We start from the raw sequence: 56900 nt of genomic DNA on the forward strand, positions 1-56900 counted from the left end.
ATTGATCGTGATGCGGCCGGCGGCACATACCGCCTGGTAGTCTGCGAAAAGGTGAGTGGCAACCTGCGGTTTTGTGGACAGATATGAACAACCAAGATTGACGGCGCCCTGGCAAAAGCAAACCAGAGCATTGAAAGTCGCTTTGTGAGTTATCGCGAATGTAACGATCAGCTGACGTTACGTCAGGCAATGGCGGTTTGGCGGGCGAAATATCGAAAAATTACATGATGCACGAAAGATTGAAGCTGATTGGCGAATAGTTGATCATATTTCGTAAATATAATGCAAAGGGTGAATTGACTTACTTGCCCTATGGTCGCATTGATGTGCCCGCGACACGAATCGTAGAAACTCTACCTGCTCAAAATTCGTGCGATGCCCTGCCTGTAAAAAAGGGCGCATGTCGACGTAACTCTTGTTGGGGCCTGAAGACCATGGATATTGTCGAAACACCTTCCAGAAACAACGATGCGCTGATCGAGCTGACCGCTGATGTGGTGGCTGCCTATGTCAGCAACAACCCCGTGCCGGTCGGCGAATTGCCGAACCTCATATCGGATGTCCATGCCGCTCTCGGGCGTGTGGGCGGAACCGCCGAACAGCCTCCTGCCGACAAGCAGAAGCCGGCTGTCAACCCGAAGCGCTCGGTTCATGACGACTACATTGTCTGTCTTGAGGACGGCAAGAAGTTCAAGTCGCTCAAGCGTCACCTGATGACCCACTATGATCTGACGCCGGACCAGTATCGCGAAAAGTGGAATCTCGACCCGAGCTATCCGATGGTTGCTCCGAACTATGCGGCAGCCCGTTCGCAGCTCGCCAAGAAGATGGGCCTTGGCCGCAAGCGCAAGGCGCGGTAATCGCTGTTCCGTCAGGTCGAACCGACGTCGACGGCGCCTTCGGGCGCCGTTTGATTTTGAGAACAGGATTGCCGGCTGGCTGGAGGGTGTCAGGCGGTCTGCTTGAGTGCCATCTCGGCATCGCGCTTGATGCGCTTGACCATCGAGCGAAGGCCATTGGCGCGCTGTGGCGACAGGTGCTCATCCAGGCCGAGTGCCTTCAGTGTCGCTTCCGCATCGGTTTTCTGGATTTCGCTGGCGGTCCGTCCGGAAAACAGCGCCAGCATGATGGCGACCAGCCCGCGCACGATATGAGCGTCCGAATCCCCCGTGAACGTGATGACCGGATCGCTGCCTGGCCCCCGCTCGGTGGTCAGCCAGACCTGGCTGACGCAACCCGGCACCTTGTTGGCGGCGTTGCGCTCCTTATCGGGTAAGGGAGGCAGCGCCTCGCCGAGCTCGATGACGTAGCGATAGCGGTCCTCCCATTCGTCAAGGAAGGAGAAGTCGTCGCGGATCGTCTGGATCGTGGTCGTCATGACCCGGATATAGTCACGCGGCGGCCCCGCGTCACGGAAAAAACAAGGACACCGCAGGCGTCGAGAGGGCAGACGGCCCGCGGTGCGCCGTCGAGACGGCTTAATTCTTGACCGGCAGGTTGACGGTCTCGGGCAGAACGATCTCTTCCGCCACGCTGCCCGTCATTGTCGAGGTATCGGGGCTGGCGGACTTGTCGTCCAGCATGGCGGCCGCAATCTTGGCGGTTTCCTTGGCGCGCGCGGTGATGGTGTGCATCGCCGATTTGCCGGTCTCACAGACATCGGGCTTGCGCTCGCAGATGCCGGCAATGTCGCCAACCGCGTCGCGTGCCGCGAAAAGGGCCTGGATAGGCCCGACGCTTTCCTGCCCCGGCTCGTCGGAACCGACACTCAGCGGCAGCGCCAAAAGCACCAGTGAAAACCAGAAAGCCATTCTTATCAGGAAGAACATGCCTTGCCTCTCGTCGTGACCGGATCATGCATCATATGGCATGACCTCTTTTATGGGCAGGATGTTGGCACACAGGCACAAAGGACGGCTTGCACGCACAGCGACAATTTTCCTCAAATTTTAGGCAAATTCGAAATGAAGCGTTTTGCCTTGGATTTGTTTCATATCGGGACGATTTTCGTCACCTCTTGATAACCATCTATCCTGCTGTTTCCATTGCGATTTTCTGGAATTCGGACGGCTCTACCACCGTCCACGATCCGCCGACGGCAGGCGTTCGCAGATAACCCTCCATTTACTATGGCGGCATTTGCCCGGGTTTTCGACCGCCGCGATCCCGATATTTGCCACGGGCCGGGCTTTGGTCGGCTCTGCCTTATCCATTCCTTAAACGCTGGATGAGAGTTTCGGAGCCAATCAAAACAATCTGCAAAAGCAGAGCTGTTCACGACGAGTGCGAGTGCGTTGAGTTGATGCCGATCAAGGCCAGATACGCTGAATTGCCTGGCGCGATTGCCGCCGGTTGCGAACGTATGGTCCATCCTTCCATTCTCGGGCAGAGCGGCCGCGAGCGCCAACGCCGTTTCATCGGCGTCATGCTGGCAGCGCCATTCTTCGCCGCCGGTGCCGCGGTCACGCTGGTCACATCGGGCATGGGCGCCGCTGTGACCATGGCCGCCATCTTCGCCGCCTTCGGCCTGTGCTGGTTCGTCGCCTTGCTGGTGGCGGCTACCGGCAAGATGGCCGCGGCGGCACCGGTTGCCCTTGCAATGGCGGCTGTTGCCCTTGGCGGTCTGATCGCCGCTGCCGGCGGGTTGAGCTCTCCCGTCGCCGTGCTTGCCGTGGCGCTGCCCTTCGAAGCCTGGTGGATCGGCGCTTCGCGGCGCGCGGCCCTGTGGGGAGCGGTCTCGGCCATTGCCGCCATTGCCCTTCAGCCTCTGGCCGCGGCCTTCTTGCCCTTCGCGGGCGCGCAGATCGCGGCCTGGCATTGGCTGGTGCCGCTGGCCTGGGCGCTGACGCTGATCCCGCGCCTGTCGGCGGTTGGCGATAGCGCCGGCGCCACCGATACGCTGGATGCCGGCGGTCGGCTGGAAGACATCATCGATGCGGTAATCCTGCGCGTCGCCCGCCATGGCGAGGTGCTCGATGCGTCCGACAAGGCACGCACGCTTTTGAAATTGCCGCCGGAACTCCTTTCCGGAACCGGCTTCTTCGACCGTGTCCATCTGTCGGACCGTGTCTCCTATCTCAGCGCGCTGGCCGATATGCGCGATGGTGCTGCCTCGCGCCGCCTCGAATTGCGCGTCAGGCTGCCCCAGAACGGCAACGGCCAGAATGATACGCGCCAAAGTGACAGTCGCTTGATGGCCGACAATTACCGGCCGTTCCTGCTCGAACTGCTGCGTGGCGAGGAGCAGAGCGACGTCTTCACGCTGGTGCTGCGCGAGAATGACGAGACTGCCCGGCTGCGTGAGGAACTGGCGCAGGCCAATGAGACGGCGGCAGCCGCGGAAGTGGCCAAGGGCCGGTTCCTGGCGGTGGTCAGCCATGAGCTGCGCACGCCGCTGAACGCCATCATCGGCTTCTCGGACATGCTGCTGCACGAGATGTTCGGCGCCTTCAAGGACCCGCGCCAGAAGGAATATGTCACCCTGGTGCGTGATTCAGGGCAGCATCTTCTGGCGGTCGTGACATCCATACTCGACGTATCGAGGATCGAATCGGGCGCCTACACGGCGGACCCGGAGCCGTTCCGGTTCATGGAAGCCGTCGACATGTGCCAGTCGATGATGCGGCTGCAGGCGCAGGCCAAGAACATCGACCTGCAGACGCAGATCGCTCCCGACGCCGGCGACATCAATGCCGATCGCCGCGCCGTGCAGCAGATGCTGATCAATCTCGTCTCCAATGCGATCAAGTTCACGCCCGACGGCGGCGATGTCGTCGTTGGCGCCAAGCGGATCGGTTCGCGCCTGCATTTCTGGGTCAGGGACACCGGCATCGGCATTGCCGAGGAGGATTTCGCCAATCTCGGCAAGCCCTTCACGCAGATCCAGAACGACTATACGCGCCGTTTCGAGGGGACCGGTCTTGGCCTGTCACTGGTGAAGGGGCTGGTGGCGCTGCATGAAGGCACCATGTCGATCGAAAGCATGCCGGGCGAGGGCACCACGGTGACCATCAGCCTGCCGGTCAACGGGCCGAAGGGGCGCCCGGCGAACGAGGCAGGGGTGCTGACGATGCCGGTGACGAGGGCGAAAGGGGACAGAAATGGCTCGCTCCGCAAAACAGCCTAAGGCGGTCAAACGCCGCAGCAACGCCTTCCAGGATGGCGCCATGGCCGTCGGCGGGATGATTTCGCGCAACCCCGTGCTGGTAGGCGGATCGACGGCATTCCTGGTGACGCTGTTCTATGTCTCGGCGAATGCGCTGTGGTATCAGCCTTTCCCGCATGCAGGGGCGTTCTTCGCCACCCGCAATTTCCAGGGCTTTCCGCACACTGCCTCCGACGAACCGGAGACCACGATCAACATCGTGCGGCCCAATGCGGCCCCTGCACCGATGAAGGGCGATCCGGTGGTCGAGCAGGTGCAAGGCATATTGAAGGACCTCGACTTCTATTCCGGCACGGTCGACGGCATTTCCGGCCCCAACACGCGCAAGGCCATACAGGCCTACCAGCAGAAGGTCGGGCTCAACGCTTCCGGCGAGATCGATGCCCTGTTGCTCGATCAGCTTGGCGCAACACCGAAGACCGCCTCCGTGCCCAAGCCGCAGCCGCGCCCGGATACGCAGGCTGCCGTTCCGGTGTCCCTGCAGACAAAGTCTGGGCAGACAAATTCCGGGCAGGCGAATGCCGGGCAGACGGATGCCGCCCCGATCCAGGGACCCGACCCCCGCATCGTCAAGATCCAGGCCGGGCTCAAGGCGTTCGGCAACGATGACATGCAGCTGGATGGTGTCGTCGGCGCGCGCACCAAGGCGGCTATCAAGGAATTCCAGTCGCTGTTCGGCCTGCCGCAGACCGGCGAGCCCGACGAGATCGTCTACGTCAAGATGCGCGAGATCGGTCTGACCAATTGAGGTCCGACCAACGAGGCCATAAACGACGGCTCGCCGAGCGGCGGAATTATCGGCAAGCAATTCCAGGGAAAGTGTGAGCGGTTTTCCCGGGAAAAGCGCGTAGCGCTTTCCCTAGGGAATTGCGTCAAAAACAAAGAGTTAGAGCAGATGGCCGTTTCCTTGAAACGGCCATCTGCTTTAGATAGCCCGCACGCTTTCGGAGCTTTCTTATGCGCGTCACATCGGATCTGTGGGTTTCTGCCTTGGTGCGCCGCGTTTTCGGCGCTGGCGGATTTGCCGCAGTGGTCAACCGTGGCGCGACCGAGGCCGGTGCTGTTTTCGTGCTGACGCGGGGCAGGCTGGGTGACGTCGCCCTCTACGGGCCGGCGCCGCAGACAAGTTACGATTCAGCCAAGCCAGACGACCGTTTCTTCAGCCTTCTCGCCGCCGGCGACGATCCGGCCGTGCTCGATGCCCGTCTGGAAAAGGAAAAGAAATTTGATCCCGACATCTGGGTGGTCGAGATCGAGGCCGGTACCGTTCCCGTCGAGGAGCTTATTTCCGTGAAGACGCCCTGAGGGCGAGGGCTGAGGCCTCGTCACTGTTCGACGCCTTGCGGCTGTCGCTGTTTGCGGGCGACGCGTCACGAACCATCCTGGAGAGTGCCTCGGCCTTCCATCCCCGCACCCGGTCCAGAGCCACATCGCGATGCAGCAGGCGGTAGCGGTCGAGATAGGTGCGGATGGCCTGCGGGTGCGGGAACAGGCTGGGGTAGATCGCGACCGTGATCAGGAAGGCCCTGTCTTCGCTGAAGTCGAGCGAGCGCAGCGCCGCGAGCAATGATGCATAGTTCTGGCTGGCAGTTAGCGAGCGCGCGGTCGAGAAATCAATGTCGAGCGCGTCCGCAAGCGCGGTCTGGAAGAAGGCGGCGTTTCCCGTCAACGCCGTCTCGCGCAGTTTGACATAGGTTTCCGAGCCGGGAAACGCATCGACCTTCGCCGCCGATGCTTCGTCACCGGTGCGCATCATGGAGCGCAGCCTGCGCCGCGCATTCTCGGCGGCAATGCCTGGAGATTGTTGCTCTGTCGCGCTGTGTTCGGCCGCCTCCGCAGTGACGACTGCGACGGCTGGTGCCGTGGGGGCTTGCACGTCTGGTTCCCGCACCCGCACCAGTGTCGGCCGTTCGAGCGCCCGGATCAGATCGGCGATGGTCGGGTTCAGGTCCTTGCGGCGCGCTATGGCGCGCGCATGCGGCAGCCCGTGCCGGCCGATCAGCGCGATGAGGTCGATATCGCTGACGGCGCGCGAACGGATCAGCAGCGGCGCGGCAATGTCGACCGGTTCCTCGCAGAGGCGCCGCACGAGTGCTGCGGGGGCATATTCGCATTCCGAAAGGGCGGCGGCCACATAGCGTCGCGATTCGACAGACACATCGTCGAACAGCGGCAGCGTCAGGTCTTCGAGCTGGCCGATCTCGCGGCGCGACGGGCGGGTCAGCGAGCAGAATGCCGACACCGCGGCGCGGAACAGCCTTTCGGCCTTGCCCGATTCCGTCCGTATCGCGATTTGCCTGAAGTCCGAAGATGACACGAACGATACCCGATACTCGATACACAGCCTGGGTCATGCTCAACCGGGACCATGTCGGTTTCGCGATTGCCAAGAACAAAGATCAAGTTAGCGGCGATCCGTTAGCGCTCCGTTAACCCTCTGCCGGCCTTAATGATATTTGGAGGCGTTGCGTTGTGCTCCGGGGAAACCGAGAGGAATGCGCGAATCATGGGCATGGTACTGTCTTTCGTGCCGCGTGCGGCACCGACCAATCGAGCCAAGCAAACCACCGAAATACCGGCGGCGGTGATCATCTTTCCCGGCATCCGCTATGAGCGGTCCAGCACCGGCGAAGCGCGGCCCGCTGGGCCTGACAAGCCGGGATCGCCGCGGACGCCGGTGCCGCATCACTGAGCCTTGCTGAAGCCTTTGGCCTGGTCCATCAGGCCGTCAGCTCAGGAGCTCTGAGCTAGAAATCCTGCAGCTCGCAGGAGCTTTGATCGAGAAAGCGCGACACGATCGGCTTCCAGCTGTCGTCCGGCACGAAGCTGCGGATGACGAAGATACCCTCGTCGATCGGCGCTTCGACGAAGATCGCCCCCTGCAGGCCCTCCGGCAAATCCTTGCGCACGTCGATCATCTGCGCCGGCGTCAGCACCACGGCATCAAGCTTGCCGCCGGTCGCCGTATGGTCGTTGAAGGAATAGATGTTGTGGCCGTTGCGGTCATAGACCGACACCGACCAGAAGGGGACGTTCCCCGGCGCCTTGATGCGGACCATGCCTTCCTCGAGGTCGAACCGGCAGGCCGTGGCATAAAACAGCGGGTCGACCGATTTCACCACCGGCGCGCCGCCCGCCTCGGCATCGAGCCGGTTCATCCGGTAGAGATCGGATGCCATGGACAGTCGTGACCAGGCGTCGCGCTCCGAAAATTCCGGCACCAGAAGCAGCACAACGATGTGCACGATGCCGGCACCCACCAGGCCGAGCAGCACGGCGTGGAAAAGACGGCGTAGCGTGGCCAGGACATTACGCATCGCAGCCGGCCTTCACGATCCTGGGCAGCGAGACGTCCGACAGGCCGGTGCTGCTGGCGATCGGCGTGTCGTAGAAGGTCAGGACGAAATACATCCGCCCAGAACCGTCGGTCAGCAGCCAGTTGCCGGGCATGGGGTGATGGCCGACCGAGATGGTCACCGAATTGTCGGCCCGGCGCAGCACCTCGTAGGACTGAAGTGCTGCAAGCCGCGGCTTGCCGGTTTCGACGACGCCGAGCGATTGGTCTGCGGCGTAGAGCGTCCAGAAGCGGGCGGTCGGGAATCCGCCCTCTATCCTGTAGCTGCATTCCCGCTTGAGTTGGTCGCCGGCAGCGTCATTTTCGGCGACGAAGGACAGGCCCTCTGCGCGGCCGAGCGCAAGCACGCCCTCGCGCGCCACGCGCGCCTTCGAGTAGGGGTCGGCCGCCGGTGTGCCGATGTCGGGGAAGGCCGTCCATTGGCCGATACGGATAGCGCTGACGCCGTCCTGGATCTTCAGCGCATACCAGACGCTGGCGCCGCCGCCGCCAATGGCTATGGCAAGCGAAAGCAGCATCAGGAAGGCGTTCTTGAGCATGAAGGGCCGCGTGCGCGAAGGATTGCCGTTCGGGGATATCGCGGCGCGGGGCCTTGTGGCAAGCGAGCGTGATGGATTTGCCTGTTGGCTTGGTCCGCGCCGAGGCCGAAGTCACAGCGCCGAGAGCGTTTCGGGCGAGGCGGCGGCGTCGAGTTTAGGGGCGGACTGGAACAGCTGCGTCATGTCCCTCAGCGTCTGCGTGGTTCGGCTGGACAGCACCGCCGGGCGTTCGGCTGCCGCGTCGGCCGCGGCTTCATCCTCGCTCTTCTTCTGCGCTTCAGCGGCCTTGGCCGCGATATCCTCGTCGACGAAAGGTTTGTCGATGCCGGGGATCGGCTTCAGGTCGATGTTCTGGTGCGCGTAGACCATCAGGCGCTGCCACACCATCGCCGGCAGCGAGCCGCCCGTCATGTTCTTGGTCGGGGTGAAATCGTCGTTGCCCAGCCACACGGCTGCCGTGTAGTTGCCGGTGAAGCCGACGAACCAGGCATCACGGTAGGATTGCGTCGTGCCGGTTTTGCCAGCGACGACGATGTTGGGAATTTGCGCGCGCCGCGCCGTGCCCATCACCGGCACGGCCGCCAGCATGGTGTTCATGGATTTCAGTGCCTGCTCGGACAGCACCCGGTGCGGCGGCGTCGCGTCCTTGGTCCAGTCATACACCACGTCGCCGGTGCGGGTGACGAGCTGGGTGATGCCGTGCCGGGAGCCGACAAAGCCGTTCTGGGCGAACACGCTGTAGCCCGTCGCCTGGTCCATCACGGTCATGCCCGAAGTGCCGAGCACCATCGTCTTGTGCGACTCGAGCGGCGATTCAACGCCCATCGCCTCGGCCATCGCCTTGATCGGCGCGATGCCGAGATGGTCCTTGGCCAGCCGCACCGGCACGGTGTTGATCGACTTGGCCATCGCCATGATCAGCGTGATGTTGCCAGCCGACTCGCCGCTATAATTGTGCGGTGACCAGTTGCCCCAGCTGATTGGCCCGCCGGAAATGATTGAGTTGGGCGTAAAGCCGTGCTCCATCGCCGTGGCGTAGACATAGGGCTTGAAGGAGGAACCGGTCTGACGCAGCGCCTTGGTGGCGCGGTTGAACTGGCTGGCGCCGTAGTCGCGGCCGCCGACGATCGCCCGCACCGCGCCATTGGTCTCGATGACCACCACGGCACCTTCGGTGACGTTGTACTCCTTGCCGAACTGGCGCAGATGGAACTCGACGGACTCTTCCGCCGCCTTCTGGATGTTGGCGTCGAAGGTAGTGTGGGCAACCAGCGAATGCTGGCCCGGCTTGGCGATCTTCTTGACCTCGTCGAAGGCCCAGTCGAGGAAATAGTCGGGGCTTTTCTGTTCGCCGCGATCGACGACGTCGGCCGGATGCAGCCTTGCCTGCAGCACCTGGCCTTCGGTCATGAAGCCGGAATCGACGAGGTTCGACAACACCACATTGGCGCGGGCGCGTGCCGCCGGCAGGTTGATGTGGGGGGCGTATTTGGTCGGCGCCTTGAACAGGCCGGCCAGCATCGCCGCCTCGGCGAGATTAAGATCCTTGACGCTCTTGCCGAAATAGAAGTCCGCCGCCGCCTCGATGCCGAACGTGCCGCCGCCCATATAGGCGCGGTCGAGATACAGCTGCAGGATTTCCTTCTTCGACAGATTGGCTTCGAGCCACAGCGACAGGAAGGCTTCCTTGATCTTGCGCTCGAAGGTGCGCTCATTGGTCAGGAACAGGTTCTTGGCCAATTGCTGAGTGATGCTCGAGCCACCCTGGACGACCGAGTTCGCCCGCACATTCTCGAAGATCGCGCGTGACAGGCCGAGCACGTCGATGCCGTAGTGGTCGAAGAAACGCCGGTCCTCGGTGGCCAGTACCGCCTTGATGACGTGATCGGGCATCTCGTCGACCGGCACGGAATCGCGCTGGATGATGCCGCGCTGGCCGATCTCGTTGCCATAGCGGTCGAGGAAGGTAACGGCGAAATCGCCCTGGGCGCGCCAGTCACCGGCCGTATCCTGGAACGCCGGGATGGCCAGCGCCAGCATCACCACGATGCCGCCGGCGCCGAGCGTGAAAGTTTCGCTCAAAATCTCGATGATGCCGCGCCGCCAGCCCTTGAGCCGAAAGCGCCGCGAGAAGATCGTCGCCGCTTCCCAGAACTGCCGCGCCTTGAACCCGATCTCGTAGAGCGAGGAATCGATCCAGGCGTCCAGCGCCAGAAGGCGCGACGCGATCGGACCTCTTCTCTTGCGCGGTTCAGGGCTGACCATTCAAAAACCCGGCTCGGCTGTGGCGTGACCTGAAAACCGCAAGCCGGCAATTTCAGGGCAGCGCCCTGTCGTGACTATTCATCCATTTTATGGGTGCCCACAAGGGCTGCGAGGACACAGCTGCAAGGTTTGTCGACGAGAGGGCAGGGGCAACCATGGTTGGCGACGGTCGCCACCTCGAAACCGCGCTTGGTCGGCTGACTGCGATCAGCCTGTCAGAGACGGGTGCAATGAATGGTCATCGCGGCGAGGCGGCCATGATGGCCGTCCGCAGCAGAACGTGTGCGCCGATCACTGCGTCGCCAGGTTCCACATACTCCGCCTCGTTGTGGCTAAGCCCGTCACGGCACGGCACGAAGATCATTGCGGCAGGCGCGACGCGGGCGAGGAACAGCGCATCATGGAAAGCGCCCGATATCATCTGCTTGTGCGCAAGCCCCAGGGAGCTGGCGGCCTCCTCGACGGTTTTGACCATATCGGGCGAGAAGGCCGCCCCGGGCATATCGAACGATCGCTTGATCATTGCCGTGCAATGCTGGGCCTCTGCTTCCGCCGCGCAGACCTGGCGGACCTCGGCCTCTATGACATCGAGCTGCTCTGCCCGCGGATGCCTGATATCGACGGTGAAGGCCACCGATTGCGGTATGGCGTTGATCGATCCCGGCCTGGCGGCGATCCGGCCCACCGTCAGCCGCGCGCTGCTGTCGAGCGGCATGATTGTCGTTTGCAGCCTGTGTATCGCGGAAATCGCGGCGACCATCGGGTCCCTGCGGTAGGCAAGGTCTGTCGTGCCCGCATGACCGGCAGTGCCCTGGATGGAGACTTCCAGCCAGCGCGTACCCTGGACGGCGGTCACGACACCGATCGGCAACTGCTGCTTTTCCAGTGATGGCCCCTGTTCGATATGCAGCTCGATATAGCCTGATATGGGCATGCCGGTTGGACGAAGGGCAGCCTCCGGCAAGGCGGTGATCGTCGCCTCCAGCTCGGCTGCGAGGAGCGCACCGTCGGCGCCGACAATGGATTCCCACGCGGCGGTATCCGCGCCTGTGAAGGCCATGGAGCCCATGACGCCTGGCGCGAAGCGGCTGCCCTCTTCATTGGCCCAGGCGACGACCTCGACCGGCATCCGGGTTTCAGCCTGCGCGTCCTCCAGCGCCTCGAGCACCTCGAAGGCGGAAAGCGTGCCGAGCGCACCGTCGAAGCGCCCGCCTGTCGGCTGGCTGTCGAGATGGCTGCCGATCAGAAGTGGCGGCAGCGTGGCATCCGTACCCTCGCGGCGAATGAAGAGGTTCGCGATACCGTCCTGAAAGACCGTGAAGCCGCGCCCCAGCGCCAGCTCCGCTAGCAGGCGCCGGGCCTTGCGATCCTCGACGCTGAACGCCTGCCGGTTGACACCGCCGGCTGGTGTCGCCCCGATCCCAGCGAAAGCATCAAGCCGCCCGAGCAGTCTGTCGCCGTCAATCCGAGGCGTCAAACTCATCGCTTGAGGCCACTGATGAAGGCCTTCACCCGCAGTGGATCGACTTGGTTCCACCAGACGCCATCATGTTTCAGCGAGCTGGCGACGATGACGCCGTCAACGATGTCGAGAATGTCGTTGGCATTTTCGGGCGTCACGCCGCTGCCAACAAGCGTCGGCAGCCCGGCCGCGTCTTTGATCATCCTGATGTAGCCGAGGTCGGCGGCGTGGCCGGTGCGTTGGCCGGTGGCGATCACCGCATCGGCATCGAAGAACACCAGGTCCTTGACCTGTTCCTCGACCGGCCGGTCGCCGACGATCGCATGGGCGCCATGCTTGACATGGGCATCGGCGAAGATGCGGATGCCGTTGGCGCGAAGCCTCGCGCGGAAGCGCATGGCACGCGCCGCCTCGCCTTCGATAAAGCCCTCATTGGCGACATAGGCGTTCGCCCACTGATTGACGCGCACGAAGGAGGCACCCGAGGCGCTGGCGATCGACAGCGCGGGGATGGAGGCATTGGCGAGCACGTTGATGCCGATCGGCCGGCCGATTTCCCTGCGGATGCGATCGGAGACGACGGACATGTAGGCGGAAGTTTCAGGGCCGATATCGTCCGGCTTGGCGAACGGCACGTCGCCATGGTTCTCGACGATCACGCCGTCGCAACCGCCATCGAGATAGGCTTTGGCATCGTCGAGGCCGCGCTGGTAGATGGCCTCGACCGCCTCGCCATCGTAGCGCGGCGCGCCCGGCAGGGGCGCCAGATGAACGACGCCGATCACCACTTTCTTTCGGCCGAAGATCGACTGCAGCGCGTCATCGGCGACCTGCTTGGAGCCGATGGAGTTGGGGGATTTTGTCATGCGGTTTCCGCTTCCGTCGTTTCCATGAGTATCTTCATCTCCTGCCTGTCGGGGCAGGAGCCGAGCGTGCCGGGGCGCCCGACCGAAATGGCCGCGGCTCGTACAGCGATCCGCGCTGCCGCGGCGAGGCTGATGCCAGCCGCAAGGAAGCCTGCGAGGCAGCCGCAAAAGACATCGCCCGCGCCGCTGGTGTCCACCACGTCCACCTTGGGCGCCGCGAACCGGTCGATCCGTCCTTCGCGGTCGGCAACCAGGCAGCCGGCCGCGCCAAGCGTCACGATCGTGCCCTCCGTGCCTTGACGGATCAATTCGCGGGCCGCCGAGGCTGCATCGCCGGTTCCGGTCAGTTGCTCTGCTTCGCCTGCGTTGACGACAGCGAGGCTGACGGCGTCCATACACGGTGTCGAACCGACCGCGAGCGGACTCGGATTGAGGATCGTCATGGCGCCCGCGCTGCGCGCCGCTTGCAGGCAGGATGTCGTCACATCGGGAAGAAGATTGCCTTGCATCACCACGATGTCGCCGTGTTCGATCGACGTCGCGAAACCGCCGTCGGCCAGTGGATCGAAGGCGGCGGCGCAGCTGGCGCCGGTGACGATGAGGTTTTCGCCCCGCACATCGACGATGATCGTCGACCGGTCGCTGGGCAGCGCCAGCACCGTCAGATGGCTGGCGTCGAGGTCGCGGCTCAGCCGTTCTCGTATCCAAAGGCCGGCGGTATCGTCGCCGATCGCCGCGCGGAAACAGACATCGGCTCCGGTGCGGGCGGCGGCCACTGCCTGGTTCGCCCCTTTGCCGCCAAGTCCGTCAACATGACTGGACGCGTTCAACGTCTCGCCAGGCCGCGGAAAGCGGCCCAGCTGAAACGTCGTATCGACGCAGACATTGCCGACGACATGGACGCGCATGGCTAATCCCTGGCTGTCGCCCAGCCCAGCATCTGTTCGAACAGCGTCTTGTAGCCAATCCAGGCGATGAAACCCGGCGGCAGCCAGTGCGGCCCGACATCCGATGTCCAGGCGACGGTGCGGCCCTTGCCATACTTGCCGGTCACCAGCAGCGGCATGGAATGGTAGTCGGAGGACACGGTGGCGAGGACTTCGGCGCCCTCCTTGACCATGACCTCGTTGAAGCCGAGCAGGATCGGCCAATCCTTGCCCAGGCCCTTCAGGATCGGATGGCTCTGAGGGCCGACAACGACCGGCGCATAGCCCTCGGGCACCTCGACGCGATCGTCCACCGGCAGGCAGGTCACCGGCAGAACGTCCTCGACCGGCGTCTTGTGGTAGCGTGCGCCGCCGTTGATGCCCTGGAAGCTGTAATAGCCGCCGAACATCAGCAGACCGCCGCCATTGCCGACATAGTCGCGCAGCAGCCGCAGCCGGTTCGGCGTCGGCTTGGAGTGAACCCAGGTGTCGGGGTGAAGCAACAGCGTGTTGGCGCCGAGATCGGAAAGCACCACGGCGTCATAGGCCGAAAGCGTCTCCATGGTCTGGGGAAAATTCCGCTGCGCCTCGTGCGCCGGCATGAAGGTGACATCGAACGGACCATCCTTCAGCGCCGCCAGCAGTTCATCGGCGCCGGTGTGATAGGTCACGGTCGGAAACTGGTCGAAGCCCTTGATGTGGGTCGCGGTCGAAACCCAGGACTCGCCGGCGAGAAGAACTTTCTTCCTGGACATGTAAACTCCCTGTTTTTTGCTGTGGCCGGCAGCTCAGAGGCTCGCGGCGAACACGGTCTTTGGGTTGTCGATGAGCATGCGGTCGATTGCCGATTGCTCGACACCATGGCGTTTCAGCCTTGGCACGAAATGTTTGAGGATGAAGCCGTAGCCGAAGCCGCCGAAGCGCGTCAGCATGATCTTCAGGAAGACGTCCTGCGACAGCAGGATCCTGTCGACCAGCCCCATGTCGATCAACGAACGGATCGCCTGCGCGTTCTGCTCGTCGGAAGGCGATTGCGCATCCTGGTCGGCATAATAGAAATCCATGCCGATCATGTCGTATTCCAGGAAGGCGCCACGCGCGGCGAGGCTTCTCTGGTAGGCAAGGTCATTGTGGCTCGGATTCATATGGCAAAGGATCGTATGTCTCAGATCCGCGCCTTCGGCTTCGACCACGTCGAGCACGTCATGCGCCAGCCGTTCCCAGCCGGGCAGGTGGATGGTCAGCGGGACGCCGGTGATCCTGGCCGCGCGCGCTGAAGCCCGCAGTGATTTGCGTTCCTCTTCGGTGAAATCCTTGCTGATGCCGACTTCGCCGATGATGCCGGCCATGATTTCGGGCTGCGTCGAGCCGCCGCCGACATCGTTGACGAGAAATTCCGTAGCGGCATCGACGTCCATCGCCTTCAGCCAGTCCGGATGGGTGTGCTGCAGATAGAAGCCCGTGCCCATGACGATGCGCAATCCGGAGGCGCGGGCAATACGTGCCAGCTTCACCGGATCGCGGCCGATGCCGATATTGGTCGCGTCGACAACCGTATGGCCGCCCAGCGCCCGGTACCTGGCGAGCTCGGAAAGCGCCAGGTCGCTGTCGTCGAGCGAGACATTGTCGCGGTTCATGTAGGGGTTCATCCGCAATTCGCCGATGATCTCCATGCTGACCGGCTGCTCGGCGATCTTCCTGTCGTCGGGATGGCAGGGGCATTTCCAGGATGTCGAGCCATCGAGCAGGATATGCTCGTGCATCAGCGTCACGCCCATGTCGGCGATCGCGACCGGGCCGGTAACGGTCATCACGGTCCCGGAGCGAACACCGATCGGCACTCTTTGCCTTGGCCTGTTGTCGAACAAATGATCCATGTCAGCGGCTCCGCGTCGCGCCCTTGAACAGGCGGAAATTCAGCCAGATGGCAACGAGGATGATAGTGCCGGTGACGATCGGCGTCAGGAAGGGCGACATGTGCGCCAGGATCAGGCCGTTGCCGATGACCGCGACGGTCAATGCGCCGAGCACGGTGCCGATGATCGTACCGCGCCCGCCGAACAGGCTGGTGCCGCCAAGCACCACGGCGGCGATGACATCGAGCTCGAAACCCTGGCCGGAATTGGACGAGCCGGAGCCCAGCCGCGCGGCCAGAATGACACCGGCCGACGCTGCCGCCATGCCCGACAGGACATAGACGAAGAGTGTCATGAAGCGCGTATCGACACCGGCGCGGCGCACAGCCTCGGCGTTGGCCCCGATGCCGGTCACATAGCGGCCGAACGGCGTCTGGTTGAAGGCGAGATAGGCGATGGCCAGGACGACAAGGGCGAGCAATGCGGGTACCGGCACACCGAGGAACCAGGCCCTGCCGATGTTGACGAAGAAGCTCGTCGGCTCGACCGGGATCGAATAGCCGCCGGTGATCAGCAGTGCCACGCCGCGGATGACCGAGAGCCCGGCAAGCGTGACGATAAAGGCCGGGATGCGCTCATAGGCGATGAAGAAACCCTGCAAGGCGCCGATCGCCGCGCCAAGCGCCAGCATGCCGACAACGACCAGCGGCCATGGCAGGCCGGCCTGCAGCGCAACGGCCGAAAGTGTCGCCGTCAGCGCCAGCACGGACCCCACCGAAAGATCGATGCCTCCGGTGGTGATGACGAAGGTCATCGCCGCCGCAACGATCAGCAGCGGCGCTGATTGGCGCACGATGTTGAGCAGATTGGGCGTCGTCAGGAAGGAACCGGTGACCAGCGAGAAGACCACGCAGACGACGATGAAGAACAGCGCGATGGAGACGACGCTGCCATTGGCTGTCGCCACATCCTTCCAGGTGCTGTTGTGGGCGCGTTTGGGCTGCGAGGCGCCAACACCGGCGGAGGTGACGTTCATGGCTGTACCCCCTCGTCGCGGCTGGCGCGTGCCGAACGCGCGGTGAATTTCCGGCCGACGATCAGGTTGACGACCTCCTCGATGCTGGTGTCGCCGATCCTGCGTTCGGCAACGTTGCGGCCCTCATACATGACCTGGATGCGGTCGCAGACCAGGAACAGGTCTTGCAGCCGGTGCGTGATGAGGATGACGCTGACGCCGCGGGCGCTGACGGCGCGGATGAGTTCCAGTACCGCCTCGACTTCCGCCACCGCAAGGGCGGCTGTCGGTTCATCCATGATGAGCACCGATGGATCGAAGGAGGCGGCGCGGCCGATGGCGATCGACTGGCGCTGGCCGCCGGACAGGTTCTCGACCTTGAGCCTGGTGTCGGCGATGACGATGCCGAGCCGGTCGAGCATCTCGCGCGTCTGTTCATGCATGCGTCTGTTGTCGAGAAAGGGGACGCCGAGCACGTGGCGGCGAGGCTCGCGGCCGAGGAAGAGATTGCCGGCCACATCCACCGTGTCGCAGAGCGAAAGGTCCTGGTAGACCATCTCCACCCGAGCGGCGCGGGCATCGGCCGGCGAGGAAAAGGACACGGCCTTGCCATCGATCTCGATAATGCCGGAATCCGGAATGACCGCGCCGGACAGAACCTTGCTCAGGGTGGATTTGCCGGCGCCATTGTCGCCGACCAGGCCGAGCACCTCGCCAGGTTTCAAGTTCAGCGAAACATCATCCAGCGTCTGGATAGGGCCGTATCGTTTGGAAATACCGGTCATCCTGACGCGGCAGGTCTCGCCATCGCTCATCATGGTTCCAGTTCTCAATGCGGCATATTCAATCGGTCGCCGGGCTGCGCAACGACCACTAAGTCGATGCGCGGCCCGGCGGTCTGGGGAGGATCTTACTTGAACATGTCCTTGAACTGGCCGACATTTTCCTTGGTCACGATGGTGATCGGAACATTGATGATCGGATCGATCTTCTCGCCCTTCTTGAGCTTGCCGAAGGCTTCGATGGCAGCCTTGCCTTCACCGGCCGGATCCTGCTGGACGACGGCGATTACCCAGCCCTCTTCGAGGCCTTGCACCGCGGACTTGGTCAGGTCCCAGCCAAACACCTTGACGTCGCCGGTACGGCCCTGGCTGGTGACGGCCGAAACGGCGCCGAGCAAGGCCGGCTCGCCGGTCGCATAAAGCGTCGTCATGTCGGCATTGGCCGTCATCAGGTTTTCGGAGGCCGACAGCGCCACGTCCTGTACGTTCTGGCCATCGACCGTGTCGAGGAAAGTCACCTTCTGGCCGCTCTCGGTGACAGCCTTCTTGAAGCCGTCCAGGCGCTGGTTCTGGATGAACGAATTGAGCGCGCCGACAACGCCGATCTTGGCGGTTCCGTTCAGCTTGGTCTTGACGTATTCGGCGTAGAATTTGCCGATATCCTCGCCAGCCTTGGTGTTGTCGACGCCGACGAAGGCGACATTGTCGCCATTCGGAATCTGCGCGTCGATGGCAATCACCGGAATACCGGCGGCCTTGGCAGCGGTGATCGCGGGCTTCACGCCGTTGACATCGATGGCGACGAGAATGATGCCGTCGACCTTCTGGGTGATGTAGTTCTCGATCGCGTCGTTTTGCGCGCTCGGCACATTGTTGGCGTTGAAGATGACGAGGTCGACGCCGGCGGCCTTTGCCGCGGCCTTGGCGCCGTCATTGATCTGGTTGAAAAACAGGGCCTGCTGGTTGATGGTGACCAGCGCATAGGTTTCGGCCATGGCCGAGGCGGAGCCAAGCGCGAGGGTCATGGCGATGGCTGCGGCGCAGCCTGAAAGGATCTTGATAAGACGCATTCCGGTTCCCCTTGGTTTTGCGGAAAAGGCCCTTGATCGGGCTCATCTGGCGCTGAGCGCAGATGCATAATTCAAGATACTTGATTTCTTGTCAAGTGACTTGAATTAGCGTCTGCGAAAGGAGAAGGGGGCTGGCCAGATCAGAATGTCGCCGGCGTATTCACCCAGAAAATGCTGGCGCGTTCGTCGCCGACATTGCGGTACCAGTGCGGCAGTTCCGAGTTGAAAACGAAGGAATCGCCGGCGGACAGGCGAAACGTCTTTTCACCGACCATCAGTTCGATGGCGCCTTCCAGCAGATAGCCGACTTCCTCACCGGCATGCTGGATTGGACCGGCGCTTTCACCGCCCGCCTCGATATGATGGATGTTGCACTGCAGAAGGTGGCCCGGCGAATAGGGAATGACGCGTTCCAGCGATATGCCTTCGCCGCGCCTGAGCGGATCGAGCGCGATCAACGGCCGTGCTCCGGCGCGAAAGACGATGCCTTCCTCGCCATCGGCCTCCTCGAACATCCAGCCAATGTTGGTGCCGAGCACCTCGACCAACCGGTGAAGCATGGGTAGCGAGGGTGAGACCTTGCCGTTCTCGACCTTGGAAAGCAGGCTTTCGGAGCAGTTGGCGGCGGCGGCGAGCGCCTTCAAGGTCAGGCCACGCGTCTGCCGGGAGAGCTTCAACCTTGTACCGAGCCGTACCAGGTTGGTGGCGGTAGAGCGCTCGTCGCCGCCCTTGCTGTTGTGGGTATCGATCTTGTTCATTGGGGGGCGCGAACATCTCCGCTGGTCGGGCTGACTCGTAAAACCGATCCCGGGCGTTGTCCATCCTGTGAAAAACGGACGATGCATCGGATCGAGCCAAGAACCCGTCCAGGGCAGTCTCCGCGCCCCGCCGTATAACACCGGCGGGGCGGTGATCCCTTACGCTGCTTCGCGCTTCAAGGCCTGCGCCATGCAGTGGATGCCGCCGCCGGTCTTGGAGATCTCGCTCATGTCGACGGCCGCGACCTCGAAGCCGCGCGCCTTGAGCTGGCCGATCAGCGTCTGGCTGGAGGTCGGCGCGATCACCCGGTCCTTGCCGAGCGACATGAAGTTGCAGCCGAGCGCCATCGTGTCCTGGAAGGGAACATCGATGATCTCGTGGCCCTTGCCCTTCAGCCAGTCGACGATGCCGGGCTCGGTGCAGGCGAGGCAGACCGCGGTCAGCTTTTCGGCGATCGGCACCACCATCAGGTCGATATGGACGTAATACTCGTCGATGAAGGCGATGCGGGTTTCCCAGCCCTCCTTCTCGAACCAGGCCTGCACCTGGCGGGCACCTTCTTCCTGGGTGCGGGCGCCGCCGCAGCCGATCAACACCACGCCGTCCTCGATGACGTTGAAGTCGCCGCCCTCGAAGGTGCCGGCCGTGACCATGTCGTAGATCGGGATGCCGAGCTTTTCATACGTACGGATGGCGGCATAATTTTCGCCGCGCCGCCACCAATTGGCCATGGCGGTGATGATGGCGCCGTAAGGCGTCATGACGCTGGAATCGCGGGAATAGACCTGCATCGGCAGTTCCGGCGTCGGCTCGTGCCAGTGGATGTTGACGCCGAAATGCTCATAGGCTGCGACCAGGTCCTTGTGCTGCGCCTGGGCGATCTGGACGTTGCAGGGCGCCTCGCGCAGATGCTTGCGCGACAGCGAACTGGTCGACAGATGCCGCAGGAAATTCGGCGATCCGAGCAGCACGTCGGTCAAGACGTCGGTTTCGTTGGCGAAGCCCCATGATGTCAGCGGCTTGGTGCCGCCGGCCGGATTGCGGCGCTGCAGCGAAAACGGCTCGGCGACGATGCGATCATGAACGGTCATGCGGTTCTCCTCGTGGGCTTGCTCTCAAGAGTTGGTCGGGGGCCATGCATGGCTTGGGATCCACCAGTCGCGGCCGCGCGCGGTGGTGACATATTCCGGCCAGCGGAAGTTGATCGGCGGTTCGTAGTCGCAGAGTGGCGCGATCCAGTTCGTGCCGCCAATGCCGCCGCCGGTGCGGGTGACGAACTCGTCCATCGCCGTATCGCGAGCGGTCTTGTCTTCGAGTAGGCGCAGCGCCGCCAGCGCAACGGTCTTGGCAGCGCAGGTGACCATCGGGTCGATGGTGGCGGAAATGCCGCCCAGCGCATTCATCACCCAGGAAGGATAGGCATGGCCATCTGCCGAACGCAGCGCCGGACGGGCGACGTAAAAGCGCGCGGTCGGTGCGTGCCAGCTCATGTCGGTATAGTCGTCGGAGGTCGAATTCACCTGCGAGGGCGGCAGGTCGCGGCGCAGGATCGCTTCCGCTTCCTTTGGTGCGATCAGCCGCTCCAGTTCGTCAATGAACGGGTTCTCGGTCGCGGTGCCACCGGCATTGACCTGGATTTCGCGCCCGATCGCCCTGGCGGCCTCGTCCCAGCGGGGCGGCCCGACCGTCGACAGCGCTTCATAGGCGATCTCGGCCATGGCGTGATTGGCCAGCCCGGGCCGTGATTTCGACACCCAGTGGCGCTCATAACGGCAGCCGCTGATCGCCGCCGCCGCTGCCGCATTGCGCTCAAGCACGGCGGTGACCTGCTCGGCCATACGAAGCGTCGGCACGCGGATCATGTACTGGATCTCGGCCAGCCCCGCCGGCAGATTGTCGGCGGTGGCCTGGCCCGCCGTCAGGATCGCCTCGCTGATCGACCAGCCGCCCTGATGCGGCAGCATGGAATCGCGCAGCGCCTTGGACGCCATGTACATCGTCATCAGCGCGTCGTTGGCGCCGGGCGCGCGGACCGCCGAATGCGCCTGCGGGATCGGTGCGCCATCGCCTGCACGAACCCAGTTCTCGGGTTCGTCGCAAACAAAGCGGTAGATCATGGCGTAGGCGGCGCCGCAATGCGTGTCCCAGCGCGCGGTGTTGCAGAGCGGCAGCATGTAGAACGGGTGGAAGGAGATCATGCCGGCAAGGCCGTCATAATAGCCCTTCGCTGCATGGATCGGCTTCGAGCCGCGCACCTTTTCGGCCGGTTCGCCGGTAAAGCGCAACGTGCCTGGAATGCCGTGGTGCTGCATCGCCGCCTTGGTGGCCAGCAGGCCGCCGAGGCTTGCCATGCCCAACCCCGAATGCGGATCGGTGTGGCCGCCGGCCTCGACGCCAAGGCCGGGCCGCGGCTGCTTCACCGTCACCGCGTCCTGGCAGTTGCCGGGCACGGCATCATACTCGGCATACAGGCCGATCGTCGGTCCGGCGCCATTCGTCCAGTGGGCGCAGAAGGCGGTCGGCATGCCGCCGGAACCTTCCTCGACGGTAAAGCCTTCCCGCTTCAGTCGCTCCACATACCACGCGGCGGACTGATATTCGCGCCAGGCGGTCTCGCCGAAATCGAAGATGGTGCGCGTCCACGCCGACAGCAGCGGCTGGATGCCGTCGAGGCAGGCAAGGGCGGTCTCTTGCGCCGATGTCGTCACCGGTTTGTCCATGCATCAAAGAAAGCAGTGAAGCGGCTCGCCAAAAAGTGATATGTTTTCCCGGTTCATGCAAATTCGGTTCACCTCTTGAGAATTCCATCCACACAGGCGCTGCGCGCCCTCGACAGTTTCGCCCGCCACGGCAGCGTCTGGCGTGCTGCCGACGAACTGCACCTCACCCGCAGCGCGGTGAGCCACCAGTTGCGGCTTTTGGAACGCGATCTCGGCTTCGACCTGCTGCAGCGCATCGGCAAGGGGGTGGCGCTGACGCCGCGCGGCCAGCGCTACGCAGCCGATGTCAGGAAGGCGCTGACCGTGCTCGGCGATGCGGGGGCGCAAAACAGCGGCGCCGGCGTCGGCGGTTCTTTCGCCATTTCCTGCCCGCCCGGCTTCGCCTCGATGTTCCTGTGCAGCCATATTGGCGAATTCCAGCAGATGTACCCGGACGTGGCGCTCTCGGTGCTGACGCCGCGTCGTCTCGACGACGTCAGCAATCCCGAGGCCGACGCCTTCATCGCCTTCGGCGTCGGCAACTGGCCGAACCGGGTGGTGGAACTGCTCTGCGAAGTTCACTTCACGCCGCTCTGCAGCCCGACATTGCTCAACAAGGTCGGCGGCTTTTCCAAGCCGGCGGACGTGCTGCGCGCCAACCTGCTGCATCTCGGCGATACCGAGGACTGGGCGCGCTGGCTGGCTCTGTCCAAGGTGGAAAACCCGGATACCGAAGGCGGTATCTTCTTCTCCGACATGAACCTGGTCTTCTCGGCGGCGGTCGCCGGCCAGGGAATTGCCATGGGCGACGAGCTGACCGGCCGCCGGGCACTGAGCGAAGGCCGGCTGGTCAAGCCGTTTGAAGCGTCCGTGCCCTCGCCACGCTCCTATTTCCTGGTCTTCGAACACGCCAAGGCCGGCCATCCCGTGCTCAACGCCTTCAGCGACTGGCTCAGGGCAAAGCTGTCGGAGAACAGGCTCTAGCCCTATTGAGCACCGCTCCTTTTCGCCAGACGTGAATCAAATTTGCCGATCAGGCGAAAACTATTCGGTTGCGGTGAGCCGCCGGCCTGCCTACGATTTCACCTGGGACTGAGGAAGAGGCAGGATGCAGCAACCCGGCCGGGCCGCAGAGATCAAGGCAATTGGAATCGGCAAGAGCTTCGGCTCGTTCCGTGCGTTGGACAATCTGTCGCTCAATATCGGCCGCGGCGAGTTCCTGACGCTGCTCGGCCCCTCTGGCTCGGGCAAGACCACCTTCCTGATGATCCTGGCCGGCTTCGTGCAGCCGACCGAAGGCAAGCTTTTCAGCGACGGCACCGACATCACCGACCGCCCGGCCGAGCAGCGCGCCGCCGGCATGGTGTTCCAGGGCTATGCACTGTTCCCGCATATGAGCGTGGAGGCCAACATCGCTTTCCCGCTCAAAGTGCGCAAGAAATCGGCCGCCGACATCAAGAAGCGCGTCGGCGAGATGATCGAGCGCGTCGGCCTGATCGGCCATGAGAAGAAACTGCCCTCGCAGCTCTCCGGCGGCCAGCAGCAGCGTGTCGCGCTGGCCCGCGCATTGGTGTTCGAGCCGGGCGTACTTTTGCTCGACGAGCCGTTCTCGGCGCTGGACAAGAGCCTGCGTGGCCAGATGCAGGCCGAGATGAAGCGCCTGCACCAGGAAACCGGCACCACCTTCGTCTTCGTCACGCACGACCAGAGCGAGGCCCTGGCGCTGTCCTCGCGCGTCGCCATCTTCAACCACGGCAAATTGCTGCAGGTCGGCGCGCCGGACGAAGTCTACGACCGGCCGGACAACCGCTTCGTCGCCGAATTCCTCGGTGAAATCAACATGCTGCCGCTGAAGGGGGTCAAGCCCGCCGACAATGGTTCGACAGGCCTTTGCGAAGACCGCGCGGTCAATATGCACTGCAAGGCCGAGAAGGTCCGTGGTGACGCCATCCTCGCGATCCGGCCGGAGCACATGTCGATCGCGCGCGAAGCGGCCGCCGGCGAGAACGGCATTGCAGCGACCGCCATCGCCTCCACCTATCTCGGCGCGGCGACCAAGCTCGACCTGACCACGCGCCAAGGCGCGAAGGTGACGGTCTCGGTGCCGAACGAGGTTGCCGCCGCGGCACTCAGCAAAGGCAATTCCGTCTGGCTGACCTGGCCGGCGGAAAAGGGTTTCCTCCTTCCGGACGGAGGACAATGAGCATCGGCGCGGCCTGACCTGCCGCACCGGTTTCCGGACTGAAATCAACGAAAACAAAGGGGAACTGACATGAACGACACCAAAAAACACGCCATCGACACGCTGTCCGAAAGGACCAGACGCGGCGAGATCTCACGCCGCCAGTTCACGCAGCTGGCGGCCCTCGTGCTCGCCGGCACGCCGATGCTGCTGCGCTCGACCGGAGCCTTTGCCGCGGCCAAGGAACTGGTGCTGGTCAATTGGGGTGGCGACGCCATCACCGCCTATGACGCGGCCTATGGCCAGGCTTTCACGAAGGACACCGGCATCACCGTCAAGATGGACGGTTCAGGCCCGACCGAAGGCGCCATCTCGGCGCAGTTCAAGAGCGGCGCGCCGACCTGGGACCTGGTCGACGTGGATCCGTTCTCGGCGATCACCCTCGGCGCGCAGGGCGCGCTCGAGCCGATCGACTACAAGATCGTCGACAAGACGAAAATGCGGCCCGGCTTTGGCTGGGAATATGCCGCCTCGACCTACTTCTTTTCCTATGTCATCGCCTATGATTCCGAGAAATACGGCAAGGACGCCCCGACCGGCATGGCCGACTTCTTCGACGTGAAGAAGTTTCCCGGCAAGCGCTCGCTCTACAAATGGGGTGTATCGAGCTGGGAAGCGGCGCTTTTGGCCGACGGCATCGCGCCGGCTTCGCTCTACCCGCTCGACCTCAAGCGGGCGCATGACAAGATCGCCGCCTTCAAAGAGAACGTCGTTGCCTACTGGGGCGGCGGCGCCGAGAGCCAGAGCGTGCTGCTCAACGGCGAAGCCTCGATGGCCATCGTCTGGTCGACCCGCGCGTCGCTGATCGAGCAGGATTCTGGCGGCAAGATCAAGTTCATCTGGGACCAGGGCCTGATCTCGCCCGGCGCGCTGGCCGTGCTCAAGAACAATCCCGGCGGCAAGGACGCGGCGATGAAATTCATCGCCAGCGCACAGGATCCGCAAAAGCAGCTCATCATGTTCGACAAGCTCGGCCAGGGCCCGGCCAATCCGGCGGCCGATGCGCTGATCCCGGCCGACAAGAAGCGCATCAACCCGGTCGACCCCGAAAACATGAAGAAGCAGATCGCGCTCGACATGGATTGGTACGCCAAGAACTACGGCGCAGCGCTCGACGAATACACCAAGATCATCTCCGCCTGATCGGCAGCGATGATCTGAGATGAGAGGCGTTCTCTCCGACAGGATGGGCGCGGCGCTGTTGATGGCGCCGCTGCTCCTGTTCCTTGTGCTGGCCTATGCCTGGCCGTTTCTCGGCGTGGTGAAGTGGAGTTTTACTCTGCCGACGCCGGGGCTTGGCCAATATGATGCCTTGCTTACCGACGATCTGGTCCAGTCGGTATTCATACGCACGCTGCGCATCGCGGCGATCGTCACGGTCGTGTCGGTCGCCGCCGCCTATGCCATCACGGTCGTCTGGGTGCGCGGCGGCCCGGCGCAGCGCCTCATCGCCGAATTCTGCATCCTGGTGCCGTTCTGGATCTCGGTGCTGACCCGCGCCTTCGGCTGGGTGGCGCTTTTGTCCAATCGCGGCCTGATCAACACCTGGCTGCAGTCGATCGGTTTCATCTCCGAACCGCTGACCCTGGTGCGCAACGAGTTTGGCGTCGTCGTCGGCATGACGCATTTCCTCATCCCGTTCGCGGTCTTTCCGCTGGCGTCCGCCATGCGCAGCCTAGACGACCGTGTGCTTCTGGCGGCGCGTGGGCTTGGCTCCAGCCGCATGCGGACCTTCTGGACGGTGTTCGTACCGATGACACGCTCCGGCATCATCGGCTCGGCGCTGATCGTCTTCGTCTTCTCACTCGGCTTCTTCGTCACGCCGGCGATCCTCGGTGGCGGCCGCAGCGTCATGATCGCCGAACTGATCTATCTCAGGATTTTCCAGAGCCCGGACTGGGGGCTGGGAGCGGCGATTAGCGTCGTGCTGGTGCTGTTCGTCGGCGCGCTGATGGCGCTGCTGTTCCGCTATGTCAGACCGAAGCAGTTGATCTGATGCCGACCTATCGCCCCGGACCCGTCTCGCTGATCCTCGCCGCCCTTGTGGCGCTGTTCCTGCTGATGCCGCTGCTGGCGGTCATCCCGGTGTCGCTGACGCCAAGCCGCATGCTGGCGATGCCGACGGGCGAACTGTCGCTGCGCCACTATCGCTCGCTGATCGAGGATCCGCGCTGGCTCCAGTCGATCCTGCTGTCGATCCGCATCGGCGTCGTGAGCAGCGCGATTTCCACGGTGCTGGCGCTCTGCTTCAGCCTTGGCGTGTGGATGTTCCAGCCCCGCTTCACCGCCGCGCTCGTCGGCTTCGTGTTGTTGCCGATGGTGGTGCCGCCGGTGGTCTCGGCGATCACTCTCTACTTCCTGCTGACCTCGATCTCCGGCTTCAGCTCGTTCTTCGGCTACGACACTTGGCTCGGCGTCGCCATGGCGCATTCGGTGATGACGGTACCTTTCGCCACGGTACTGATCCTGGTCTCGCTCAGCCAGCTGGACCGGCGCATCGACCTTGCGGCGCGCGGCCTTGGCGCAACTGTCTGGGAGCGCGCCACGCGCATCATCATGCCCAACATCAAGTTCGGCATCATCACAGCAGCGCTTTTGTCCTTCGTCCTTTCCTGGGAAGAGATCGGCGTCACGCTGTTCATCACCTCGGTCAACGCCATCACGCTGCCGCGCCTGATGTGGATGGGTCTGCGCGACAACATCGACCCGGCGATCGCCGCCCTTTCGGTGATCCTGATCATCATCACGGTGCTGGTTCTGGCGGTGCGCAGTGTGATGACCCGGCAGCGCGCCGGGCACTAGACAAACCGCACCGAGATGCGGCCGAGCCTGGCCCGTCTCCTCGACTTCATTCACGATGCGGCGCTAAATAGACAAAGCACTGGCGTTCATGGGAGGTGATGATGTCGGTGACGTATGATTTTACGGGCCGAACAGCAATCGTCACAGGAGGTGCCCGTGGTATCGGCCGAGCGATAGCCCACAAGCTCTCTTTGAGTGGAGCGGACGTCTGGATCTGGGATATTGAGCCCGTCGAGCTTGAAGGCACACGATCTCTTTCAGTGGACGTGACGAAACGCGATAACGTCATGCAAGCGCTGACCATCATGGGTGAAGTCGGGGTCGACATTCTCGTCAACAATGCGGGTTGGCTGGGTGGCTATAAGCCGTTCGAGGAATTCGAACCGGCGGAATGGCAGAGAATCCTGCAGGTCAACCTTCTTGGCACGTTCGAAGTAACGCATCGCGTGCTCCCGCTTATGCGACGAGCGGGAAAGGGTCGTATCGTCAACATGGGATCCCTTGCCGGGAAAGAGGGACTGCCGAGCCTTGCGGCCTATTCCGCGGCCAGCGCCGGTGTCATCGCTTTTACCAAAGCACTGTCGCGTGAGGTCAGCGATACCGACATTCGCGTGAACTGCATCGCCCCGGGTCCGATCGATACGCGCCTTATCCGGGACCTCGGCAATGAGACCGTCGATGCGATGATATCGGCAAGTCCGTTGAAGCGGCTGGGCGATCCGAACGAGGTAGCGGCGCTCGTGGTGTGGCTTTGCTCGGATGCCAGTGCGTTCAACACCGGCGCTGTTTTCGATATGTCGGGCGGCCGAGCCCGATACTGACAGAGACTGCGGAAATCAAAGTGTCCCCGGGAACCATGCCGGCCGAGCAGATCGGCTCTCCAAGGTTGCTCGGCATGGCAATCTGTTCATAACAGAGTCGTATTTTCGAGATGATCGGCGTTCATGATCACGCCGAGACGAATCACGCGATATGGCGCAGACTTGACGAGCCGGCTACGCTGCGCGTGAATTTGCGAGTATGACGAACCGCTTGCACAAGGCATGACAGGCGAGGGGGACGACAAATGACCGCGCCCGGCGATTTGCTGCAGGCACTTTTTCTGAGGCTCAAAAGCGATAAGTCGCTGTCTGCGCTGCTTGGTGGCGCCGGACTGCTGGAGCGGGCGACGGAAAATGCCGCTTTTCCCTACGTGACTTTTGGTCAGACCAGCGCCTTTGATTGGGACACCGGCGCCGAGAACGACGACGATCAGTTGATTACGCTGCATATCTGGTCGAAAGCCCATGGTGAAGACGAAACCCTTGCCATCATGGCCGCCATCAAGGCCCGCCTTGCCAACGCCGCACTGGTGGTCGGCCGGCGCGGCAAGACGCGGCTGTCGCTTGAATTCACCGAGGCCCGCTACGACGAAGATCTCCTCGTGCATCACGGGCTGCTGCGGTTTCGCGCGCTGACGCAGGAAAATGCCTGACACGCTTTCAATCCGGCCGAAACAGAGTCTAGACTGGCGTCTGCGGGACTTCGTCGGGTCGGGGCGTCGAAATCACCATCGGTCGTCTCGCGTTTCACGGGTGTAGCGGACATGGTTTTCGCATCGATCACCGTTCATTTCACGTTCAGCACCGATGCGTTACAACCCCGACCATGAAAACGCTTCGCTCCCACTTTCGAACCGCGACCCTGGCGCTCTGTGCTGCCGGGCTGTTCGCGTCGCAGGCGACGGCGATGTCGGTGATCGCGCCCGACCAGTCCAGCCCGATCGTCCTGGCCGCATCCGACTGCTACGCGATCGGCCAGCAGGTGGCCGAGCAGAATGGCGGGACGCTGGCCAAGGCTTCGCAGTCGACACGCGGTGGCCAGCCGGTCTGCGTCATCGTCGTTCTGGTGCCGGGCAAGGACGGTCAGCGTCCGCGCCGTTCCGAGATCGTCGTTCCGCAGAACTGACCAATCTTCCATCTCACAGGCCTCCGTTTCCCAGTCCGCCGGAATCGGCCTATATCTGAACAAGTCCTTCAAAAGGTATCGATCTCCGCATGCGCGTACTCGTCGTCGAGGATGACAAGGATCTCAACCGGCAGATAGCGGACGCGTTGGTCGACGCCGGCTATGTCGTCGACCGTGCCTTTGACGGCGAGGAAGGCCATTTCCTCGGCGACACCGAACCCTATGACGCCGTCGTGCTCGACATCGGCCTGCCGCAGATCGACGGCATCAGCGTGGTCGAGCGCTGGCGCCGTGGCGGTCGCAAGATGCCGGTGCTGATCCTGACCGCGCGCGACCGCTGGAGCGACAAGGTCTCGGGCATCGATGCCGGCGCGGACGACTATGTCACCAAGCCGTTCCACATCGAGGAGGTGCTGGCGCGGCTCAGGGCGCTCATCCGCCGCGCCGCCGGCCATGCCTCGTCGGAGCTTACCTGCGGGCCGCTGCGCCTCGACACCAAGGCCTCGAAGGCCGATGTCGACGGCGTGCCGTTGAAGCTGACCTCGCACGAATTCCGCCTGCTTGCCTATCTGATGCACCATATGGGCGAGGTCGTCTCGCGCACCGAACTGGTCGAGCATCTCTACGACCAGGATTTCGACCGCGATTCCAACACCATCGAGGTGTTTGTCGGGCGATTGCGCAAGAAGATGGGCATCGACATGATCGAAACCGTGCGTGGCATGGGCTACCGCATGCGTGAGCCGGAGGCGTAACTCGGAACCGCTCAAACCAATCGCAAGGGCGCCGCTTTCGCTGCGTTTGTGGCCGCGTTCGCTGACGTTCCGCGTGATCGCCTTTTCGACGGTGTGGGCGATCCTGACGCTTGTCGTCATTTTCACCCTGATCACCACGCTCTACCGCCAGGCCAGCGAGCGCGGCTTCGACAGCCTGCTTTCTGCGCATCTGTTCAACCTGATCGGCTCCGTCGGCATTTCCGACACGGGTGCGCTCATCGGCGCCCCGGACCTTGGCGACCTCCGCTTCTCCGAGCCGAAGTCTGGTTGGTACTGGTCGGTCGAGCCTGCCTCGGAGGGCGTGCATGGCGACCTTCATTCGTCGTCGATGACGAGCAAAATCCCGTCGCCAAGCGTCGCCGAGGTGCCATTCAATGCCAGCTTCCAACGCAGCTATTCTGCGGAAGGCATAGACGGCGAGCAACTCGAAGTGTTCGAGAGCGAATTCGTGCTCGATGCCAAGAACCGTGCCGCGCGTTTTCGCGTGATGGGCAACCAGAGCGAGCTCGAACAGGAAATCGTCACCTTCCAGCGCCGCCTGCTGACCTATCTCAGCCTGTTCGGCGTCGGCATGATCGCCATCAACGCCATTGCCATCCTGCTCGGCCTGCAGCCGCTGCGCCGGGTGCGCAACGCCCTTGCCATGGTGCGCGAAGGCACCGCGCAGCGGCTCGACGGCCGCTTCCCGGCCGAGATCGAGCCGTTAGCCAACGAAACCAACGCCTTGATCGAAAACAACAAACGCATCGTCGAGCGCTCGCGCACCCAGGTCGGCAATCTCGCCCATTCGCTGAAGACGCCGCTGGCGGTGCTGCTCAACGAAGGCAGGGCGCTTGGCGGCGCCAAGGGACAATTGATCGCCGAGCAGGCCGCCTCGATGCAGAAGCAGGTGGACCACTATTTGCAGCGCGCCCGCGTCGCGGCGCAACGCGACAGCGTCGTCTACCGCACGCCGGTGGCGCCACTGGTGCAGCGCATGGTGCGGGTCCTGCAGAAGCTCAACCCGCAGACCAGCCTGTCGCTGTCCCTGCCGGCCACCGAGATCGTCTTTGCCGGCGAGCGCGAGGACCTCGAGGAGTTGCTCGGCAACCTTCTCGAAAACGCTATGAAATGGGCAAAAAGCGCGGTGTCGGTCACCGTCGCGCCCGGCAAGGACGATAATCTTTTCGAGATCAGCATCGACGACGACGGTCCTGGCATTCCCGAGGACAAGGCGCGCGACGCGCTGAAGCGTGGAAGGCGCCTGGACGAGACAAAACCGGGAACAGGTCTGGGACTTGCCATTGTCGCCGACCTCGTCAACGAGTATGGAGGCATTCTCGCGCTCGAACGGTCCGGCCTGGGTGGATTGAAGGCAGTCGTGCGCTTGCGGAGCCTTCAGTGACGCTTAACTGGCCAATCGACAGCGGTGCAAGGCGTATGTTATGGCGGCATATCGATTGATTTTGAGCTGGCCGGCAGCGGCCAAATTTCCGACAAATATCAATACTATGGCCACGCCTACTTCTCCGATGACGCGGCCCCCGGCGCATCCATGGCAGGCTCCAACTCAAGAAAACCGGTTGTTGGCATGAAGATTCGCGTCGCGCTTGTTTCCGCATTGCTGGCCGTCTCCGGCTGCACCACCTTGAGCGGCAAGGCCCCCACGCTCGCGCCGACACCGGCGTCGACGCCTCCGACAAGCGGCAAGGTCACCAAGTCGATCATTTCGGCGATGGACGGCGGCCTCATCGGCGGCTCGATCGGCAACGGCCTTAGCGACGAAGAGAAGCGCAGCGCGCTCGAGGCCGAATACAAGGCGCTCGAATACACGACGAGCGGTCAGAAGGTGGCGTGGAAGGGCGATCAGGCTTCGCACTATGGCGAGGTGGTTCCGGCCCAGCCCTATCGCGTCGGCTCGCAGGACTGCCGCCAGTATACGCAGACCGTGTTCACCGGCGGCGCCGGGGTGACGGCGCGCGGAACCGCTTGCCGCAATGCCGACGGCAGCTGGACGCCGCTGACCTGACTGCTCGCATGTCGCCCAAAAGTGCGCAGCGGTTTTGGGACAACGACATGCACAAAACAAAGACCGGACCGGCTCCGGTTGGAATCCGGTCCGGTTGATGTCGATCAAGGACGTCAGGCGCGCTGACCGTCAAAGCGTCGCAGGATGCCTGTGTTGGCAGGGCAGGGCTCTGTCGTTATTGGAAGAACCATGCTGTTCTGGGTCATAGCCGCGATACTGACGCTCGGCGCGAGCCTGGCGGTGCTGCTGCCGCTGGCCGCGGGATCCAAGAGCGCGTCTTCGAGCGGCGATCACGATCTGGAAGTCTATCGCGACCAGCTGTCCGAGCTTGACCGCGATGCCGGGCGCGGCTTGATCCAGCCGGCGGAAGCGGCCGAGGCGCGCGCCGAAATCGCGCGCCGCATCCTTCGCCTCGACAATGCCGATACAGCCGGCAAGGCATCGGCCAGGCAGGCCTCGGTCACGGCACGGCTTGTCGCGACCGTCGCCGTGCTGGCTGTGCCGCTGGTCAGCTGGGGCGTTTACAGCCAGATCGGCTCGCCTGACCTTCCGGCGCAGCCGCTCAGCCAACGGCTGGCCAAGAACCCGGCCGACAGTTCGGTCGACGAATTGGTTGCACGCGCCGAGGCCCACCTTGCCGCCAACCCGTCCGACGGCAGGGGATGGGACGTGCTCGCCCCGGTCTATCTGCGCATGCAGCGCTTCTCCGACGCGGTCGCTGCGTATCGCAATGCCATCCGCCTCGACGGCGACAGCGCTGTTCGCCAGGCCGGCCTCGGCGAGGCAATCGCCGGTGCGGCGGGCGGCATCGTTTCCGCCGATGCCCAGGATGCCTTCGAGGCGGCGCTGAAGCTCGATCCCGCCAATGCAAAAGCCAACTTCTACCTGGCCATGGCCCTGGCGCAGGAGGGACGCAGCAAGGAAGCGGCCACGGCCTGGCAGGCGATGCTGGGCACTTTGCCGCCGGATTCGCCATGGCGCAGTGCCGTTGAACAGGCGCTGGCCAAATCCGCCAGCCCCGAAGTCGCTTCCAGCACGGCGGCGAAAGGCCCCGATACCGCGGATGTCGACGCGGCATCCTCCCTGTCGCCGCAGGATCGCGAAGCCATGATCAACACCATGGTCGCCGGCCTCGACGAAAAACTGCGGCAAAATCCGCGTGACCCGGAAGGATGGATGCGGCTCGTTCGTTCCTACGTCGTGCTGGGCAAGGCCGATCAGGCGCGCGAGGCGCTCGGTCGCGCCATCGCCGTCTTTGGCGCGGACAGCGACGAAGCCAAGAAATTCACCGCCTTCGCCGCCTCGCTCGGCCTGACGGCGACGGAGTAGACCTGGATATGACGCGCAAGCAGAAACGACTGTCGGTCATTGTCGGCGGATTGGCTTTCCTTGGTGCCGCCACCGGGCTGACCTTCTACGCGCTCGGCCAGAAGGCTTCCTATTTCTACATGCCGGCCGACCTCACCACGGCGAGCGTCCAGCCCGGCCAGCGCATCAGGCTCGGCGGTTTGGTCGAAAAAGGCACCATCCAGCGCGGGCAGGGCGCGACGGTCGCCTTTTCGGTCACCGACACGCACAAATCGGTCAAGGTCACCTATACCGGCATCCTGCCCGACCTCTTTCGCGAGGAGCAGGGCGTCATCACCGAGGGCAGTTTCGGCCCGGACGGCGTCTTTGTTGCCGACAGCGTGCTGGCCAAGCATGATGAGCGCTACATGCCCAAGGAAGTGGCCGACGGGCTGAAGGCCAAGGGCGTCTGGCAGGAGAGCAAAAGTGAGTAGGTCTGGCAGAAGGGCAGGGGTCAATCATGGGCACAACCATGGTTGAAACCGGACATTTCGCCCTGGTCCTGGCGTTCGCGCTTTCGCTGGTGCAGACGATCGTGCCGCTGTTCGGCGCGCGCCTCAACAACCAGCGCCTGATGGCTGTCGGCGGTCCTGTCGCGGTCACCGGCTTCGCGCTGACGGCGCTGTCCTTCGTCGCGCTGGCGAGCGCCTATGCGAACTCTGATTTCTCCGTGGCGAGCGTCTGGGAGAACTCGCATTCGCTGCAGCCGATGATCTACAAGATCACCGGAACCTGGGGCAATCACGAAGGCTCGATGCTGCTCTGGGTGCTGATCCTGACCTTTTTCGGTGCTCTCGTTGCGGCTTTCGGTTCCAATTTGCCGGCAACTCTGCGCGCCAATGTACTGGCCGTGCAGGGCGCCATCGGCGCGGCCTTCTTCCTGTTCATCCTGGCGACGTCCAATCCATTCATCCGGCTCAATCCGGCGCCGATCGAAGGCCGCGACCTCAACCCGGTCCTGCAGGATCTCGGCCTCGCCATTCATCCGCCGCTGCTCTATCTCGGCTATGTCGGCTTCTCGATCTGCTTTTCCTTCTCGGTCGCCGCCTTGATCGAGGGGCGCATCGACGCCTCCTGGGCGCGCTGGGTGCGGCCATGGACACTGGTCGCCTGGATGTTTTTGACCGGCGGCATCGCCATGGGATCGTACTGGGCCTATTACGAGCTTGGCTGGGGCGGTTTCTGGTTCTGGGATCCGGTCGAGAACGCCTCCTTCATGCCTTGGCTGGCGGGCACCGCGCTGCTGCATTCGGCCATCGTCATGGAAAAGCGCTCGGCGCTGAAGATCTGGACGCTGCTGCTCGCCATCCTCACCTTTTCGCTGTCGCTGCTCGGCACCTTCCTGGTGCGCTCGGGCGTGCTCACCTCGGTCCACGCCTTCGCCACCGACCCGGCGCGCGGCGTCTTCATCCTGTGCATCCTGACGCTGTTCATCGGCGGGTCGCTGGCGCTGTTTGCGCTGCGCGCCTCGAGATTGACGGCCGGCGGCCTGTTCCATCCGATCTCGCGTGAAGGCGCGCTCGTCCTCAACAATCTGTTCCTGACCACGGCGACCGCCACGGTGCTCGTCGGCACGCTCTATCCGCTGGCGCTGGAGGCGCTCACCGGCGACAAGATCTCGGTCGGAGCACCGTTCTTCGATCTGACTTTCGGCCCCTTGATGTTGCCGCTTCTGGTCCTCGTGCCGTTCGGCCCGCTGCTGGCCTGGAAGCGCGGCGACGTCATCGCCGCGTCGCAGCGCCTGATGGCGGCCTTCGCGACGGCGCTGGCGGCAATGCTCGTTACCGGCCTGTTTATCGACGGCGCGTCGGTGTTCGCCGCCCTCGGCATCGGCCTTGCGGTCTGGCTGGTCGCCGGTGCGCTCACCGACCTTGCCGTCAAGTCCGGCGCCGGATCGGTTGCGCCGGCCGTCATGCTCAGGCGCTTTGCCGGCCTGCCGCGCTCGGTCTTCGGCACGGCATTGGCCCATCTCGGCCTCGGCCTGACCTTGCTCGGCATTGTCGCCACGCTCTCCTTCGGCACCGAGAAGATCCTCACCATGCGCGCCGGCGAGACGGTGGAACTGTCAGGTCATACGCTGCGTTTCGTCGGGCTTTATCCGGCGCAGGGGCCAAACTACAGCGAGGACCGTGGCCGCTTCGAGCTGATCGGTGTCGGCGGCAGTCCTGTCGGTGAAATGAGTTCCGCCAAGCGTTTCTATCCGGTGCGGCAGACGACGACGACTGAGTCCGGCATCAGAACCCTCGGTCTTTCCCAGCTCTACATCTCGCTTGGCGACGAAGCCAAGGACGGCTCGGTCGTGGTGCGCCTGTGGTGGAAACCATTGGTGACGCTGATCTGGGGCGGCGGCCTGATGATGATGGCGGGCGCGGCCATGTCGCTGATGGACAGGCGCCTGCGCGTCGGCGCGCCTTCGCGCCGGCGCAAGCAGGCGAGCGCCGTGACGCCCGCGGTCCTGCCATGAAGGCAAGGTTCTGCGCTGCGTTGCTCGTCCTGATGCTGGCGCTCGGCTTTGCCGGCACGGCGCTGGCGGTGAAGCCCGACGAGATGCTGGCCGATCCGGCGCTCGAAGCGCGGGCGCGGGCTCTGTCGGAAGGCCTGCGGTGCATGGTCTGCCAGAACCAGTCGATCGACGAATCCGATGCCGATCTTGCCCGCGACCTGCGCATCCTGGTGCGCCAGCGCCTCGTCGCCGGCGATACCGACCAGCAGGTCATGGACTATGTGGTTTCGCGCTACGGCGAGTTCGTGCTGCTGAAGCCGCGCTTCGACCTGCGCAACGCGCTGCTTTGGGGCACGCCGGTGCTGTTGCTGCTGGTGGGGGGCGTATTCATTGTGCTTACCGCGCGGTCGCGCCGGACCCTGGCGACAAAGACCCTGTCGGCCGACGAACAGGCGGCATTGGACGCTATCCTGCACCGCGACTGACGGCTGCTGTCGCCCGCCAACATTACCAAAGTTTCATGCGTCGGAAATGGCGCTGTAATGTGCGCCGCTCTAATTCTCCTTTCCTGAGGATGCCGATCAAGGCGCGTCCCTTTGAAAGAGGATACGAGACCCCATGAATATTGCCCCCAATTCATATTCCCGCACCCGCAAGCGTCTCCTGGCTGCCGCTGCTTCCGTCGCCGTTGCCGGCGTGATCGGCGTTGGCGCGCTGACCAGCGGAACCAGCCCCGTTCTGGCCGACGCCGTACGCGTCGAGGCGCCGCAGGTGCAAGGCTTCGCCGATGTCGTCGAGCGCGTTTCGCCCGCCGTGGTCAGCGTCAAGGTGAAGGCCAAGATCCAGCCGACCGCCGATGACGGCTCCGATGACCAGGATGGCTTCGACAATCTTCCCAACAATCCGCAGCTGCGCCGCTTCTTCAAGGAATTCCGCGGCTTTGGCGATCAGGGCGGCCAGAATGATGAAGGCCATCGCCGCTTCGGTCACCGCGACCGCAGCAATGACCAGCCGCGCCCGGTGGCGCAGGGCTCCGGCTTCTTCATCTCCGAGGACGGCTACCTCGTCACCAACAACCACGTCGTCGAAGAAGGCACCGCCTTCACCGTGGTGACCAATGACGGCAAGGAACTCGACGCCAAGCTGGTCGGCACCGACCCGCGCACCGATCTCGCCGTGCTCAAGGTCGAAGGCGGTGGCAAGTTCACCTATGTCGACTTCGCCGACGATTCCAAGGTTCGCGTCGGCGACTGGGTCGTGGCCGTCGGCAATCCGTTCGGCCTCGGCGGCACGGTCACCGCCGGCATCGTGTCGGCGCGCGGCCGTGACATCGGCGCCGGCCCCTATGACGATTTCCTGCAGATCGACGCCTCGGTCAACCGCGGCAATTCGGGTGGCCCGACCTTCAACCTCAATGGCCAGGTGGTCGGTATCAACACGGCGATCTTCTCGCCCTCGGGCGGCAGTGTCGGCATCGCCTTCGACATTCCTGCCTCGACCGCCAAGCAGGTTGTCGAGGACCTGATGAAGAGCGGCGCGGTGCAGCGCGGCTGGCTCGGCGTCGAAATCCAGCCGGTTACCTCCGACATCGCCGAATCGCTCGGTCTGAAGTCCAACAATGGCGCGTTGGTGTCCAGCGCCCAGGACGATGGCCCCGGCAAGAAGGCCGGCATCACGGCTGGTGACGTCATCACCCAGGTCGAGGGCAAGGACGTCGCTTCGCCGAAGGAACTCGCCCGCCTGATTGGCGCCTATTCGCCCGGCAAGTCGGTTGACGTCACCGTCTGGCGCGACGGCAAGAGCCAGACGATCAAGGTCGATCTCGGCAAGCTGCCGGCCAGCGACAAGCAGGCCTCGAACGACCAGCAGCAGCAGCCTGCCGCTCCGGCAAAACCTGATACGCTGGCCGATCTCGGCCTCACCGTCACCAAGTCCGAAAACGGCAAGGGGCTTGTGGTGACCGATGTCGATCCCGAAAGCGCTGCGGCCGACCGCGGCATCCAGCCGGGAGACATCATCACCGCGGTCAATTCGAACGAAGTGAATGGCACCGACGATGTCACCAAGGCGATGACCGACGCGGTGAAGTCCGGCCGCAAGGCGGTGCTGATGCAGATCACCCGCGACAACAACAACCGTTTTGTCGCGCTGCCCGTCGCCAAGGGCTGACACCGACTTTTCCGGTGCGGCGGTATCAAACACCCCCCGAGCCGCCACATGGGAAAGCATGGAGCCGGGTACGTTAGTCAGTCATCGTGCTCTCCTCCAGCGGCAGCGGGCCTCCCATCGCCCGCTGCCGCACATTTTGTAAGCCGCCCAAAAACGCTACCTCGGGCCTGGGCCGAGAGGATGTGATGATTTGCCGGATCATGCCTCGAAGCAGGCATGTTCGGGATGAAGACAACCAGAGAACAAGATTTTATCGCGTGCGGCCTCGATCATCTTGATCGAGGCGCGCTTTGGCAAAGGCTAAAATGCAGATGCCGACTACTCAACCTTCCAGCGAAATCGCGTATAACGGCCCTATGAAGATTCTCGTCATAGAAGACGATCGCGAGGCTGCCGATTATCTGCAGAAAGCCTTTACCGAGGCTGGCCATACCGCCCATGTAGCCGGTGACGGCGAGACCGGTTTCGCGCTTGCCGACGCCGGCGACTATGACGTAATGGTCATCGACCGGATGATGCCCCGCCGCGACGGTCTGTCGGTCATTGCCGGTCTTCGCTCCAGGGGCAACACCACACCCGTGCTGATCCTGTCGGCGCTGGGGGAGGTCGATGACCGGGTCACCGGCCTGCGCGCCGGCGGCGACGATTATCTGACCAAGCCCTATGCGTTTTCCGAACTTCTGGCCCGCGTCGAGGTGTTGAACCGCCGTGCCAGCGCCAAGGAAGCCGAAACCGTCTACCGGGTTGGCGACCTTGAACTCGACAGGCTGTCGCATTCGGTGCGCCGGGCAGCGCGCGAGATCACGCTGCAGCCGCGCGAATTCCGCTTGCTCGAATATCTGATGCGCCATGCCGGCCAGGTGGTAACGCGCACCATGCTGCTCGAAAATGTCTGGGATTATCATTTCGACCCGCAGACCAATGTCATTGACGTCCACGTGTCGCGGCTGCGCGGCAAGATCGAAAAGGGCTTCGATAAGCCGATCCTGCATACGGTTCGCGGCGCCGGTTACATGCTGAAGGGCGGCTAGGCGACAGCATGGCTCTTTCCGTGCCGGCCATCATGAAGACGACGGCAGCGCGGCTTTCGGCGCTCTACCTTCTGCTCTTCGCGCTCTGCGCCGTGCTGCTCGTCTTCTACATGACCTCGCTGTCGGCGCGTATGCTGACGGCGCAGACGCAGGAGACCATCAACGACGAAGTGCTGGGCCTCGCCCGCGCCTATCAGCGCGGTGGCTTGCCCGTGCTGGTGCGCGTCGTCGAAAACCGCTCCCGCCAGCCCGGTGCCAACCTCTATCTCATCGCCGATGCCAATGGCCAGATTCTAACCGGCAATGTGCAGAGCCTCGAACCGGGCGTGATTGACACGGAGGGCTGGACGACCGAGCCGTTCTCCTACAAGCGCTTCGGAGAAGGCGAGCTTGACCGCCTGCGCAGCGGAACGTCCGACCAGACGACAGCTCCTGCAACTGGCGACAACGCGGCGCAGCAAGCCGAAGGCGAGCAGGGCCACAACGCCATTGCGCTGGTGCTGCGGCTGCCTAACCAGATGATCATGCTGGTCGGCCGCGATCTTGGCGAACCGGAGCGCTTTCGTGCCGTCATCCGCCGTGCGCTGACGCTGGCGCTCGGCATGATGGGGCTCGGCGGACTGCTAATCTGGTTCTTTGTCGGCCGTGCCGCGCTGAAGCGCATAGACAGCGTTTCGGAGGCCAGCCGCCGCATCATGGGCGGTGATCTCTCGGGCCGGCTGCCGGTGACCGGCGCCGGCGACGAATTCGACCGGCTGTCGGAAAACCTCAATTCCATGCTGGCCAGGATCGCCACGCTCAACGAAGGCCTGAAGCAGGTTTCCGACAACATCGCGCATGATCTGAAGACGCCGCTGACCCGGCTGCGCAATCGCGCCGAAGCGACACTTTCCGGCAAGCACAGGCCCGCCGACTACCGCCAGGCGCTGGAAAGCACCATCGCCGAGTCCGACCAGCTGATAAAGACCTTCAACGCTATCCTGATGATCTCCCGGCTCGAGGCCGGATATTCATCAGAGCACACCAATCGCGTCGACCTGGCGGCGGCCGTGCGTGATGTCGCCGAGCTCTACGAGCCGGTGGCGGAAGAGGCCGGCGTTTCGCTCGAAGCCGAAGTGAATGGCGCTTTTCTCGTCGACGGCAACCGCGAGCTGATCGGCCAGGCGCTGTCCAACATCGTCGACAATGCGATCAAATATTCGACGGACTCCACGTCCAAGCCGGCCGTTCGCGTGACGCTCGAGCGGACACATGGCGAGATCTGGCTTTGTGTCGCCGACAACGGCCAGGGCATTCCCGACGATGCCGATCGGGCCCGCGCGACCGAACGCTTCGTGCGGCTGGAGAAGAGCCGTTCTCAACCGGGCTCCGGCCTTGGCCTCAGCCTCGCCAAGGCGGTCATGACTTTCCACTATGGACGGCTTGATCTCTTGCCTGGCAATCCGGGACTATCCGTGGTCATGAGTTTCCCTGTACGGGAGGATCACTGATGGCTGCGGTTGCGAAGCGGACGGTCACGGACTGGCAGTTGAAGCCCGCCCTTGGGCTCGCCCCTCTCGACCAAGGCCGGGCGCGGCAGGAACTGGCCGAGATCGCCGCCGCGGCACGCGAAGAAGGGTTGGCGCGGCTGGCCAAATTCCTGGCCGGCAAGGGGGCGGGCCAGGATTTCCTGGCCGCCGTCTTCGACCTGTCGCCCTTCCTGCGTGATACGTCGCGGCGCCGGCCTCGTATCCTGGATGCCCTTTTCGATCAGCCGGTCGAGGCGCGCCTGGAGGCGATCACCGCAGCGATCGAACAGGCGCCGTTGGCCGAGACGGTCTCCGAATCGAGCCTGATGATGGAGCTGCGCCAGTGCAAGGCCGAGGCGCATTTCCTGATCGCGCTGGCCGATCTCGCCGGTGAAGCGGAAACGTCGCTGACCGTGCGGCGGCTGAGCGATCTTGCCGATGCCTGCACGCGTGCCGCCGTCGACTTCCTGCTGCGCGACGCGCATGGCCAGGGCAAGCTCAAACTGCCGGATCTCGACAACCCGTCGCTGCAATCGGGCTGGATTCTGCTTGGCATGGGCAAGCTTGGCGCGCATGAGCTGAATTTTTCCTCCGACATCGATCTTGTCGTCTTCTTCGATCCGGACGCGCCCGCCGTGGTCGACCGCCTCGACGCCACGGAGCTGTTTTCGCGGCTGACACGCCGCTTGGTGCGCATCCTGCAGGACCGCACCGAGCATGGCTATGTCTTCCGCACTGATCTCAGGCTGCGTCCCGATCCCGGTTCGACGCCGCTGGCGATCCCGGTTGAAGCGGCACTGCGCTATTACGAAGCGCGCGGCCAGAACTGGGAACGTGCGGCGATGATCAAGGCGCGTCCGGTGGCCGGCGATCTGGCCGCGGGTGCTGCATTCCTTAGGGAACTCCAACCCTATATCTGGCGCAAATACATGGACTACGCGGCGATTGCCGACGTTCATTCGATCAAGCGCCAGATCCACGCTCACAAGGGCCACGGCGAGATCGCCGTGAAGGGGCACAACGTCAAGCTCGGCCGTGGCGGCATCCGCGAGATCGAGTTCTTCGTCCAGACCCAGCAGCTCATCGCCGGCGGCCGTTTCCCCGAACTGCGCGGCCGCGAAACAGTGCCGATGCTCGGCCAGCTCGCCGCGCGTGGCTGGATCACCGCTGATGCGCGTGACGCACTCGCCCGCCAATACTGGTTCCTGCGCCGCGTCGAGCATGCCGTGCAGATGGTGGCTGACGAGCAGACGCATACGCTGCCGGAAGACGATGAAGGGCTGGAGCGCATCGCCCACATGCTGGGCTTTGGCGATGCGGCTGCGTTTTCCCAGGCATTCCGCGCCTCGCTGCTGCAGGTCGAGCGCCACTATGCAGCACTGTTCGAAACGGCTCCCGAGCTTTCGGCGGGCATCGGCAATCTGGTCTTCACCGGCGATGTCGATGACCCCAACACGCTGCAGACCTTGCAGGGCCTCGGCTTCCAGCGGCCGAGCGACATCTGCCGAGTCATCCGCGGCTGGCATTTCGGCCGCTATCGCGTCACCCAGTCGGCGGAGGCACGTGAGCGGCTGACGGAGTTGACGCCGGCGCTGCTCAAGGCCTTCGGCCAGACACGCCGGGCGGACGAAGCCTTGATCCGTTTCGACGAATTCCTTGCCGGCCTGCCGGCCGGCATCCAGCTGTTCTCGCTGCTGCAGTCCAACCCGGCGCTGCTCAAGCTGATGGCGACAATCATGGGCGCCGCGCCCCGGCTGGCGGCGATCATCACGCGCCGGCCGCATGTTTTCGACGGCCTGCTCGACCCCGCTCTCCTCACTGAACTGCCTGACCGCGTCTATCTTTCGGCGCGGCTTTCGGCCTTCCTCGAAGGCGATAGGGCCTATGAGGAGGTGCTCGACCGGCTGCGCATCTTTGCCTCGGAGCAAAAGTTTCTGATTGGCGTGCGGCTGCTTGCCGGTTCGATCGATCCGGCCCGCGCCGGCCGCGCCTTTTCCGATCTCGCCGATCTCACCATCGAGGCGGCGTTGCAAGCAGTGACGGCCGAATTCGCGGCGCGCCACGGCACGATCGCCGGTGGCGTGGTTTCGCTGCTCGGCATGGGCAAGCTCGGCAGCCGCGAATTGACCGCGGGATCGGATGTCGACCTCATCCTGCTCTACGATCATGATGCGGACGCCGAGGACTCCGACGGTGACAAGCCGCTGGCGCCTTCACACTATTATACCCGCATGACGCAGCGGCTGATCTCGGCCGTATCGGCGCCGACAGCGGAAGGCGTGCTCTACGAACTCGACCTGCGGCTGAGGCCGTCCGGCAACAAGGGACCGGTGGCTACCCACATCGACGCCTTCAAGAAATACCAGCGCCAGGAGGCCTGGACCTGGGAACACATGGCGTTGTCGCGGGCGCGCGCCATTGGCGGCGACACCGGCCTGTGCGCCGAGGTTGAAGCGGAAGTCGCCGCCGTGCTTGGCCAGCCGCGTGACGCGGCAAAGGTGAAGACCGAGGCCGCGGACATGCGCGCCATGATCGAGAAGGAAAAGCCGGCACGCGATCTCTGGGACATCAAGCTGATCCCCGGCGGGCTGATCGATCTCGAATTCATTGCGCAGGTGGCTGTCATCACCGGGCAGGTCGGGGCCGGGCCGCGCGCCACCGGTACGGCCGAGATCCTATCCCGCCTCGCGCCCGGCTTCGCCGATGCCGGCGCCAGGCAGGAACTTGGCGCCGCCTTCGCACTCTATCTGGCGCTGACCCAGATGACCCGGCTGTGCCTCACCGGCTCGTTCGAGCGCGACGACGTTCCGCCGGGACTATCGGATCTGCTTCTGGCGGTCACCGACCTGCCGGATTTCGGTGTGCTGGAAGCACATCTCAAGGAGACGTCGCAGAAGGTCAGGAAGGACTTTGACCTTTTGCTTCGTGCCGGACGACCATGAAAAAGGTGTTCGCCAGATCGACAAGAACAATGACGGCAAGATCGAGAAGAGCGAACTGCCGAAGGGCCACCGCTTTGGCCATCATCGCCAATCGGATGATGGCAGCGTCCAATAAGATTGTTTGATCCAGGCCCCGGCGACACCGCTCGGAGCCTGCTGCTCAAGCGGCGGCCTTGACGGCCGGCGGCGCCTTCTTCACCGGAATGCGCACCGACACGATCGTGCCGACACCTTCGGTCGAACGGATCTTCAGCGCGCCGCCCTGAAGCTCAGCCAGCGAGCGCGAGATGGCAAGGCCGAGGCCCGATCCGGCATGGTTCTTGGAGAACTGGTTCTGCACCTGTTCGAAGGGCCGCCCGAGCTTGCCGAGCGCCTCCTTTGGAATGCCGCAGCCATTGTCCTCGATGGTCAGCACCAGCGCACCCGATGTGTTGCGGGCCCTGACCGATATATGGCCGCCCTGGCCGGTGAACTTCACCGCGTTGGACAGGAGGTTGATGACGATCTGCTTGATGGCGCGGCGATCGGCGAACAAACTCAGCGCGTCGGCGATGCGCGTTTCCACGGTGATCGCTTTTTGCGCGGCCTGCAGCGAGACGACGCGCACCGTCTCGCTGATCAGCGGACCGAGGTCGATCTGCTCCTGGTCCAGTGAGAACTGGCCGGCCTCGATCTTGGACATGTCGAGAATATCGTTGATGACGCCGAGCAGGTATTTGCCGCTGCTGTTGATGTCGGTGGCGTACTCCTCGTAGCGCGCCGATCCCAGTGGACCAAACAGCCCCTGTTCCATCAGCTCGGAGAAGCCGATGATGGCGTTCAGCGGCGTGCGCAATTCATGCGACATGTTGGCCAGGAATTCAGACTTGGCCCGGTTCGCCGCCTCGGCGCGCTCGGTTTCCTTCATATATTTGCGGTTGAGATCGACCAGTTCGCGCGACCGTTCCTCTTCGGCCCGCCGCGCGAGGCTGAGATCATGGATCGTCGCCATCAGTCGCCGCTCGCTGTCGACCAGCTTTTCCTGATGCAGCTTGATCTGGGTGATGTCGGAGCCGACCGAGACGATGCCGCCGTCCCTTGTCTTGAGTTCATTGACCTGCAGCCAGCGGCCGTCGGACAGCTGCCGCTCGAAAGTGGCGCCGCCTTGCGGACCATTGGTGTTGGCAAGCCGGCGTTCGGACGCAAAGGCCAGCATCCGCCCCTCCAGCGAAGCGCGTGTCACACCCGGCATCACGTCGCGATCCGACAGCCCGTTATCCTGCTGGTATTTGGAGTTGCACATGATCAGCCGCTGCGCCGAATCCCACAGCACGAAGGATTCGTTGATGTTCTCGATTGCTGTTCTCAGGCGAAGGTCGGCAGCTTCGGACCGCAACGCCAGATGGCGCTGCTCGGTGACATCGACGGCGATGCCGATCAGCTGGATTTCCGGCGCTTCCGGATCCATGACCTGCGCACGGGCGCGCATCCACACCCATTGGCCGTCGGCATGCCGCATCCGGAACACCTGGTCGATGTGGTCGATTTCGCGCGCGACAATTCTGTTGGCTAGCTCGAACAGGTCACCGTCCTCAGGATGGATGATCTCGTCGACCTCGCCGAAGGACAGCATCGTGTCGCAGGGCTCGTAGCCCAGCATGTCGTACATGGAACGCGACCAGTACATCTTGCCGCGCACCATGTCCCAGTCCCACAGGCCGCAGCGGCCGCGCACCAGCGCCATGTCGATGCGCTGATGCGCTTCGAGGTAGATGCGGTCGGCGGCCTGGGCGCGCGCCGCCTGCCCGAAATAGGCGTAGAGGATGATGATCAGCACGCCGGCCGTCAGCACGAACAGGGTGACGTTGAGCGAGACGGTCTTGCGCCACGTGTCGAAGACCGCCTCCTGCGGCACCAGCGCCGCCGCCGCTCCCTTCCGATCCTTGGCCACGCTGACCGCGGCGTACCAGTCCCGGCCGCCGATGTTGACCTCCATGACGCCGGCGCGGTCGCCGAACATGAACAGCGGTTGGCCGCCCTGGACGAGGCCGTCGAGCGAATGACCTTGCCACGGCATCGAGCGCGGCGTCACCGCGGTGATCCTGAAGGCGCTGTCGGTGACGACGAGCACATGGCTGCGGCCCATCGCGCCCTGGCGGCTGGTGGTCTCCAGCAGGTCCTGGACGGCGCCGGGCTCGGTATCCGAGGTGGTGGCCAGCGAACTGGCCAACTGACCCGCAGCCAGTGTGAGGATCGCCTTGGCGTCGCGCTCGGCATCGTCGCGTTCGTTCATCAGCGACAGCACGCGCAGCGCCGCGATGACGAGCAGGAAGATGATGATGAGGGCCGGTATCGACCGGCGCAGCAGCGGCTCGGCCGCCAGAAGCCGCTTGTAGGCCGGTTCGGCAATGAGCCGCGTATTCCCGGCAAGGCCGTCGCTGCGCGTCTCGCGACGCGCAAAAACCATCCCGCCGGGCGCGCCCCACGCGTCCGCCTTTGCCATAAATGGCACTCCCCGAATTTGCCTATGCTGCTTTGTGATCCGGCAAACGCCGCACTTCCGAATCGTCAGTAAAGAATCAAACGTGATTCGCCTTGTCCAGTGGTCCGGCGAAAAAAGATTAAAAATCGACTAAAATAATGCGCTTTTGGAGGTGCGGGGGCTAGGCCTTCTCCCGCGGGAGAAGGCAAGGGTGCGCTTAGGCCAGCGTGCGCTCGACAATATCGCGCAGGTCCGCCGACAGGTTTTCGGCATTGGCGATCGAAAGCAGCGCTTCCCTAGCCTTGGCTTGCCGGCCCGGTTCGAGCGAACGCCACGACCGCAGTGCCGTCGCCAGCCTTGCCGCCACTTGCGGATTGCGCTTTTCGACCTCGAGCACCGTTTGCGCGAAGAACCGGTAGCCTTCGCCGTCGGCGCGGTGGAAGCCGGTCTGGTTGGCGCTGGAGAATGTGCCGATCAGCGAACGCACCCGGTTCGGATTGGCCATCGAGAAGGCCGGATGGGCGGTTAGAGCCCGCACCGTGTCCACAGCCTGCGGCCCCGGCACGCTGGCCTGGATCTGGAACCATTTGTCCATGACCAGCGGATCGGATGCATAGGTCTTTTCGAAAGCCGCCAGCGCCTTGTTTGCCTCCGGCGAGGCGTGGTGGCGATGTGCGAGCACGGCAAGGGCTGCCGCGCGGTCGGTCATGTTGGTCGCCGACTGGAAATGCCCCGCCGCCAATGCCGCCCCACCCGGCAACAGCGAGAGATAGTCCAGCAAAGTGTTGCGCAGGGCGCGTCGTCCCGCGCTCGCCGCGTCGGGGCTGAAGGCCGCCTTGTCGGCAAGGCTGTGGTAGAGTTCGGAAAATAGCTCGGCATTGGCCATGGCGATCGCCAGTGCAAGGGTCTGCCGGGCTGCATGAATGGCATCGGGGTCGATGTTCTTGCCGATGTCGCGGGCGATGTCGGCATCGCCCGGCAGTGCCAGCGCAAGCGCCCGATAGGCGTGCTCCAGGGTGTCATCGCCGGCAATGCTGCCGGCAAGCTCGGTCAGCCGCGTCGCGAAGACCGGCTGCTTGCCGCCAAGGAACTCGCGGAAGGCAGCGATCAGCGCATCGGTGAGCAGTGTGTTGAAGGCTTGCCAGCGCGAGAAGGCATCGCTGTCATGGCGGGCAAGGAAGAACTGGTCGTCGGCCTTCTGCTCGACCGACAGCGTCACCGGCGCCGAAAAGCCGCGGTTGAGCGACACCGCCGGACGTTCGGCAACGCCCGAAAAGCGCACCATATGGCGGCGCTTGCGCAGATGGATGACGCCATCCTCGACGCCGGCGCCCTCGACGCCGCTATACGCGACAGGCTTGCCGCCCGCGCCGATCAGGCCGAAGGCGAGCGGAATATGCATCAGCCGCTTGCGGCTTTCGGAGGGTGTCGGCGGCACCGACTGCTCGATTTCGAGCGTGAACTCCTGCGCGGCTGCATTGTGTGTCGAACTGACCGTCAGATTGGGCGTGCCGGCCTGATGATACCAGAGCGCGAACTGCGACAGGTCGCGGCCCGAGGCATCCTCGAACACCTTGATGAAATCCTCGATGGTCGCTGCTTCGCCATCATGCCGTTCGAAATACAGGTCCATGCTGGCGCGAAAGGCATCTGCCCCCAGGATGGTGCGGATCATGCGCACCACTTCGGAGCCCTTTTCGTAGACCGTCGCCGTGTAGAAATTGTTGATCTCGCGGTAACGGCGCGGCCGCACCGGATGCGCCAGCGGGCCCTGGTCCTCGGGAAACTGGTGGGCGCGCAGCGTGCGCACCTCGGCGATGCGCTTGACCGCGCGCGAGCGCTGGTCGGCGGAGAATTCATGGTCGCGGAAGACCGTCAGGCCCTCCTTCAGGCAAAGCTGGAACCAGTCGCGGCAAGTGATTCTGTTGCCTGTCCAATTGTGGAAATACTCATGCGCGATGATCGCCTCGATATTGGCGAAATCGGCGTCCGTCGCGGTCTCCTCGTCGGCCAGCACATATTTGTCGTTGAAGATGTTGAGGCCCTTGTTCTCCATCGCGCCCATGTTGAAGTCGGACACGGCGACGATGTTGAAGACGTCGAGGTCGTATTCGCGGCCAAATGCCTCCTCGTCCCATCGCATCGACCGCTTCAGCGCGTCCATGGCGTAGCCCGCCAGCTTCTCCTTGCCGCGCTCGACATAGATGCCGAGTTCGACCTTGCGGCCGGACATTGTAACGAAACTGTCGGCGACCTGGCCAAGATTGCCGGCCACAAGCGCGAACAGGTAGGATGGCTTGGGGAAGGGGTCATGCCAGACGGCATAGTGCCAGCCATCCCCGATATCGCCCTTGTCTCCCGGATTGCCATTGGACAGGAGCAGCGGCGCCTCGCCGCGCAGCGCCTCGATCCGCACGGTGTAGACGGACAGGATGTCGGGGCGATCTAGGAAATAGGTGATGCGGCGAAAGCCCTCGGCCTCGCATTGCGTGCAATAGACATTGTTCGAGCGATAGAGACCCATCAGGGCCTGGTTGCCCGCCGGGGCCAGCTCGGTCTCGATCAGCAGCTGGAAGCGGCGTGCGGCCGGCGGCTTGAGAATGGTGAGCTGGTCAGGCGTCACCAGCAGGTCCGCCGGTTTTGCCTTCTTGCCGTCGATCTCGATGCGCTTGAGCGTCAGCCCGTCGCCGTCGAGCACCAATGGCGCCGCCGCGGCTACGCCCTCGCGGCGTTCGACCGTCAGTGTCGCGGTGACGATCGTGGCCTCGGGCGAAAGGCGGAAGGTGAGGTTGGTCTGCGGAATGAGATAATCGTTGGGGCGATAGTCTTCGAGCTTGAAGACCTGGCCGGTGTCCGTGCGCATTCCGTTGTTTTTCCTGTCGATTGCGTTGGACGCGGAGTTCCCGCTGGTCCAAGAAATTTGAAGTCCGCGCTCTTTACACGAAATGGTCCCTCGACAAAACTCGGCCGATGCCTATTTCAGGCGTTCGTTCTCCACATCCCCGCGAGGCAGCCATGACCGTCGTCACACCGAAATTCGGCATGGGCGCTTCCGTGCTGCGGCGCGAGGATGCCGCCTTCATCCAGGGTCAGGGCCGCTATACCGACGATATCCAGCCCGCCGGCGTCCTGCACGGCTATGTTCTGCGCTCGCCGATCGCCAAGGCGAGCTTTACCATCGGCTCGATCGAGGCGGCGAAGGCGGCACCCGGCGTCCATCTGGTGCTGACCGGTGGGGATCTCACCCATCTGCGCGATCTCAAGTCCGGCGTCATGCAGCCACAGCCGGACGGCACCAAAGCGCCGACGCGCGACATTCCGATCCTGTGCCGGGACCGCGTCAACTATGTCGGCGATGCGGTTGCCTTTGTCGTCGCCGACAGCCGTGCCTTGGCGCAGGATGCCGCCGAACTGATCGAGGTCGATTATGACGGCGAGGACGCCGCCTCAGGCACGGCGACGGCGCTTGCCGAGGGCACGCCGCTGGTCTGGCCGGAACTCGGCTCCAACCGCGCCTTCACCTATCATATGGGCGACAAGAAAAAGACGGACGCGGCTTTCGCTGGGGCCGCTCACGTCACTCGCATCGAATTCGTCAACAATCGGCTGGTCTGCAACTACATGGAGCCGCGCTCGGCGATCGGCGAATGGAATGTCGGGGAAAACCGCTTCGTGCTGACCACCGGGTCGCAGGGCGTGCATTCCATGCAGTACATCCTGGCCAGTGTGTTCAAGATCAAGAAGGACCAACTGCGCGTCATCACGCCCGATGTCGGCGGCGGTTTCGGGCCGAAGAGCTTCGTCTACCGCGAATATCCGCTGGTGCTCGAGGCGGCGAAGCGGCTTGGCCGTCCGGTGAAATGGGCCGGCGACCGCACCGAGCACTTCCTCACCGACGCCCAAGGCCGCGACAATGCGGTGACGGCCGAGATGGCGCTCGACAAGGATGGCCGCTTCCTCGGCATGAGGGTCGATCTGCTTGCCAATATCGGCGCCTATATCTCGCAATATGGCCCTTTCATTCCGTATATCGGCGTCACCATGTCGACCGGCGTCTATGATATCAGGGCGCTCGATGTCTCGGTGACCGGCCTCTACACCAACACCTGCCCGGTCGACGCTTATCGCGGCGCCGGCCGTCCCGAGGCGGCGTTCCTGTTGGAAAAACTTGTCGATGCCTGCGCGCATGATCTCGGCCTGCCTGTCGAAGAGATCCGCCGCCGCAACTTCATTCGGCCCGAGCAGTTTCCCTATCGCACGCAGACCGGCCGGCTCTACGACAATGGCGAATTCGAAGGCCATATGGACCGCGCCATCGAACGGTCGCAGTGGAAGGCGTTTCCGCAGCGGCTGGAGCAGTCCAAAGCCGATGGCAAGATCCGCGGCATCGGTATGGCCACCTATATCGAGGCCTGCGCCTTTCCGGGCTCCGAACCGGCCTTTGTCGAGCTCAATGGCGACGGCACGGTGACGCTGAAGATCGGCACCCAGACCAACGGCCAGGGGCATGCCACCGCCTATGCGCAGTTCCTGTCGGAAAAACTCAATCTCGACATCGACAAGATCCATGTCCGCCAGGGCGACACCGACGAATTGAAGGCGGGCGGCGGCACAGGCGGCTCGCGCTCCATTCCGCTGGGGGGTGTCTCGGCTTCCCGCGCCGGTGAGGACCTGGCCAACAAGATCAAGCGCATCGCCGCCGATGAGCTTGAGGCCTCGGCCGGCGATATCGAACTGTCCGATGGTGTTGCCCGCATCGTCGGCACCGACCGGAGCATCGATTTCTCGAGCATCGCCAAGGCTGCGAAGACGCCGGATGACCTTAAGGGATTCGGCGAGTTCGTACAGGACGAGTGCACCTATCCGAACGGCACCCACATCTGCGAGGTCGAGATCGATCCCGACACCGGCGCGACCGAGATTGTCCGCTACACCATCGTCGACGATTTCGGCGTCACGGTGAATCCGATCCTGCTCGCAGGCCAGGTGCATGGCGGCGTCGTGCAAGGCATCGGCCAGGCGTTGACCGAGAACACCATCCATGGCGAGGATGGGCAGCTCTTGACGGCGAGCTTCATGGACTACGCCATGCCGCGCGCCGACAATTTCCCGTTCTTCCATTTCGAGACCCGCAACGTGCCTTCAACCACCAATGCGCTGGGCATCAAGGGCGCGGGCGAGGCCGGCACGATCGGCTCGACACCGGCGGCGCTCAACGCCGTCACCGATGCGCTGTGGCGCGCCTATGGCATCAGGCATATCGAGATGCCGGCGACGCCGGCGCGCATCTGGGCCGCGATCAGGGGCGCATCGCCGACGTGACATCAGGGGCGGAACCAGGAACGACGGGCGGCCACGGCACGCTGAGGGGGATCGCGCTGAAGATCGTCTCGGTGGCGGTTTTTGTCGGCATGCAAACCTGCATCAAGGCGGCCGGCGACGTGCCGGCCGGGCAGATCGTCTTCTTCCGCTCCTTCTTCGCCATCTTCCCGATCATTGCCTTCCTGGCATTGAAGGGACAGCTGCCGACGGCATTCGTCACCAAACGTCCCTTCAACCATGTCGCGCGCGGCGTCGTCGGCGTCGGTGCCATGGGCCTGGGCTTCTTCGCGCTCACCAGGCTGCCGCTGCCGGAGGCGATCACCCTGAACTATGCGCAGCCGCTGCTGGTCGTGGTGTTCTCCTCGGTCTTCCTTGGCGAGTCGATCCGCGTCTATCGCTGGAGCGCGGTTGCCGTCGGCCTCATCGGCGTGCTCATCATCTCCTGGCCGGAGCTGACGCTGCTCAATTCGGATGAAGGGCTCGACGACCAGGAGGTCCTGGGCGTCATGGCCGCGCTGGTGGCCGCGGCGATCTCGGCGGTCGCCATGCTGCTTGTGCGCAATCTCGTGCAGACGGAGAAGACGGCGACCATCGTCCTGTGGTTCTCGTCGACCGCGAGCGTGCTCTCGCTGCTGACGCTGCCTTTCGGCTGGCAGTCGCTGACGCCGGTGCAAGCCGCGCTGCTCGTCATGGCGGGCTTCTGCGGCGGCCTCGGCCAGATCCTGATGACCTCGGCCTATCGCCATGCCGAGGCCTCGGTGGTGGCGCCGTTCGAATACACCTCGATGATCCTCGGCGTCGTCGTCGGCTATTTCATTTTCGGCGACGTGACCTCGCTCAACACGCTGATTGGCGGTGCGATCGTGGTGGCCGCCGGCGTCTTCATCATCTGGCGCGAGCGGCAACTGGGCCTGGAGCGCACGCGAACGCGCAAGGTGACATTGCCGCAGGGGTGAGGAGAGGTCCGCGTAGCGGACGGAAAGCCAATTGCTTGGCTTTCCGAACGACGAACGCCCGGAGGGCTGGGGAGCGATGGCGAAGGGCCGATCTCCTCAGTTACGACCGTTCGCTGCGCTCCTTTGCCAGCCGCACCAGAACCGCGCGAGTCTGCTCGTCGGCAGGGAAGAAGGATTCGATCGCCAGTTCCGACAAGGTCACGTCAAGCGGCGTGCCGAACACGGTGATGGTGCTGATGAATGACAGCACCTGGTCGCCATGGGCGAGGCGCAGCGGATGCACGATGGCGTTCGGCTCGACGGGTGTTGGCCTGCTGCCCTTCAGCCCGGAAGGATAGCTGCGCAACTCCCGCTCCAATTCGACCAGCACCGGATCGCCGCTGGCATCGTTCTGGTGTTTGAGGCGTTCGAGCAGATGCGTGCGCCATTCCTGGAGATTGACGATGCGCGGCGCGATGCCGCCGGGATGCAGGGAAAGGCGAAGCACGTTGACCGGCGGCGTCAGCAGCGAAGCCTCGCTGAGATCGGCAAGGAAGGGAGCAATCGCGGCATTCGCCGAAACCAGGTTCCAGTGCCGGTCCACCGCCAGCGCTGGAAACGGCTCATGCCCCTTGAGCACGATCTCGACCGCCGCCATCGCCGGTGCCAGCGTCGTGTCGGTCAGCGGCCGTTCGCTGAAGCTCGGTGCGAAGCCGGCGGCCAGCAGCAGCTGGTTGCGTTGCCTCAGCGGGATCGAAAGCTGCTCGGCCAGATGCAGCACCATATCGCGCGACGGCGCGGCCCGCCCGCTCTCGACGAAGGACAGATGCCGCTGCGAAATCTCGGCCTCCATGGCGAGATCGAGCTGGCTCATGCGGCGGCGCGTGCGCCATTCGCGGATGAGACTGCCGGCGGAGGTTTGGGCTGTTGTCATGGGGCAGGATTAAGGCGGCGGCAGAGGGATTTCAATTACCTCCAAGGTTATCGCTAGGAGAGCGCCCGCAGCTTCGCCTTGACCTCGAGAAAATCCCGCCATGCCAGCTTCTTGTGCGCGGGCGTTCGCAGGAGATAGGCCGGATGCAGCGTCGGCATGGCCGGAATGGCGATGCCCGAGGCGGTGGTGTGGACACGCCAGTTGCCGCGCAGCCGCAAAATACCTTCCGAGGTGTTGAGCAAGGTCTTGGCCGACGGTCCGCCGAGATTGACCAGCACCTTGGGATTGACCAGTTCGATCTGCCGCTCGATGAACGGCCGGCAGATCTCGGTCTCATGCGGCGTCGGCGTGCGGTTGCCCGGCGGCCGCCACGGAATGACGTTGGCGATGTAGACCGAAGTGCGGTCGAGCCCGATCGCGGCCAGCATGCGATCGAGCAGCCGGCCCGAGCGGCCGACGAAGGGCAGCCCCTCAATATCCTCGTCGCGGCCCGGCGCTTCGCCCACCAGCATCACCGCGGCGTCCGGGTTTCCATCGGCGAAGACCAGGTTCTTGGCGGTGGCCTTGAGATTGCAGCCGTCGAAGGCAGCCATGTGCTGGCGCAACTCGTCCAGGGTCGTTGCGGTTGTCGCCAACTGGCGCGCAAGCGCCGCCTGAGCCTCGTCTGGCACGGCGGCGACCGATGAACGCGCCGGTGGCGCATCCGGAACCTTGCTTGCATCCAGTCCGGGCGGTGCCGCTGGCCGCTCCGGTGCCTTCTCTTCGCGAGGTGGCGCCACCGGCGCCGGCGCGCGCTCGACAGGTCTCGGCGCCGCCTCGGCGAAGCGGTTCACCGGAGCGTCTTCCAGCGCCTCGTCGACGCCGGCGCTGGCATAGAAGGCCAGGATGTCGGCAATATCGGTCGGGCTGTTGGGGGAGGCGGCGGTCATGGCGCGCACATTCGTCCCCATGGCCGAAATTTGCAAGACCGGCGGCTTTCCCTATCCCGTCGGAATGCGCGGGTCTTGCACCAGATAGAAGGTCCATCGCGGCGTGTAATCCGTCATCAGGAACTCGAAGCTGACGGTCTTCAGCGGGTCTACCTTGCCGTTCTTGAACAGCAGCCGGTCATAAGGCTCAAACTCCCTGTCGAAATCGGCGAAATTGCTCGACCAGATATTGTCGGGCGTCTTGTTGCGTTGGTCGAAGGAAAGCCCGTCACCAAACACGCTCGGCTGATCCAATATCTCCTGGAGCTCGAACTGGAATTCGATCCAGGCCTGGCCGCTGTTGTTGAGCACGTTGATGCGCATATACATGATGCCATTGGCGAATTCGCCCGCCTTGCCGAATGTCTGGATCGGCTTTGTCGTGCGGATGGTCAGCGTCACCGGCGTTGCCGAATTCAGCTCTTCGGTGATGACCAGCGGATCGTCCTTGGTTCCGATGCCGGAGGCTCCGGTGATGCGGAAGCCGCCAAGCTCGTCGGAGAAGGAGTAGGCGCCTGTCGCCCAGACCTTCACCTCGTTCGCGGCAGCGTGCCCCGGTGCCGCCATCAGAAGGGCCAGAAGAATCGCCCGGCAGGCCCGGCCGGGCGGGAAAAGAAAGCGCGTCGAAGAAAAGCCCGCTGGCCCAGGAAAGCGCATGGCGGGAAGTATGGCCGATAAGCAAGCCGCCGAACAATTAAAAAACGCAGGCGTGGTCGGTCTTATCGGGCGCAAATGCCTGCCGTGCCGCAAGATGCGCGACTTTTTGGCCAAAACCGCATTGTCACGTCTGCGCCGGTTTCCTGTCGCCAATTGATGCGCTATGCAGCGCAGGAGCCAGCAAGATACGCAACAGCGGCAAGCCAGTGCGGAGGGGTTGATGAGCGATATCGAACGCGAAAGCATGGAATTCGACGTGGTCATCGTCGGTGCGGGTCCGGCCGGCCTTGCCGCGGCCATCCGCCTCAAGCAGGTCAATCCCGAGCTTTCCGTCGTCGTGCTGGAAAAGGGCGGCGAGGTCGGCGCCCATATCCTCTCTGGCGCCGTGGTCGATCCGATCGGCATCGACCGTCTGCTGCCGGGTTGGCGCGAGGAGGAAGGTCATCCTTTCAAGACGCCGGTCACTGCGGATCATTTCCTGGTGCTCGGCCCTGCCGGCTCGTTTCGCCTGCCCAACATATTGATGCCGCCGCTGATGAACAATCACGGCAACTACATCGTCTCGCTCGGCAATGTCTGCCGGTGGCTGGCCGGCAAGGCCGAGGCGCTCGGTGTCGAGATCTATCCGGGCTTTGCCGCCGCAGGCCTGCTCTACAATGAGGAAGGCGCAGTCACCGGCGTCGTCACCGGCGACATGGGCGTCGAGAAGGACGGCACGCATGGGCCGGGCTTCGCGCCGGGCATGGCGCTGATGGGCAAATATGTGCTGATCGGCGAAGGCGCGCGCGGCTCGCTCGCCAAGCAGTTGATCGCCAAATACAAACTTTCCGACGGCCGCGAGCCAGGCAAATACGGCATCGGTCTCAAGGAACTCTGGCAAGTCAAGCCGGAGAACCACCGGCCGGGCCTGGTCCAGCATTCCTTCGGCTGGCCGCTCGACATGAAGACCGGCGGTGGCTCCTTCCTCTACCATCTCGAGGACAACCAGGTGGCGGTCGGCTTCGTCCTCCACCTCAATTACAAGAACCCCTATCTGTCGCCCTTCGAGGAATTCCAGCGTTTCAAGACCCATCCGGCAATCAGGGGCACGTTCGAGGGCGCCAAGCGGCTCGGCTATGGCGCGCGCGCCATCACCGAGGGCGGCTGGCAGTCGGTGCCGAAACTGTCGTTCCCCGGCGGCGCGCTGATGGGTTGCGCTGCCGGCTTCGTCAACGTGCCGCGCATCAAGGGCTCCCACAATGCCGTGCTGTCGGGCATGCTGGCGGCCGAACATGTCGCCGAGGCTATTGGCGCCGGCCGCGCCAATGACGAGCTCTCTTCCTACGAGCAAGCCTGGCGGGCGACCGACATCGGCAAGGATTTGAAGAAGGTGCGCAACGTCAAGCCGCTGTGGTCGCGCTTCGGCACCATCGTCGGCGTCGGTCTTGGTGGCCTCGACATGTGGCTGAACACGCTGTTCGGCAACTCGCCCTTCGGCACGCTGAAGCACGGCAAGGCCGACTATGCCACGCTCGAGCCCGCCGCCCAGCACAAGAAGATCGCCTATCCGAAGCCTGATGGCGTGCTGACCTTCGACCGCCTGTCCTCGGTGTTCCTGTCCAACACCAATCACGAAGAGAACGAGCCGGTCCATCTGCTGGTCGCCGATATGGAACTGCAGAAGCGATCCGAACACGATGTCTTTGCCGGGCCTTCGACCCGCTATTGCCCGGCCGGCGTCTATGAATGGGTCGACAAGGACGGCAACACCGCCGCCGATCCGGCGGCGCAAGACGTCCGCTTCGTCATCAACGCGCAGAACTGCGTCCACTGCAAGACTTGCGATATCAAGGATCCGAACCAGAACATCAACTGGGTGCCGCCGCAAGGCGGCGAGGGTCCGGTCTACCAGGGCATGTGACCTCGCGCGGCCGGCGGTTTCGGCCTCGGCGGCAAGAAAATGCAGGTAGGGCTGGCCGCGAGGGCATGCAGGCCAGCAGAAACGTTGAAACGGCCACCGGTCTATGGTTCCTTCTCTGGAGATAGGGAGAAGGCCGATGCGCCGGACAGTTCTGACATGCCTCGTCGCCATCGGGGCGCTGTTTGCGCCACAGGCCTCAGCCGGCACCAGGGCAGTGATCCAGACGCTGACCTACGACGTCACGGGAAGCTCGGGCGCCGCCCTCGTCGACGCGATGGACAGAAAAGGCCCCCGGCACGGCTTCATGACGCATGCCATCGCCACAACCGCCTATACCGTCGACTGGGACCTCGACGCCGGCCAGGGCAACGGCTTCTGCCGGATACGTGGGGTCAATGGCACGCTCAATCTTTCCTACACCTTCCCGCACCTTGCCCCGCCCGCCACGCCGGCGCTGAAGAGGCGCTGGAACAGGTTTTTCGCAGGTGTTCGCGCCCATGAGGAAACACATGGGCGCATTGCCAGGGAGATGATGCGCGCTACGGAAAAGTCGATAACCGGCTTGCGGATCGCCAACGATCCGTCCTGCTACAAGGCGCGCCGCGAAGCTCAGCTTCGCATCCGGGCCGTCTATGCCGAATATGAGGCCAAACAAATCGCCTTCGATCGGCGCGAACACAGCAGTGGCGGCCATGTCGAACATCTGATCGCTGCCTTGACCGGAAAACCATGAACCGAGTGATCCGGTC

52 protein-coding genes are annotated in these 56900 nt (G+C 63.7%); 30 read left to right on the forward strand and 22 right to left on the reverse strand.

Going from position 1 to position 56900, the window contains the following annotated elements; all coding sequences use genetic code 11:
* The first annotated feature begins 434 nt into the window (after positions 1-434).
* Positions 435-860 (forward strand): MucR family transcriptional regulator, encoded by a 426-nt coding sequence (locus MAFF_RS31170; RefSeq protein WP_010915014.1) that lies wholly within the window; start codon positions 435-437, stop codon positions 858-860.
* 89 nt (positions 861-949) lie between these two features.
* On the opposite strand, the gene MAFF_RS31175 is transcribed toward MAFF_RS31170, so the two are convergent.
* Together MAFF_RS31175 and MAFF_RS31180 are read right to left on the reverse strand one after the other, a co-directional pair.
* The gene (locus MAFF_RS31175; RefSeq protein ID WP_010915015.1) at positions 950-1378 is read right to left on the reverse strand and encodes a SufE family protein; all 429 of its coding nucleotides are present in this window, start codon (positions 1376-1378) and stop codon (positions 950-952) included.
* A gap of 100 nt (positions 1379-1478) precedes the next feature.
* A complete protein-coding gene (locus tag MAFF_RS31180) occupies positions 1479-1829 on the reverse strand; it encodes a DUF5330 domain-containing protein (protein WP_010915016.1) in 351 nt (116 codons plus the stop codon).
* 533 nt (positions 1830-2362) lie between these two features.
* Here MAFF_RS31180 and MAFF_RS31185 point away from each other — a divergent pair.
* The 3 genes from MAFF_RS31185 to MAFF_RS31195 all read left to right on the forward strand — a co-directional run bounded on the left by MAFF_RS31185 (position 2363) and on the right by MAFF_RS31195 (position 5470).
* The gene (locus MAFF_RS31185) at positions 2363-4126 is read left to right on the forward strand and encodes a sensor histidine kinase (protein ID WP_044551557.1); all 1764 of its coding nucleotides are present in this window, start codon (positions 2363-2365) and stop codon (positions 4124-4126) included.
* Positions 4101-4913 carry a peptidoglycan-binding domain-containing protein gene (locus tag MAFF_RS31190; protein ID WP_010915018.1) on the forward strand — a complete coding sequence of 271 codons (813 nt, stop codon included), beginning with the start codon at positions 4101-4103 and terminating at the stop codon, positions 4911-4913. The genes MAFF_RS31185 and MAFF_RS31190 overlap by 26 nt, the downstream gene beginning before the upstream one ends.
* 209 nt (positions 4914-5122) lie before the next feature.
* Positions 5123-5470, forward strand: a complete 348-nt coding sequence (locus tag MAFF_RS31195; RefSeq protein WP_010915019.1) for a DUF1491 family protein — start codon at positions 5123-5125, stop codon at positions 5468-5470.
* Here the strand turns inward: MAFF_RS31195 and MAFF_RS31200 are convergent.
* Positions 5448-6482, reverse strand: coding sequence for a hypothetical protein (locus MAFF_RS31200; protein ID WP_010915020.1), 1035 nt, complete (start codon positions 6480-6482; stop codon positions 5448-5450). The two genes, MAFF_RS31195 and MAFF_RS31200, sit on opposite strands and share 23 nt — an antisense overlap.
* Before the next feature lie 189 nt (positions 6483-6671).
* Between MAFF_RS31200 and MAFF_RS31205 the strand changes: the two genes are divergently transcribed.
* Complete coding sequence (locus tag MAFF_RS31205; RefSeq protein ID WP_056563609.1) at positions 6672-6857, forward strand: hypothetical protein; 186 nt, start codon at positions 6672-6674, stop codon at positions 6855-6857.
* A gap of 55 nt (positions 6858-6912) precedes the next feature.
* Here the strand turns inward: MAFF_RS31205 and MAFF_RS31210 are convergent, their stop codons facing one another.
* The 14 genes from MAFF_RS31210 to MAFF_RS31275 all read right to left on the reverse strand — a co-directional run bounded on the left by MAFF_RS31210 (position 6913) and on the right by MAFF_RS31275 (position 21780).
* Positions 6913-7482, reverse strand: a complete 570-nt coding sequence (locus MAFF_RS31210) for a DUF1254 domain-containing protein (RefSeq protein WP_010915022.1) — start codon at positions 7480-7482, stop codon at positions 6913-6915.
* Positions 7475-8059 carry a DUF1214 domain-containing protein gene (locus tag MAFF_RS31215; RefSeq protein WP_010915023.1) on the reverse strand — a complete coding sequence of 195 codons (585 nt, stop codon included), beginning with the start codon at positions 8057-8059 and terminating at the stop codon, positions 7475-7477. Before MAFF_RS31215 ends, MAFF_RS31210 begins: the two co-directional genes overlap by 8 nt.
* A gap of 111 nt (positions 8060-8170) precedes the next feature.
* On the reverse strand, positions 8171-10324 hold the full coding sequence (locus tag MAFF_RS31220; protein ID WP_010915024.1) for a transglycosylase domain-containing protein: 2154 nt from the start codon (positions 10322-10324) through the stop codon (positions 8171-8173).
* A 238-nt stretch (positions 10325-10562) separates the two neighbouring features.
* Positions 10563-11807: a Zn-dependent hydrolase gene (locus MAFF_RS31225; RefSeq protein ID WP_010915025.1), complete on the reverse strand. Its 1245-nt coding sequence runs from the start codon at positions 11805-11807 to the stop codon at positions 10563-10565.
* Positions 11804-12652 (reverse strand): BtpA/SgcQ family protein, encoded by an 849-nt coding sequence (locus tag MAFF_RS31230; RefSeq protein ID WP_010915026.1) that lies wholly within the window; start codon positions 12650-12652, stop codon positions 11804-11806. The genes MAFF_RS31225 and MAFF_RS31230 overlap by 4 nt, the downstream gene beginning before the upstream one ends.
* The gene (locus MAFF_RS31235) at positions 12649-13560 is read right to left on the reverse strand and encodes a ribokinase (RefSeq protein ID WP_010915027.1); all 912 of its coding nucleotides are present in this window, start codon (positions 13558-13560) and stop codon (positions 12649-12651) included. Before MAFF_RS31235 ends, MAFF_RS31230 begins: the two co-directional genes overlap by 4 nt.
* 2 nt (positions 13561-13562) lie before the next feature.
* Positions 13563-14333: a glutamine amidotransferase gene (locus MAFF_RS31240; protein WP_010915028.1), complete on the reverse strand. Its 771-nt coding sequence runs from the start codon at positions 14331-14333 to the stop codon at positions 13563-13565.
* Positions 14334-14366: 33 nt separating this feature from the next.
* Positions 14367-15455, reverse strand: coding sequence for a phosphotriesterase family protein (locus MAFF_RS31245; protein WP_010915029.1), 1089 nt, complete (start codon positions 15453-15455; stop codon positions 14367-14369).
* 1 nt (position 15456) lies between these two features.
* Positions 15457-16470 carry an ABC transporter permease gene (locus MAFF_RS31250; protein ID WP_010915030.1) on the reverse strand — a complete coding sequence of 338 codons (1014 nt, stop codon included), beginning with the start codon at positions 16468-16470 and terminating at the stop codon, positions 15457-15459.
* Positions 16467-17267 (reverse strand): ATP-binding cassette domain-containing protein, encoded by an 801-nt coding sequence (locus MAFF_RS31255; protein WP_425280323.1) that lies wholly within the window; start codon positions 17265-17267, stop codon positions 16467-16469. The genes MAFF_RS31250 and MAFF_RS31255 overlap by 4 nt, the downstream gene beginning before the upstream one ends.
* 92 nt (positions 17268-17359) lie before the next feature.
* Complete coding sequence (locus tag MAFF_RS31260; RefSeq protein WP_010915032.1) at positions 17360-18301, reverse strand: ABC transporter substrate-binding protein; 942 nt, start codon at positions 18299-18301, stop codon at positions 17360-17362.
* 140 nt (positions 18302-18441) lie between these two features.
* Positions 18442-19059, reverse strand: coding sequence for a cupin domain-containing protein (locus MAFF_RS31265; protein ID WP_010915033.1), 618 nt, complete (start codon positions 19057-19059; stop codon positions 18442-18444).
* Between the two features lie 159 nt (positions 19060-19218).
* Positions 19219-20151 (reverse strand): dimethylarginine dimethylaminohydrolase family protein, encoded by a 933-nt coding sequence (locus tag MAFF_RS31270; protein ID WP_010915034.1) that lies wholly within the window; start codon positions 20149-20151, stop codon positions 19219-19221.
* Between the two features lie 24 nt (positions 20152-20175).
* Positions 20176-21780, reverse strand: coding sequence for a hypothetical protein (locus MAFF_RS31275; RefSeq protein ID WP_010915035.1), 1605 nt, complete (start codon positions 21778-21780; stop codon positions 20176-20178).
* A 75-nt stretch (positions 21781-21855) separates the two neighbouring features.
* On the opposite strand from MAFF_RS31275, the gene MAFF_RS31280 reads away from it, so the two are divergent.
* From MAFF_RS31280 to MAFF_RS39500, 20 genes are all read left to right on the forward strand, one after another.
* Positions 21856-22743, forward strand: a complete 888-nt coding sequence (locus MAFF_RS31280) for a LysR substrate-binding domain-containing protein (RefSeq protein ID WP_010915036.1) — start codon at positions 21856-21858, stop codon at positions 22741-22743.
* A 124-nt stretch (positions 22744-22867) separates the two neighbouring features.
* Positions 22868-23962 (forward strand): ABC transporter ATP-binding protein, encoded by a 1095-nt coding sequence (locus MAFF_RS31285; protein WP_010915037.1) that lies wholly within the window; start codon positions 22868-22870, stop codon positions 23960-23962.
* A gap of 69 nt (positions 23963-24031) precedes the next feature.
* Complete coding sequence (locus MAFF_RS31290) at positions 24032-25144, forward strand: ABC transporter substrate-binding protein (protein ID WP_010915038.1); 1113 nt, start codon at positions 24032-24034, stop codon at positions 25142-25144.
* A gap of 19 nt (positions 25145-25163) precedes the next feature.
* The gene (locus MAFF_RS31295) at positions 25164-25997 is read left to right on the forward strand and encodes an ABC transporter permease (RefSeq protein ID WP_010915039.1); all 834 of its coding nucleotides are present in this window, start codon (positions 25164-25166) and stop codon (positions 25995-25997) included.
* A complete protein-coding gene (locus tag MAFF_RS31300) occupies positions 25997-26803 on the forward strand; it encodes an ABC transporter permease (RefSeq protein WP_010915040.1) in 807 nt (268 codons plus the stop codon). Before MAFF_RS31295 ends, MAFF_RS31300 begins: the two co-directional genes overlap by 1 nt.
* Before the next feature lie 98 nt (positions 26804-26901).
* Positions 26902-27624, forward strand: coding sequence for an SDR family NAD(P)-dependent oxidoreductase (locus tag MAFF_RS31305; RefSeq protein WP_032929477.1), 723 nt, complete (start codon positions 26902-26904; stop codon positions 27622-27624).
* 245 nt (positions 27625-27869) lie between these two features.
* Complete coding sequence (locus MAFF_RS31310; RefSeq protein WP_044549800.1) at positions 27870-28277, forward strand: DUF3168 domain-containing protein; 408 nt, start codon at positions 27870-27872, stop codon at positions 28275-28277.
* A 173-nt stretch (positions 28278-28450) separates the two neighbouring features.
* A complete protein-coding gene (locus MAFF_RS31315; protein WP_010915043.1) occupies positions 28451-28750 on the forward strand; it encodes a hypothetical protein in 300 nt (99 codons plus the stop codon).
* An 89-nt stretch (positions 28751-28839) separates the two neighbouring features.
* Entirely contained in the window at positions 28840-29505 is a 666-nt protein-coding gene (locus tag MAFF_RS31320; protein ID WP_010915044.1) for a response regulator transcription factor, read from the forward strand.
* A complete protein-coding gene (locus MAFF_RS31325; protein WP_010915045.1) occupies positions 29489-30910 on the forward strand; it encodes an ATP-binding protein in 1422 nt (473 codons plus the stop codon). Before MAFF_RS31320 ends, MAFF_RS31325 begins: the two co-directional genes overlap by 17 nt.
* 186 nt (positions 30911-31096) lie before the next feature.
* Positions 31097-31534, forward strand: coding sequence for a hypothetical protein (locus MAFF_RS31330; RefSeq protein ID WP_032933216.1), 438 nt, complete (start codon positions 31097-31099; stop codon positions 31532-31534).
* A 189-nt stretch (positions 31535-31723) separates the two neighbouring features.
* Complete coding sequence (ccmI, locus tag MAFF_RS31335; protein ID WP_010915047.1) at positions 31724-32863, forward strand: c-type cytochrome biogenesis protein CcmI; 1140 nt, start codon at positions 31724-31726, stop codon at positions 32861-32863.
* 8 nt (positions 32864-32871) lie between these two features.
* The gene (gene ccmE / locus MAFF_RS31340; protein WP_010915048.1) at positions 32872-33315 is read left to right on the forward strand and encodes a cytochrome c maturation protein CcmE; all 444 of its coding nucleotides are present in this window, start codon (positions 32872-32874) and stop codon (positions 33313-33315) included.
* A gap of 38 nt (positions 33316-33353) precedes the next feature.
* The gene (locus MAFF_RS31345) at positions 33354-35345 is read left to right on the forward strand and encodes a heme lyase CcmF/NrfE family subunit (RefSeq protein WP_010915049.1); all 1992 of its coding nucleotides are present in this window, start codon (positions 33354-33356) and stop codon (positions 35343-35345) included.
* On the forward strand, positions 35342-35809 hold the full coding sequence (locus tag MAFF_RS31350; RefSeq protein ID WP_010915050.1) for a cytochrome c-type biogenesis protein: 468 nt from the start codon (positions 35342-35344) through the stop codon (positions 35807-35809). The genes MAFF_RS31345 and MAFF_RS31350 overlap by 4 nt, the downstream gene beginning before the upstream one ends.
* Positions 35810-35942: 133 nt before the next feature.
* Positions 35943-37493 (forward strand): Do family serine endopeptidase, encoded by a 1551-nt coding sequence (locus MAFF_RS31355; protein ID WP_010915051.1) that lies wholly within the window; start codon positions 35943-35945, stop codon positions 37491-37493.
* A gap of 356 nt (positions 37494-37849) precedes the next feature.
* Positions 37850-38524: a response regulator transcription factor gene (locus MAFF_RS31360; RefSeq protein ID WP_027046649.1), complete on the forward strand. Its 675-nt coding sequence runs from the start codon at positions 37850-37852 to the stop codon at positions 38522-38524.
* Between the two features lie 8 nt (positions 38525-38532).
* Positions 38533-40014, forward strand: coding sequence for a sensor histidine kinase (locus tag MAFF_RS31365; protein ID WP_044549803.1), 1482 nt, complete (start codon positions 38533-38535; stop codon positions 40012-40014).
* Positions 40014-42974 carry a bifunctional [glutamine synthetase] adenylyltransferase/[glutamine synthetase]-adenylyl-L-tyrosine phosphorylase gene (locus MAFF_RS31370; RefSeq protein WP_010915054.1) on the forward strand — a complete coding sequence of 987 codons (2961 nt, stop codon included), beginning with the start codon at positions 40014-40016 and terminating at the stop codon, positions 42972-42974. Before MAFF_RS31365 ends, MAFF_RS31370 begins: the two co-directional genes overlap by 1 nt.
* The gene (locus MAFF_RS39500) at positions 42943-43089 is read left to right on the forward strand and encodes an EF-hand domain-containing protein (protein ID WP_157866108.1); all 147 of its coding nucleotides are present in this window, start codon (positions 42943-42945) and stop codon (positions 43087-43089) included. Before MAFF_RS31370 ends, MAFF_RS39500 begins: the two co-directional genes overlap by 32 nt.
* A gap of 45 nt (positions 43090-43134) precedes the next feature.
* Here the strand turns inward: MAFF_RS39500 and MAFF_RS31375 are convergent, their stop codons facing one another.
* Positions 43135-45456: a PAS domain-containing sensor histidine kinase gene (locus tag MAFF_RS31375; RefSeq protein WP_044549804.1), complete on the reverse strand. Its 2322-nt coding sequence runs from the start codon at positions 45454-45456 to the stop codon at positions 43135-43137.
* Positions 45457-45652: 196 nt separating this feature from the next.
* Positions 45653-48298 (reverse strand): aminopeptidase N, encoded by a 2646-nt coding sequence (pepN, locus tag MAFF_RS31380; protein WP_010915056.1) that lies wholly within the window; start codon positions 48296-48298, stop codon positions 45653-45655.
* A gap of 152 nt (positions 48299-48450) precedes the next feature.
* Here pepN and MAFF_RS31385 point away from each other — a divergent pair, with 152 nt between their 5' ends.
* Both MAFF_RS31385 and MAFF_RS31390 read left to right on the forward strand, forming a co-directional pair.
* Positions 48451-50757: a xanthine dehydrogenase family protein molybdopterin-binding subunit gene (locus MAFF_RS31385; RefSeq protein WP_032929491.1), complete on the forward strand. Its 2307-nt coding sequence runs from the start codon at positions 48451-48453 to the stop codon at positions 50755-50757.
* Positions 50754-51713, forward strand: a complete 960-nt coding sequence (locus MAFF_RS31390) for a DMT family transporter (protein WP_032933218.1) — start codon at positions 50754-50756, stop codon at positions 51711-51713. The genes MAFF_RS31385 and MAFF_RS31390 overlap by 4 nt, the downstream gene beginning before the upstream one ends.
* Before the next feature lie 100 nt (positions 51714-51813).
* On the opposite strand, the gene MAFF_RS31395 is transcribed toward MAFF_RS31390, so the two are convergent.
* From MAFF_RS31395 to MAFF_RS31405, 3 genes are read right to left on the reverse strand one after another with little or no spacing between them, the layout of a single operon-like run.
* Positions 51814-52626, reverse strand: a complete 813-nt coding sequence (locus tag MAFF_RS31395) for a helix-turn-helix domain-containing protein (protein ID WP_010915059.1) — start codon at positions 52624-52626, stop codon at positions 51814-51816.
* Between the two features lie 53 nt (positions 52627-52679).
* Positions 52680-53555, reverse strand: coding sequence for a uracil-DNA glycosylase (locus MAFF_RS31400; RefSeq protein WP_010915060.1), 876 nt, complete (start codon positions 53553-53555; stop codon positions 52680-52682).
* A gap of 51 nt (positions 53556-53606) precedes the next feature.
* The gene (locus MAFF_RS31405; protein WP_010915061.1) at positions 53607-54251 is read right to left on the reverse strand and encodes a hypothetical protein; all 645 of its coding nucleotides are present in this window, start codon (positions 54249-54251) and stop codon (positions 53607-53609) included.
* Between MAFF_RS31405 and MAFF_RS39505 the strand changes: the two genes are divergently transcribed.
* The 3 genes from MAFF_RS39505 (at position 54250) to MAFF_RS31415 (ending at position 56884) form a co-directional block, all read left to right on the forward strand.
* Entirely contained in the window at positions 54250-54408 is a 159-nt protein-coding gene (locus MAFF_RS39505; protein ID WP_010915062.1) for a hypothetical protein, read from the forward strand. The two genes, MAFF_RS31405 and MAFF_RS39505, sit on opposite strands and share 2 nt — an antisense overlap.
* A 63-nt stretch (positions 54409-54471) precedes the next feature.
* Complete coding sequence (locus tag MAFF_RS31410) at positions 54472-56151, forward strand: electron transfer flavoprotein-ubiquinone oxidoreductase (protein ID WP_010915063.1); 1680 nt, start codon at positions 54472-54474, stop codon at positions 56149-56151.
* 136 nt (positions 56152-56287) lie between these two features.
* Positions 56288-56884, forward strand: a complete 597-nt coding sequence (locus MAFF_RS31415; protein WP_010915064.1) for a DUF922 domain-containing Zn-dependent protease — start codon at positions 56288-56290, stop codon at positions 56882-56884.
* Positions 56885-56900 lie beyond the last annotated feature (16 nt).

This window comes from Mesorhizobium japonicum MAFF 303099 (assembly GCF_000009625.1).
Classification (GTDB): Bacteria; Pseudomonadota; Alphaproteobacteria; order Rhizobiales; family Rhizobiaceae; genus Mesorhizobium; species Mesorhizobium japonicum.

Excerpts from the sequence above, each read along its gene's own strand:
- MAFF_RS31395 (WP_010915059.1), bottom strand. The coding sequence starts at position 52,626 with ATGACAACAGCCCAAACCTCCGCCGGCAGTCTCATCCGCGAATGGCGC.
- MAFF_RS31330 (WP_032933216.1), top strand. The coding sequence starts at position 31,097 with ATGAAGATTCGCGTCGCGCTTGTTTCCGCATTGCTGGCCGTCTCCGGC.
- MAFF_RS31270 (WP_010915034.1), bottom strand. The coding sequence starts at position 20,151 with ATGACCGTTCATGATCGCATCGTCGCCGAGCCGTTTTCGCTGCAGCGC.
- MAFF_RS31170 (WP_010915014.1), top strand. The coding sequence starts at position 435 with ATGGATATTGTCGAAACACCTTCCAGAAACAACGATGCGCTGATCGAG.
- MAFF_RS31265 (WP_010915033.1), bottom strand. The coding sequence starts at position 19,059 with ATGAACAAGATCGATACCCACAACAGCAAGGGCGGCGACGAGCGCTCT.
- MAFF_RS31190 (WP_010915018.1), top strand. The coding sequence starts at position 4,101 with ATGGCTCGCTCCGCAAAACAGCCTAAGGCGGTCAAACGCCGCAGCAAC.
- MAFF_RS31405 (WP_010915061.1), bottom strand. The coding sequence starts at position 54,251 with ATGCGCTTTCCTGGGCCAGCGGGCTTTTCTTCGACGCGCTTTCTTTTC.
- MAFF_RS31290 (WP_010915038.1), top strand. The coding sequence starts at position 24,032 with ATGAACGACACCAAAAAACACGCCATCGACACGCTGTCCGAAAGGACC.
- MAFF_RS31245 (WP_010915029.1), bottom strand. The coding sequence starts at position 15,455 with ATGGATCATTTGTTCGACAACAGGCCAAGGCAAAGAGTGCCGATCGGT.
- MAFF_RS31235 (WP_010915027.1), bottom strand. The coding sequence starts at position 13,560 with ATGCGCGTCCATGTCGTCGGCAATGTCTGCGTCGATACGACGTTTCAG.
- MAFF_RS31175 (WP_010915015.1), bottom strand. The coding sequence starts at position 1,378 with ATGACGACCACGATCCAGACGATCCGCGACGACTTCTCCTTCCTTGAC.
- MAFF_RS31385 (WP_032929491.1), top strand. The coding sequence starts at position 48,451 with ATGACCGTCGTCACACCGAAATTCGGCATGGGCGCTTCCGTGCTGCGG.
- MAFF_RS39505 (WP_010915062.1), top strand. The coding sequence starts at position 54,250 with ATGGCGGGAAGTATGGCCGATAAGCAAGCCGCCGAACAATTAAAAAAC.
- MAFF_RS31225 (WP_010915025.1), bottom strand. The coding sequence starts at position 11,807 with ATGAGTTTGACGCCTCGGATTGACGGCGACAGACTGCTCGGGCGGCTT.
- MAFF_RS31195 (WP_010915019.1), top strand. The coding sequence starts at position 5,123 with ATGCGCGTCACATCGGATCTGTGGGTTTCTGCCTTGGTGCGCCGCGTT.
- MAFF_RS31285 (WP_010915037.1), top strand. The coding sequence starts at position 22,868 with ATGCAGCAACCCGGCCGGGCCGCAGAGATCAAGGCAATTGGAATCGGC.
- MAFF_RS31300 (WP_010915040.1), top strand. The coding sequence starts at position 25,997 with ATGCCGACCTATCGCCCCGGACCCGTCTCGCTGATCCTCGCCGCCCTT.
- MAFF_RS31375 (WP_044549804.1), bottom strand. The coding sequence starts at position 45,456 with ATGGCAAAGGCGGACGCGTGGGGCGCGCCCGGCGGGATGGTTTTTGCG.
- MAFF_RS31320 (WP_010915044.1), top strand. The coding sequence starts at position 28,840 with ATGCGCGTACTCGTCGTCGAGGATGACAAGGATCTCAACCGGCAGATA.
- MAFF_RS31355 (WP_010915051.1), top strand. The coding sequence starts at position 35,943 with ATGAATATTGCCCCCAATTCATATTCCCGCACCCGCAAGCGTCTCCTG.
- MAFF_RS31250 (WP_010915030.1), bottom strand. The coding sequence starts at position 16,470 with ATGAACGTCACCTCCGCCGGTGTTGGCGCCTCGCAGCCCAAACGCGCC.
- MAFF_RS31185 (WP_044551557.1), top strand. The coding sequence starts at position 2,363 with ATGGTCCATCCTTCCATTCTCGGGCAGAGCGGCCGCGAGCGCCAACGC.
- MAFF_RS31275 (WP_010915035.1), bottom strand. The coding sequence starts at position 21,780 with ATGGACAAACCGGTGACGACATCGGCGCAAGAGACCGCCCTTGCCTGC.
- MAFF_RS31260 (WP_010915032.1), bottom strand. The coding sequence starts at position 18,301 with ATGCGTCTTATCAAGATCCTTTCAGGCTGCGCCGCAGCCATCGCCATG.
- MAFF_RS31210 (WP_010915022.1), bottom strand. The coding sequence starts at position 7,482 with ATGCGTAATGTCCTGGCCACGCTACGCCGTCTTTTCCACGCCGTGCTG.
- MAFF_RS31240 (WP_010915028.1), bottom strand. The coding sequence starts at position 14,333 with ATGTCCAGGAAGAAAGTTCTTCTCGCCGGCGAGTCCTGGGTTTCGACC.
- ccmI (WP_010915047.1), top strand. The coding sequence starts at position 31,724 with ATGCTGTTCTGGGTCATAGCCGCGATACTGACGCTCGGCGCGAGCCTG.
- MAFF_RS31360 (WP_027046649.1), top strand. The coding sequence starts at position 37,850 with ATGAAGATTCTCGTCATAGAAGACGATCGCGAGGCTGCCGATTATCTG.
- MAFF_RS31305 (WP_032929477.1), top strand. The coding sequence starts at position 26,902 with ATGATGTCGGTGACGTATGATTTTACGGGCCGAACAGCAATCGTCACA.
- MAFF_RS31410 (WP_010915063.1), top strand. The coding sequence starts at position 54,472 with ATGAGCGATATCGAACGCGAAAGCATGGAATTCGACGTGGTCATCGTC.
- pepN (WP_010915056.1), bottom strand. The coding sequence starts at position 48,298 with ATGCGCACGGACACCGGCCAGGTCTTCAAGCTCGAAGACTATCGCCCC.
- MAFF_RS31315 (WP_010915043.1), top strand. The coding sequence starts at position 28,451 with ATGAAAACGCTTCGCTCCCACTTTCGAACCGCGACCCTGGCGCTCTGT.
- MAFF_RS31215 (WP_010915023.1), bottom strand. The coding sequence starts at position 8,059 with ATGCTCAAGAACGCCTTCCTGATGCTGCTTTCGCTTGCCATAGCCATT.
- MAFF_RS31255 (WP_425280323.1), bottom strand. The coding sequence starts at position 17,267 with ATGATGAGCGATGGCGAGACCTGCCGCGTCAGGATGACCGGTATTTCC.
- ccmE (WP_010915048.1), top strand. The coding sequence starts at position 32,872 with ATGACGCGCAAGCAGAAACGACTGTCGGTCATTGTCGGCGGATTGGCT.
- MAFF_RS31365 (WP_044549803.1), top strand. The coding sequence starts at position 38,533 with ATGGCTCTTTCCGTGCCGGCCATCATGAAGACGACGGCAGCGCGGCTT.
- MAFF_RS31345 (WP_010915049.1), top strand. The coding sequence starts at position 33,354 with ATGGTTGAAACCGGACATTTCGCCCTGGTCCTGGCGTTCGCGCTTTCG.
- MAFF_RS31230 (WP_010915026.1), bottom strand. The coding sequence starts at position 12,652 with ATGACAAAATCCCCCAACTCCATCGGCTCCAAGCAGGTCGCCGATGAC.
- MAFF_RS31205 (WP_056563609.1), top strand. The coding sequence starts at position 6,672 with ATGGGCATGGTACTGTCTTTCGTGCCGCGTGCGGCACCGACCAATCGA.
- MAFF_RS31350 (WP_010915050.1), top strand. The coding sequence starts at position 35,342 with ATGAAGGCAAGGTTCTGCGCTGCGTTGCTCGTCCTGATGCTGGCGCTC.
- MAFF_RS31220 (WP_010915024.1), bottom strand. The coding sequence starts at position 10,324 with ATGGTCAGCCCTGAACCGCGCAAGAGAAGAGGTCCGATCGCGTCGCGC.
- MAFF_RS31295 (WP_010915039.1), top strand. The coding sequence starts at position 25,164 with ATGAGAGGCGTTCTCTCCGACAGGATGGGCGCGGCGCTGTTGATGGCG.
- MAFF_RS31415 (WP_010915064.1), top strand. The coding sequence starts at position 56,288 with ATGCGCCGGACAGTTCTGACATGCCTCGTCGCCATCGGGGCGCTGTTT.
- MAFF_RS31400 (WP_010915060.1), bottom strand. The coding sequence starts at position 53,555 with ATGACCGCCGCCTCCCCCAACAGCCCGACCGATATTGCCGACATCCTG.
- MAFF_RS31310 (WP_044549800.1), top strand. The coding sequence starts at position 27,870 with ATGACCGCGCCCGGCGATTTGCTGCAGGCACTTTTTCTGAGGCTCAAA.
- MAFF_RS31370 (WP_010915054.1), top strand. The coding sequence starts at position 40,014 with ATGGCTGCGGTTGCGAAGCGGACGGTCACGGACTGGCAGTTGAAGCCC.
- MAFF_RS31180 (WP_010915016.1), bottom strand. The coding sequence starts at position 1,829 with ATGTTCTTCCTGATAAGAATGGCTTTCTGGTTTTCACTGGTGCTTTTG.